52 protein-coding genes (1 of these 52 running past the window's edge) are annotated in these 57,671 nt (G+C 52.1%); 35 read left to right on the forward strand and 17 right to left on the reverse strand.

What is annotated here, in order from left to right; all coding sequences use genetic code 11:
* Positions 1-116: 116 nt before the first annotated feature.
* The 6 genes from D889_RS0110285 to D889_RS15965 all read left to right on the forward strand — a co-directional run bounded on the left by D889_RS0110285 (position 117) and on the right by D889_RS15965 (position 7,143).
* The gene (locus D889_RS0110285; protein ID WP_010632104.1) at positions 117-320 is read left to right on the forward strand and encodes a hypothetical protein; all 204 of its coding nucleotides are present in this window, start codon (positions 117-119) and stop codon (positions 318-320) included.
* Positions 321-344: 24 nt separating this feature from the next.
* On the forward strand, positions 345-3,608 hold the full coding sequence (locus D889_RS0110290) for a type I restriction endonuclease subunit R (protein ID WP_010632103.1): 3,264 nt from the start codon (positions 345-347) through the stop codon (positions 3,606-3,608).
* Positions 3,609-3,627: 19 nt separating this feature from the next.
* The gene (locus tag D889_RS0110295; protein ID WP_248676833.1) at positions 3,628-4,329 is read left to right on the forward strand and encodes a hypothetical protein; all 702 of its coding nucleotides are present in this window, start codon (positions 3,628-3,630) and stop codon (positions 4,327-4,329) included.
* Between the two features lie 13 nt (positions 4,330-4,342).
* On the forward strand, positions 4,343-4,570 hold the full coding sequence (locus D889_RS15425; protein WP_238537663.1) for a DUF3427 domain-containing protein: 228 nt from the start codon (positions 4,343-4,345) through the stop codon (positions 4,568-4,570).
* Between the two features lie 119 nt (positions 4,571-4,689).
* Positions 4,690-6,354 (forward strand): IS1634 family transposase, encoded by a 1,665-nt coding sequence (locus tag D889_RS0110300; RefSeq protein WP_010632101.1) that lies wholly within the window; start codon positions 4,690-4,692, stop codon positions 6,352-6,354.
* 711 nt (positions 6,355-7,065) lie between these two features.
* Positions 7,066-7,143 (forward strand): putative holin-like toxin, encoded by a 78-nt coding sequence (locus D889_RS15965; RefSeq protein ID WP_369369286.1) that lies wholly within the window; start codon positions 7,066-7,068, stop codon positions 7,141-7,143.
* Positions 7,144-7,233: 90 nt separating this feature from the next.
* On the opposite strand, the gene D889_RS0110305 is transcribed toward D889_RS15965, so the two are convergent.
* Positions 7,234-7,845, reverse strand: a complete 612-nt coding sequence (locus tag D889_RS0110305; protein WP_010632100.1) for a TetR/AcrR family transcriptional regulator — start codon at positions 7,843-7,845, stop codon at positions 7,234-7,236.
* Between the two features lie 202 nt (positions 7,846-8,047).
* Here D889_RS0110305 and D889_RS0110310 point away from each other — a divergent pair, with 202 nt between their 5' ends.
* The 7 genes from D889_RS0110310 to D889_RS0110340 all read left to right on the forward strand — a co-directional run bounded on the left by D889_RS0110310 (position 8,048) and on the right by D889_RS0110340 (position 19,128).
* Positions 8,048-9,517, forward strand: a complete 1,470-nt coding sequence (locus D889_RS0110310) for an MDR family MFS transporter (protein WP_010632099.1) — start codon at positions 8,048-8,050, stop codon at positions 9,515-9,517.
* 221 nt (positions 9,518-9,738) lie between these two features.
* Positions 9,739-11,109 carry an MATE family efflux transporter gene (locus D889_RS0110315; protein ID WP_010632098.1) on the forward strand — a complete coding sequence of 457 codons (1,371 nt, stop codon included), beginning with the start codon at positions 9,739-9,741 and terminating at the stop codon, positions 11,107-11,109.
* Between the two features lie 236 nt (positions 11,110-11,345).
* Complete coding sequence (locus tag D889_RS0110320; RefSeq protein WP_010632097.1) at positions 11,346-13,004, forward strand: sensor histidine kinase; 1,659 nt, start codon at positions 11,346-11,348, stop codon at positions 13,002-13,004.
* Complete coding sequence (locus D889_RS0110325; RefSeq protein WP_010632096.1) at positions 13,005-13,739, forward strand: LytR/AlgR family response regulator transcription factor; 735 nt, start codon at positions 13,005-13,007, stop codon at positions 13,737-13,739.
* A 147-nt stretch (positions 13,740-13,886) separates the two neighbouring features.
* Positions 13,887-15,128 (forward strand): L-lactate MFS transporter, encoded by a 1,242-nt coding sequence (locus D889_RS0110330; protein ID WP_238537661.1) that lies wholly within the window; start codon positions 13,887-13,889, stop codon positions 15,126-15,128.
* A 173-nt stretch (positions 15,129-15,301) separates the two neighbouring features.
* The gene (locus D889_RS0110335; protein ID WP_010632094.1) at positions 15,302-16,543 is read left to right on the forward strand and encodes an aminopeptidase; all 1,242 of its coding nucleotides are present in this window, start codon (positions 15,302-15,304) and stop codon (positions 16,541-16,543) included.
* A 287-nt stretch (positions 16,544-16,830) separates the two neighbouring features.
* Positions 16,831-19,128 carry a tetratricopeptide repeat protein gene (locus D889_RS0110340; protein ID WP_010632093.1) on the forward strand — a complete coding sequence of 766 codons (2,298 nt, stop codon included), beginning with the start codon at positions 16,831-16,833 and terminating at the stop codon, positions 19,126-19,128.
* 93 nt (positions 19,129-19,221) lie between these two features.
* Here the strand turns inward: D889_RS0110340 and D889_RS0110345 are convergent, their stop codons facing one another.
* Positions 19,222-20,136: a VanW family protein gene (locus tag D889_RS0110345; protein ID WP_238537659.1), complete on the reverse strand. Its 915-nt coding sequence runs from the start codon at positions 20,134-20,136 to the stop codon at positions 19,222-19,224.
* 356 nt (positions 20,137-20,492) lie between these two features.
* Between D889_RS0110345 and D889_RS0110350 the strand changes: the two genes are divergently transcribed.
* The 3 genes from D889_RS0110350 to D889_RS0110360 all read left to right on the forward strand — a co-directional run bounded on the left by D889_RS0110350 (position 20,493) and on the right by D889_RS0110360 (position 23,597).
* Positions 20,493-22,301, forward strand: coding sequence for a bifunctional metallophosphatase/5'-nucleotidase (locus tag D889_RS0110350; protein ID WP_010632091.1), 1,809 nt, complete (start codon positions 20,493-20,495; stop codon positions 22,299-22,301).
* A gap of 128 nt (positions 22,302-22,429) precedes the next feature.
* Positions 22,430-22,957, forward strand: a complete 528-nt coding sequence (locus D889_RS0110355) for a DNA-deoxyinosine glycosylase (protein ID WP_010632090.1) — start codon at positions 22,430-22,432, stop codon at positions 22,955-22,957.
* A 154-nt stretch (positions 22,958-23,111) separates the two neighbouring features.
* Complete coding sequence (locus tag D889_RS0110360) at positions 23,112-23,597, forward strand: S-ribosylhomocysteine lyase (protein WP_010632089.1); 486 nt, start codon at positions 23,112-23,114, stop codon at positions 23,595-23,597.
* 208 nt (positions 23,598-23,805) lie between these two features.
* Here D889_RS0110360 and D889_RS0110365 read toward each other — a convergent pair whose 3' ends face one another.
* Positions 23,806-24,255 carry a C40 family peptidase gene (locus D889_RS0110365; RefSeq protein ID WP_010632088.1) on the reverse strand — a complete coding sequence of 150 codons (450 nt, stop codon included), beginning with the start codon at positions 24,253-24,255 and terminating at the stop codon, positions 23,806-23,808.
* A gap of 294 nt (positions 24,256-24,549) precedes the next feature.
* Between D889_RS0110365 and D889_RS0110375 the strand changes: the two genes are divergently transcribed.
* The 6 genes from D889_RS0110375 to murB all read left to right on the forward strand — a co-directional run bounded on the left by D889_RS0110375 (position 24,550) and on the right by murB (position 29,713).
* Positions 24,550-25,602, forward strand: a complete 1,053-nt coding sequence (locus tag D889_RS0110375; RefSeq protein ID WP_033403947.1) for an agmatine deiminase family protein — start codon at positions 24,550-24,552, stop codon at positions 25,600-25,602.
* Positions 25,589-26,458, forward strand: a complete 870-nt coding sequence (aguB, locus tag D889_RS0110380; RefSeq protein ID WP_010632086.1) for an N-carbamoylputrescine amidase — start codon at positions 25,589-25,591, stop codon at positions 26,456-26,458. The genes D889_RS0110375 and aguB overlap by 14 nt, the downstream gene beginning before the upstream one ends.
* Before the next feature lie 280 nt (positions 26,459-26,738).
* Positions 26,739-27,110, forward strand: coding sequence for a response regulator (locus D889_RS0110385; RefSeq protein ID WP_010632085.1), 372 nt, complete (start codon positions 26,739-26,741; stop codon positions 27,108-27,110).
* Positions 27,107-27,733, forward strand: a complete 627-nt coding sequence (locus D889_RS0110390) for a chemotaxis protein CheC (RefSeq protein ID WP_010632084.1) — start codon at positions 27,107-27,109, stop codon at positions 27,731-27,733. The genes D889_RS0110385 and D889_RS0110390 overlap by 4 nt, the downstream gene beginning before the upstream one ends.
* The gene (locus D889_RS0110395) at positions 27,733-28,677 is read left to right on the forward strand and encodes a sensor domain-containing diguanylate cyclase (RefSeq protein WP_010632083.1); all 945 of its coding nucleotides are present in this window, start codon (positions 27,733-27,735) and stop codon (positions 28,675-28,677) included. Before D889_RS0110390 ends, D889_RS0110395 begins: the two co-directional genes overlap by 1 nt.
* A 103-nt stretch (positions 28,678-28,780) precedes the next feature.
* The gene (murB, locus tag D889_RS0110400; protein WP_010632082.1) at positions 28,781-29,713 is read left to right on the forward strand and encodes a UDP-N-acetylmuramate dehydrogenase; all 933 of its coding nucleotides are present in this window, start codon (positions 28,781-28,783) and stop codon (positions 29,711-29,713) included.
* A gap of 48 nt (positions 29,714-29,761) precedes the next feature.
* Here murB and D889_RS0110405 read toward each other — a convergent pair whose 3' ends face one another.
* From D889_RS0110405 to D889_RS0110415, 3 genes are all read right to left on the reverse strand, one after another.
* Entirely contained in the window at positions 29,762-30,280 is a 519-nt protein-coding gene (locus tag D889_RS0110405; RefSeq protein WP_010632081.1) for a GNAT family N-acetyltransferase, read from the reverse strand.
* A 50-nt stretch (positions 30,281-30,330) separates the two neighbouring features.
* Entirely contained in the window at positions 30,331-33,972 is a 3,642-nt protein-coding gene (locus D889_RS0110410) for a GH92 family glycosyl hydrolase (protein WP_010632080.1), read from the reverse strand.
* 516 nt (positions 33,973-34,488) lie between these two features.
* Positions 34,489-35,721, reverse strand: a complete 1,233-nt coding sequence (locus tag D889_RS0110415; protein ID WP_010632079.1) for an O-antigen ligase family protein — start codon at positions 35,719-35,721, stop codon at positions 34,489-34,491.
* 279 nt (positions 35,722-36,000) lie between these two features.
* On the opposite strand from D889_RS0110415, the gene D889_RS0110420 reads away from it, so the two are divergent.
* From D889_RS0110420 to D889_RS0110435, 3 genes are all read left to right on the forward strand, one after another.
* Positions 36,001-36,996, forward strand: a complete 996-nt coding sequence (locus D889_RS0110420; protein WP_010632078.1) for a Gfo/Idh/MocA family protein — start codon at positions 36,001-36,003, stop codon at positions 36,994-36,996.
* 223 nt (positions 36,997-37,219) lie between these two features.
* Positions 37,220-38,785 (forward strand): FAD-dependent oxidoreductase, encoded by a 1,566-nt coding sequence (locus D889_RS0110430; protein ID WP_010632077.1) that lies wholly within the window; start codon positions 37,220-37,222, stop codon positions 38,783-38,785.
* A gap of 14 nt (positions 38,786-38,799) precedes the next feature.
* On the forward strand, positions 38,800-39,174 hold the full coding sequence (locus tag D889_RS0110435; protein ID WP_010632076.1) for a DnaJ family domain-containing protein: 375 nt from the start codon (positions 38,800-38,802) through the stop codon (positions 39,172-39,174).
* Between the two features lie 28 nt (positions 39,175-39,202).
* Here D889_RS0110435 and D889_RS0110440 read toward each other — a convergent pair whose 3' ends face one another.
* Complete coding sequence (locus tag D889_RS0110440; RefSeq protein ID WP_010632075.1) at positions 39,203-39,847, reverse strand: cupin domain-containing protein; 645 nt, start codon at positions 39,845-39,847, stop codon at positions 39,203-39,205.
* Between the two features lie 146 nt (positions 39,848-39,993).
* A complete protein-coding gene (locus D889_RS0110445) occupies positions 39,994-40,764 on the reverse strand; it encodes a MerR family transcriptional regulator (RefSeq protein WP_010632074.1) in 771 nt (256 codons plus the stop codon).
* A gap of 251 nt (positions 40,765-41,015) precedes the next feature.
* Between D889_RS0110445 and D889_RS0110455 the strand changes: the two genes are divergently transcribed.
* Positions 41,016-41,525, forward strand: coding sequence for a type 1 glutamine amidotransferase domain-containing protein (locus tag D889_RS0110455; protein WP_010632073.1), 510 nt, complete (start codon positions 41,016-41,018; stop codon positions 41,523-41,525).
* A 62-nt stretch (positions 41,526-41,587) separates the two neighbouring features.
* Here the strand turns inward: D889_RS0110455 and D889_RS0110460 are convergent, their stop codons facing one another.
* Positions 41,588-42,400: an arginase family protein gene (locus tag D889_RS0110460; RefSeq protein ID WP_010632072.1), complete on the reverse strand. Its 813-nt coding sequence runs from the start codon at positions 42,398-42,400 to the stop codon at positions 41,588-41,590.
* 294 nt (positions 42,401-42,694) lie between these two features.
* Here D889_RS0110460 and D889_RS0110465 point away from each other — a divergent pair, with 294 nt between their 5' ends.
* Positions 42,695-43,213 carry a gamma carbonic anhydrase family protein gene (locus tag D889_RS0110465; protein WP_010632071.1) on the forward strand — a complete coding sequence of 173 codons (519 nt, stop codon included), beginning with the start codon at positions 42,695-42,697 and terminating at the stop codon, positions 43,211-43,213.
* Here D889_RS0110465 and D889_RS0110470 read toward each other — a convergent pair.
* Positions 43,210-43,641 (reverse strand): DUF3842 family protein, encoded by a 432-nt coding sequence (locus D889_RS0110470; protein WP_026039093.1) that lies wholly within the window; start codon positions 43,639-43,641, stop codon positions 43,210-43,212. The two genes, D889_RS0110465 and D889_RS0110470, sit on opposite strands and share 4 nt — an antisense overlap.
* A 137-nt stretch (positions 43,642-43,778) precedes the next feature.
* Between D889_RS0110470 and hypB the strand changes: the two genes are divergently transcribed.
* The 4 genes from hypB (at position 43,779) to D889_RS0110490 (ending at position 47,126) form a co-directional block, all read left to right on the forward strand.
* A complete protein-coding gene (gene hypB / locus D889_RS0110475) occupies positions 43,779-44,444 on the forward strand; it encodes a hydrogenase nickel incorporation protein HypB (protein ID WP_010632069.1) in 666 nt (221 codons plus the stop codon).
* A 169-nt stretch (positions 44,445-44,613) separates the two neighbouring features.
* Positions 44,614-45,585: a cobalt transporter CbiM gene (cbiM, locus tag D889_RS0110480; RefSeq protein WP_010632068.1), complete on the forward strand. Its 972-nt coding sequence runs from the start codon at positions 44,614-44,616 to the stop codon at positions 45,583-45,585.
* Entirely contained in the window at positions 45,582-46,385 is an 804-nt protein-coding gene (locus D889_RS0110485) for an energy-coupling factor transporter transmembrane component T family protein (protein ID WP_010632067.1), read from the forward strand. The genes cbiM and D889_RS0110485 overlap by 4 nt, the downstream gene beginning before the upstream one ends.
* A 3-nt stretch (positions 46,386-46,388) precedes the next feature.
* The gene (locus D889_RS0110490; protein WP_248676834.1) at positions 46,389-47,126 is read left to right on the forward strand and encodes an energy-coupling factor ABC transporter ATP-binding protein; all 738 of its coding nucleotides are present in this window, start codon (positions 46,389-46,391) and stop codon (positions 47,124-47,126) included.
* On the opposite strand, the gene D889_RS0110495 is transcribed toward D889_RS0110490, so the two are convergent.
* From D889_RS0110495 to D889_RS0110520, 6 genes are all read right to left on the reverse strand, one after another.
* Positions 47,123-47,413: a hypothetical protein gene (locus D889_RS0110495; protein ID WP_010632065.1), complete on the reverse strand. Its 291-nt coding sequence runs from the start codon at positions 47,411-47,413 to the stop codon at positions 47,123-47,125. The genes D889_RS0110490 and D889_RS0110495 overlap by 4 nt on opposite strands.
* Before the next feature lie 12 nt (positions 47,414-47,425).
* Complete coding sequence (locus D889_RS0110500) at positions 47,426-48,283, reverse strand: LD-carboxypeptidase (RefSeq protein WP_010632064.1); 858 nt, start codon at positions 48,281-48,283, stop codon at positions 47,426-47,428.
* A gap of 10 nt (positions 48,284-48,293) precedes the next feature.
* Positions 48,294-49,676: an RsmF rRNA methyltransferase first C-terminal domain-containing protein gene (locus D889_RS0110505; RefSeq protein ID WP_010632063.1), complete on the reverse strand. Its 1,383-nt coding sequence runs from the start codon at positions 49,674-49,676 to the stop codon at positions 48,294-48,296.
* Positions 49,677-49,708: 32 nt separating this feature from the next.
* Positions 49,709-51,442, reverse strand: coding sequence for an adenine deaminase (ade, locus tag D889_RS0110510; protein ID WP_010632062.1), 1,734 nt, complete (start codon positions 51,440-51,442; stop codon positions 49,709-49,711).
* A gap of 159 nt (positions 51,443-51,601) precedes the next feature.
* The gene (locus tag D889_RS0110515; RefSeq protein WP_010632061.1) at positions 51,602-52,288 is read right to left on the reverse strand and encodes a VIT1/CCC1 transporter family protein; all 687 of its coding nucleotides are present in this window, start codon (positions 52,286-52,288) and stop codon (positions 51,602-51,604) included.
* Positions 52,289-52,583: 295 nt separating this feature from the next.
* Positions 52,584-54,374 carry a M3 family oligoendopeptidase gene (locus D889_RS0110520; RefSeq protein WP_010632060.1) on the reverse strand — a complete coding sequence of 597 codons (1,791 nt, stop codon included), beginning with the start codon at positions 54,372-54,374 and terminating at the stop codon, positions 52,584-52,586.
* A gap of 137 nt (positions 54,375-54,511) precedes the next feature.
* Here D889_RS0110520 and D889_RS0110525 point away from each other — a divergent pair, with 137 nt between their 5' ends.
* The 4 genes from D889_RS0110525 to D889_RS0110540 all read left to right on the forward strand — a co-directional run bounded on the left by D889_RS0110525 (position 54,512) and on the right by D889_RS0110540 (position 57,056).
* Complete coding sequence (locus D889_RS0110525) at positions 54,512-54,988, forward strand: low molecular weight protein-tyrosine-phosphatase (protein ID WP_010632059.1); 477 nt, start codon at positions 54,512-54,514, stop codon at positions 54,986-54,988.
* 107 nt (positions 54,989-55,095) lie between these two features.
* Positions 55,096-55,644, forward strand: a complete 549-nt coding sequence (locus D889_RS0110530) for a hypothetical protein (protein ID WP_010632058.1) — start codon at positions 55,096-55,098, stop codon at positions 55,642-55,644.
* A 35-nt stretch (positions 55,645-55,679) separates the two neighbouring features.
* Positions 55,680-56,543: a YihY/virulence factor BrkB family protein gene (locus tag D889_RS0110535; RefSeq protein ID WP_010632057.1), complete on the forward strand. Its 864-nt coding sequence runs from the start codon at positions 55,680-55,682 to the stop codon at positions 56,541-56,543.
* Positions 56,544-56,612: 69 nt separating this feature from the next.
* A complete protein-coding gene (locus D889_RS0110540) occupies positions 56,613-57,056 on the forward strand; it encodes a VanZ family protein (protein ID WP_010632056.1) in 444 nt (147 codons plus the stop codon).
* Here the strand turns inward: D889_RS0110540 and D889_RS0110545 are convergent.
* Positions 57,049-57,671, reverse strand: the 3' portion of a protein-coding gene (locus tag D889_RS0110545) for an MFS transporter (RefSeq protein WP_010632055.1). It continues 571 nt past the right edge of the window; the window shows 623 of its 1,194 coding nt (coding positions 572-1,194); its start codon lies beyond the right edge, outside the window; it ends in the stop codon at positions 57,049-57,051. The two genes, D889_RS0110540 and D889_RS0110545, sit on opposite strands and share 8 nt — an antisense overlap.

Raw genomic sequence — 57,671 nt, forward strand, 5'->3', positions numbered from 1 at the left:
GGTCAAATAAATTATGGTTTATCGTGATATTGCTTACCAATGCTTTATAATTTAACGATCATTTGATTAAGAGACAGATTGTGATCAACTCAACTGTCAAAAAGAGGCGTGACACAATGAAATTCGGCATGCGGAAACCGAGTTTACGAAAGCGGATTGCGGCCCGGACGAGCATGAAGCGCCAGATTGTCCAGCGGGCGGGGCTGAAGATGCCGAGAGGCTACGGCTGGGTACGGAATCCGAAGAAGTACGTGTATAACAAGGTGTATCATCGGACGACATTTGATATTTTTTCACTGCTGAAGAAACTGTTCAAGTGAGATTCAGATAGGGGGAAGGTACCCATGAGTGCGGCGGAGAGTTTTACAGAAGATGTTCTGGAAAAGGCATGTATTGAGATTTGTCAGGAACTCGGCTATGAGTATCAGTCAGGGCCGGACATTGCCTGTGACGGCAGGAGTCCGGAACGTGAAGACTATAAGGGAGTCATTCTGGAGAATCGGCTCAGGGACGCACTGTTTCAGCTGAATCCGGAGATTCCCCGTGAAGCGCTGGACGATGCGTATCGTCAGGTGACGACGTTCAATAATCCGTCTCTGGTTGAGAACAATCACCGCTTCCATCAGCTGCTGACCGAGGGGGTTGACGTTTCCTTTAAGGAGAACGGTCTGATCCGGACAAAACGCGTGTTTCTCGTTGATGCCGATCATCCGGAAAAGAATGATTTCCTCGTTGTCAATCAGTTTACGATTCTCGGAATTGAGAATCGGCGGCCGGACCTGATCCTGTTCATCAATGGTCTGCCGCTGGTCGTCGTCGAATTGAAATCGGCGTCCGATGACAATGTCGGGATTGACAATGCCTACAACCAGATTCAGACGTATAAAAAGGACATCGAGGATCTGTTCAATTACAATGCCTTCTGTATTATTTCCGACGGGATCAACGCCAAAGCGGGCACCATTACCTCCAATCTCGAGCGGTTCATGAACTGGCGCAGTGTCGACGGTCAGCATGTCGAACCACTGTCGATGCCGCAGTATGAGACGCTGCTGCGGGGCATGCTGACGCCGTCACGTATTCTTGATATCATCACCCACTTCATCCTTTTTCAGACGAGCAGTTCAGAAAATTATGACCGGAGCGGGAAGAAGCTTGGTGCCAAGAAGTCGCTGATCAAGATTCTGGCCGCCTATCACCAGTATTTTGCCGTGAAGAAAGCGATTGAGAAGACAAAGATCGCCACCAGTGCGACAGGTAACCGGAAGATTGGGGTCGTCTGGCATACTCAGGGCTCCGGGAAAAGTTTTACGATGGTTTTCTATACAGCGACACTGGTCCGGCAGCTGAACAATCCGACCATTGTCGTGATTACCGACCGCAATGATCTCGATGATCAGCTCTACACAACCTTTGCCAAATCCCAGGAGATTCTCCGGCAGGAACCGAAACAGGCCGATGTGCGAAAACTGAGTGAGGAACAGAAAAAGGCTCAGGCCGGTGAGAATACCCATGAGGTGAACGGGCTATATGACCTGCTCAATGACCGGGTGTCCGGCGGGATCATTTTTACAACGATTCAGAAGTTTAAGCCGGAGGACGGCGGTATGCCGGTGCTGACCGACCGGCGCAATGTGATCATCATTGCCGATGAAGCCCATCGCAGCCAGTACGGCCTTGAAGCGAAGACCAACCTGAAAACCGGAAATGTGAAGTTCGGCTACGCCAAGTATATGCGGGATGCGCTGCCGAACGCGTCTTATATCGGGTTTACCGGGACACCGATTGAGTTTGAAGATAAATCGACGCCGGCGGTTTTCGGCAACTACATTGATATTTACGACATGACCCGTTCGGTTGAAGATAAAGCGACGGTCAAAATTTACTATGAAAACCGGATTATTAAGCTTGATGCTTCTGATGATGTGCTGAAGAGTCTGGATGACGAGTTCGACGAGATCACCGAGGGCCAGGAAGAAGCCGAACGGGAGCGGACCAAGGCAAAATGGTCCCGCCTTGAAGCCGTGGTTGGCTCACCGAACCGGATCAAGAAGCTGGCAACGGATATTGTCCAACACTTTGAAGCCAAGGAAAAAGAAATGGCCGGAAAAGCGATGATCGTCTGCATGAGCCGGCGTATTTGTGCCGATTTGTATGATGCGATTATCCAGCTGCGTCCGGAATGGCACAGTGACGACGTGGATAAAGGAAAAATCAAGGTCGTCATGACCGGCAGTGCGGCCGACGATGAACGGCTGCAGAAGCACGTCGGCGGCAAACAGCGTCGCGATACGCTGGCCAAGCGAATGAAGGATGAGAACGATCCGCTGAAGATCGTAATTGTTCGTGATATGTGGCTGACCGGGTTTGACGTGCCATCGCTGAACACGATGTATATCGACAAGCCGATGAAGGGACACAACCTGATGCAGGCGATTGCCCGTGTCAACCGTGTATTCAAGGATAAGGAAGGCGGCGTCGTTGTCGATTATATCGGGATTCTGGAAAGTTTGAAGAAGGCGCTGAACCAGTATACGGACAGTGACCGTAAGAATACCGGGATCGACACATCGGCAGCGATCGCGGTCATGCAGGAAAAGTTTGAGATTGTTAAAGGGATGTTCCATGGATTCGATTACAGTGGTTATTTTGAAAAATCGCCGGTGAAACGACTTCGGACGATTACCGGCGGCATGGATTTTATCCTTGGGAAAGGCGATAAGGATCAGAAGGACTACATTCAGTTTGCGACCGAACTGGGGAAAGCGCACGGGCTGTGTGCCGCTACCGAACCAGGCAAGGAGATTGCCCTGGAAGTCGGCTATTTTAAAGCGGTGAAGGCCAGCCTGGTGAAACTGAAACATCGTGATACAAGCGATCTGGCGAAAAAGACGGTTGAACAGCGCGTCAACCAGATGCTTGAACGCTCGATCATTTCTGAGGATGTGATTGATGTATTCGATACGCTCGGACTGAAGCAGCCGGAAATCTCGCTACTTGACGAACAGTTCCTGCAGGAAGTCAAGACAATGAAGACGCGAAATCTTGCCCGGGAAATGTTGAAAAAACTGCTCGAAGGCGAGATCAAAACCATGAGCCGGACCAACCTGGTCAAATCCGAACTGTTCTCGGAGAAGCTGCGGAAATCCCTGAATAAGTATCGTAACCAGTCGATCACGAACGCCGAAGTGATCGAAGAACTGATCCGGATGGCCGACGAAATCCGGAAAATGGGCGCAGACGAAGCCAAACTCGGCCTGAATAAGGACGAAATCGCCTTTTACTATGCCCTTTCCAAGGATCAGGTCGTCAAGAACTTCTACACGGATGACACGCTTAAAAAGATCGCCCAGGACCTGACCGCCACGATCCGTCACAACGTCACAATCGACTTCAACATACGCGAACAAGCCCAGGCAATGATGCGCATCCACATCCGCCGCCTGCTGAAGAAGTACCACTATCCGCCGGAACAGGCCAAATCCGCACTCGAAGTTGTAATGAAGCAGGTTAACCTGATGTCGAGCAATGAGGCGCCTGATGCTGAGACTTATGATGGGATGCTGGTAGCTGAAGAAAGAGAAACTTATAAAAAAGGTCGGGATTGAATTGAAGATCGATGATGTAATGGATATTGTTAAAACAAGGTTTCCAGAGAAATCAATAGATCTTTATGATAGTTTGGATCTTGTTAAAAGTGTTATCGAGGATACATTGGATTCAGTTCGTAAATCACTGGATATTGCGTATACGAATAAGCATTATGATGATGCCCAGCTATTACTTGAGGTAGCAAAGTCGTCGAAGCCATTTATTTTGGATATTGATAAAATTCTCAGACATCTGGAGATTGATGAAGTTAATCATGATGAAGAGAAAAGTGAAGAAGAAGAAAGAAGGATTATCTCGAATTATGAGGATTACGTAGTTGACAATAGAACAGAACATACTTTATATGAGAATTTTACATTCAAGCGCCCATTTGGTTTTTGCTATAAGGGTAATGAAAAATTAGTAAAAGTAAACACATGGCATAATATGCTCTTAGTTGTTTGCACTGATTTGTATAAATCTAATACTGACATGTTTAAATCTTTCGAAAGCGATAAATCAATGAATGGGAGAAAGAAAAAGTATTTTTCGAAAGATAAAACTAATATGCGTGTTCCTGTATTAATATCTAATGATATTTACATTGAAACAAATTTAAGTAGTAACTCAATCCGTAATTTAATTGTTAAACTGTTAAAAAAATACAAATTATCTATTGAACAATTCAAAGTCTATTTCCGAGCTGATTATTCATCAATGAAAGAGGCTGGTTCATAATAAGAAGCACGGGATCAATCTTTATCTTTTTGTTCGGAAATTCAAGGTCACTGATAACAGCACTGAGCCTTACATCTATATAGGTAAAGGTGATGTCACATCTTTTCATGGCAACAAGCCGATTACGACTGAAATTACGCTGCACCATGAAGTGCCGATGTCTTTGTATCTGGAATTTACACTCGAGTTCGACAGTTGTAGGCACATCTTTATAAATTCTCGTCAAGTGGAATCCCTTTAGAAAGGGATTTTTTATGTTATCCACAGGTGAACACCTGAGTTTTTTAAAGTTATCCACTAGGCACATATATGTGGATAACTCATATTGCTATTAACGGTATTATCCTATATAATATAGGCATGTATCTAAGACGAGTTTCCCGAAAAAATAAAGATGGTAGTACCGTTGCCTATCTTCAGCTGGCTCATAATGAGTGGAATTCGGAAGCCAAATATGCCAAAGCGAGGGTGATTTACTCTTTCGGACGTGAGGATCAACTGGATGTAAACGCACTCCGACGGCTGGTAGAAAGCATTTCGAGATACCTCTCCCCTGAAGAAGCCCTTCGGGCTCAGGCAAGTATCGGTCAGATCGCTGATTTTACTTTTAAGTCGGCCAAACGCCTGGGCGGGGTCTGGACACTAGATCAGCTCTGGAAACAACTCGGTCTGGATCAGATCATTCAGACGTTATTGGTTGGCCGCAAGCATGATAACAACGTGGAGCGCTTGATTTTTACGATGGTGGCGAACCGTGCGGTTGACCCAACCAGTAAACTTGGCTTACAAGAATGGATCCGGAAGGAAGTGGCTCTTCCCGGACTGAATGAGGCACACGTCCATCAGTTCTACCGGGCCATGGATTTGCTTCTGGGGATGCGCAGCCAATTGGAGGAACAAGTGTATTTCGCGACGGCTGATCTGCTTAATCTGGAAGTGGATCTGATCTACTTTGATACGACTTCTTCCTACTTTGAGGTTGAGCCTCAAGAGGCACCCGATGGGGAGCAGCTGCGAAAGCTCGGTTATTCCAAGGATAAGCGGCCCGACCTGCTCCAGGTTGTCATTGGAATGGCGGTCACGAAAGAGGGCCTGCCCATTCGTTGCTGGGTTTGGCCAGGCAATACCGCAGACAAGACCGTCGTTGAAGAAGCGAAAAAAGATCTGGTCGGCTGGAAGCTGGGCCGGGTAATCAACGTCATGGACCGAGGCTTTTCAACTGAAGACAACCTGACCACCCTGCAGCGGGCCGGCGGCCATTACATTGTCGGCGAGCCGATGCGTTCCGGGAAGAAAATTGTTGATGAAGCCATGGCCCGTAAGGGTCGTTATCAAAAGATCCGGGACAATCTGGAGGTCAAAGAGATTGTTGTTGGAGACGGAGAAAAGCGACAGCGCTTTGTCATGGCCTATAATCCAAAGGAAGCGGAAAAGGAAAAGAAGCAGCGTGAACGTCTCGTCCAGGATCTGGAATCCGCTCTGGAGGATCTTCATCAGCTGCCTGAAAAAAAGCACACCAAGGCCGCCTGCGCTTTGCGATCCCACAAACTCTATGGTCGTTATCTTCGCCAATTGAAGGATGGCCAGCTGAGAATTAACCGGCAGGCCCTTCACGATGCGGAACGCTATGACGGTAAATATCTGATCCGGACTTCAGATGACACGCTGTCTGCGGAGGAAATCGCTCTAGGCTATAAAAATCTCATCGCCGTGGAAAACGGATTCCGTACCTTAAAATCCACGCTGTCTCTTCGGCCGATGTATCATCGGATCGAAGATCGGATCAAGACCCATGTTTTAATTAACTGGTTAGCTCTGCTTCTTATCCGTTTGGCTGAATTAAAGACAGGTGATACCTGGCCAACGCTCAGAAGGACCATGGATCAATTGGTTTTGGGAAAATTTTCGTCTCAAAACGGCGACTTCTATCAACGTACAGAACTTACCGCTGAACAGTCGCAAATCCTGAAAATTTTAGGGGTTGAAGCGCCTCAAAAGATCATTCGAATTGATTTAAAAGCATAGACACACGCAGAAAAAAATCCAAAGCCCGAAAAGAGGCATTACTACGCCTTTTTTCGGGCCTACGTGTTTCTAGAACTGTCGAACTCGAGTTACAACAAAAGTATAATCTTATCCAGAATGAAACAGATGCGGCTCACCAGTTTTTACCGCGCTATCCAAACACCTTTGAGCAACTTTTGAAAATTTATGATATAATATTTGTGTAAAACGTTCATGCACGTGGAAGGCCCCTCTGACGTGAGCAATCAGAAGGGCTTTGATTATGTATGGGGAATAAAAATCCCCCATGTTGCTAAAAATGAGAAAGTATCCAAGTGAGAAGCACTGGCATAACTGCAACAATTAAGGGAATGAGCAGTTCCCTCAGCAGAAAGTGCCGGCGTTCTTCTCGCTTTTCTTTACGTTCATGCACGTGTTTCACCTCCTTCACGTTTACCACGTAAGGGAAGTGATCTTCTCACAAAGCAACACTAAAATTATAGCAAAAATATTGCCGTAATAGAGGAGAAAACGTAATTTATTGTCGTTGACACAATGTGGTATAGACCGATACAAAAGTTTGAAAGTGAGACGAATCGATATCAAGGATCATCGGTTATTTCCACTCATGTATCATTCTGTGAATGTTTCAAGTGTCATAGATTCAATTTGGAAAGGTAGATGATGTATATGAGCTGATGGGTGACGCCCTGAAGATCGGGGGTGGCGCTCATGACAACATTTCAAGTACTGACACTCATGATTTCGTTTGGAATGTTCGTGCTGATGTTGTCCAGAAATAAAAAATGATCCGTCTCATATTCCTCACCCAGCGTAAGACGGATCGTTCTTTAATTATGAAGTTTCGCATCTATTCCGTTCTGTGGATTGTCACAGGTTTCATTCGATAAAAAGCGGTTCGAGAAACGTCGTGCTGAACTTTTTAATAATTTCGTCCGTTGTATAGCCTTTTTCCTTCTTCAGGAAGATGTACACTTTCGGGTTTATGGAAGCCATCAGCATGTGTGCGGTGAAGTCGGCGTCGACCGGACGCGCTGTTTCCGAACGGATCGCTTCTTCAAGTAGTGAGGCGATTACGGAATGCATGAAAACATAGGGCGGCGATTTATAGAAAGTGGTTTTTGTGTGTTCGCACCTGATAATGGGGGAAGACTGGATCGTTTCAAATAAGTGCATGTGCTTTTCCATAAATTGGATCAGCTCCTGAAATACGGCAAGCAGGCGCTCTTTGACAGATAGTGATTCAGCGCTTTCCAGAAAACGGCGTACGCTGTCTTGCAGATCCTGAAAATGATCTTTCATCAGATCCATGCAGAGGTCGCCTTTGTTGGCATAGCGGCGATACATCGTTCCCTGCCCGACGTTCGCGGTCTTCGCGATCTGATGCATGCTGACATTCTCGACGCCGTATTTGGAAAACAGCGATTCTGTGGTCTGTAAAATGGCTGCGCTGATCTTGTCGTCATTTCTTCGCAGTGATCGATCAGACATGGCTCTTCTTCCTTTCACATCCTGTTTCTGAGAGGGACTCATGACGTGCAGAGTCAATCTGTTGACAGCCGGACAATTGTCCGTTACTATTTTCAAGTACCGGACAATTGTCCGCAATTCGCAACTCTTATTTTATAACCTTGTATTCATCAGGTCAATCAGAGGCTTCGGTAAGAGGCAAAGCATAAATGGAGGTTTAAGCATGTCTTTGGAAACAACCGGGAATGATCGGGATCAGGTCACTTCAGTGAAACAGTTAATCGCACCGCTTCTGGCAATTATTGTAGGTATGTTCATGGTTATTCTGGATGGAACGGCGATGAATGTCGCTTTGCCTGGTCTGGTCACGGATTTTCATAGCAAGATTTCTGTCGTTCAATGGGCGGTCACGGGGTATGCGCTGGCACAGGCAGCCGTGATTCCGCTTGCCGGATGGCTTTCCGATCGTTTTGGCGCGAAAAGGGTCTTCCTCTTTTCGGTCATGATGTTCACGATCGGATCCGGTTTGTGTGCCCTGTCCTCGGGTATCGAGCAGCTAATTCTGTTCCGGATTATTCAAGGTCTGGGCGGCGGCATGGTTGCTCCGATCGCCATGGCCTTTACGTATCGGCTGAGTCCTCCGGAAAAAGTGGGCGCGGTCATGGGCATGATCGGAATTCCGATGCTGCTTGCCCCGGCATTGGGTCCGGTCCTGTCTGGCTGGCTCGTCGACTATGCCAGCTGGCACTGGATTTTCCTGATCAATTTACCGATTGGCGTTATTGCTGTACTGACGGGCATCCGCACGCTTCCGAAACTGTCACGTCAATCTGTTCCTGCATTGGATTTTCTCGGGATGCTGCTGGCGCCCATTGCCTTTGCCTCGATTACTTATGGTGTCAGTGAAGGCGGAACGAGCTGGACGTCAGTTAATACGCTTGCCGGGCTGATCATCGGCGCGGCAGCGTTAATATTTTTCATTATTACGGAACTCCGCCAAAAGAAGCAGCCGCTTCTGGAACTGCGCGTCTTTCGGTCCGGAGATTTCACACGGGGCATCATCGTCCAGTGGATCACGCAGATCGCCTTGTTCGGGACGATGTTTCTCATCCCGCTGTTTCTTCAGCAGGGGAAGGGGTTCAGCGCTTTTCATTCCGGGCTGACGACGCTGCCGCAGGCGATTGCGGCAGGCATTTTCATGCCGATTGGCGGCCGGCTGTATGACCGGTTCGGCGCGAGGCCCGTGGTCGCCACCGGCCTTGTGTTCGTCACCAGTTCGGCGTTCTTATTATCCGGGATTTCAGCCCAGGATGGCTCGGGGAAGCTCATTCTTCCGCTGGCGCTTCTCGGTGCGGGTATGGGTCTGTCGATGATGCCGCTGAATACGCACATCATTCAGTCGGCACCGCAGAATATTGTCAGCCGAGTGACCTCGCTGACCAACTCGGCGCAGCAGGTCATGATGTCCTTTGCTGTAGCCGGTTTATCAACCATTTTGTCCGATCGTTTTCAGAATCACGTACAGAGCGGAAGCAATCCGCTTCAGGCGCTGTCCTCTTCGTTCGGCGATACATTCTTTGTCCTGATGGGGATTGCGGTGATCGGACTGATTCTGAGCCTGCTGCTTAAGCGCCCGAGAAGGGTCAGAGAAATGGAACGGAAAACGAAAGTGCCGGCCATGGCCGGACACTGATCGAAATAGAAAATTTAATTCAAGAAACAAAAAATGATCCGTCTCATCCTCACCCAGGGTAAGACGGATCATTTTTTTACTTGTGCCATGCTTCCGCCAACATATATTGCCGAAGCAGGCAGCACCTGTTCCATTATAGAGTAAAAGGTCCTAAGAGAATGACAAGTACTGGGATCTGCTCTATTATAGTCTCATTGTTTCGATCAAGAGGTGCTTTATTGATGTGGGATTTAACAACGGGCAGTCCGATAAAGAGAATCATTATGTTCACCATCCCGCTGCTCATCGGGAACCTCTTCCAGCAGCTGTATAATATCTCAGATACGATTATTGTCGGACGGACGATCAGTGTTCAGGCATTAGCGGCCGTCGGAGCCACCGACAGTCTGTTTGCATTAATTATCGGCTTTGCACAAGGAATGACTGCCGGGCTGACGGTGATCACCGCACAGCGTTATGGTGCCCGCGATCATCTGGGGGTTAAGCGGAGCTTTGCGGTCAATATCCTGATCAGTATCAGTGTATCGTTAATTTTAACAGTGATCGGTGTGCTGTTTGCCCGGCCGATTCTGGAAATTATGCAGACGCCGCCCGACATCATTGATGATGCACAGCGATTCATTGTTGTCTGCTTCTGGGGGATCAGCGTCACCGTCCTGTATAATCTATTTAATAATACGCTTCGTGCTTTAGGAAACAGCAGACCGCCGCTCTTTTTTCTGGCCGCGGCTTGTGTGCTGAACATTATTTTTGATTTTATCTTCATTCTATTTTTTCACATGGGGGTGGCCGGCGCTGGATTAGCATCGGTGATTGCACAAGGGCTCGCGGCGGTCTGGTGTCTTTCTTTCATTAAACGACATGTGCCGGAACTGGTGCTCTTCAGAAAACATTTCAGGAATGTATTTTCCCAGGAAGGCGGGCAGCATCTCAGGCTCGGGATACCGATGGGGTTTCAGACTTCCATTATTTCGGTCGGCGCAGTGATTGTCCAGATCATGCTGAACACACTGGGTTCGGATGCTGTTGCCGCCTATACGACGGCGGGGCGGATTGATTTTCTTGCGACGCAAGTGTCATTGTCCTTCGGGATCACCATGTCGACATATGCGGCACAGAATCTTGGCGCAGGAAAGTATGGCCGTATCCGTAAAGGCGTGCGCCAGGCGACAGGACTTTCCTGCTCATTAAGTATTGTCATGGGGACACTCATCATCATCTTTGCGGTTCCGCTCTGCTATCTCTTTGTCGGCAGCCAGAAGCCTTCCGTTATCCATATGGCGCAGATCTATTTTCTCTGCAACAGCACGATGTATTCTGTGTTGTCCATACTATTAATTACGCGCTACACCCTGCAGGGACTGGGGCACAGTTTTGTGCCCACGCTTTCCGGTATTGTTGAACTGTTCATGCGTTCCTTCTCAGTTATATTTCTGATCAGGATCTGGGGCTTCACGGGGGCCAGTCTTGCGAACCCGCTGGCATGGACCGGTGCGCTGATGATTGTCGCCGGAGCCTATATTACGGAGATGCGGAGATTAGAGTCGTTAGAAAAAGGAATGTATGCCCCCAAAAGTCCTGGCGTTTATTAACAGTCACGTTAATCATGGCCGATTATACAGGTGCGATCGAATTCAATGCCCCATCTTTTGAACCGGGCTAAAAACTTGCGATTTTTCTCAGGACGGTTGATGTACCGGGACTATTGCGCCGGTCCGCGACAATCAGTAAAATCAGTATTGAAAGCGTTTGTTTTCACAAGGCTTTTGTGCCGGTTGTCGCTGGTGCAAATAAATGAAAGATTGCTGAAAGCAAGAGGCGTATGACGATGACATCTTCTCTGGAAATGCTGTTTCGCATGTGCGAACGGGCGGCGCTGCTGCTGACCATTCTGTTCCTGCTGACGCGGATTCCGCGGTTTAAGGAAATCTTCCAGCGGGAGAACCACTCGGCATTTGAGATGACCGTGATTACGACGATTTTTACGCTGTTTGCGGTGTTCAGCTCGTATTCCGGGATTCCGGTCGACGGGTCGCTGGTGAATATCCGGATTGTGACGGTAGTCTCAAGCGGGATTCTGTTCGGTCCGGTGGTCGGGACAATTACCGGGTTTATCGCCGGGCTGCACCGTTATCTGATTGATATCGGCGGGGTGACCAGTGTCCCATGTTTCATTTCCAGTGCGATCGCCGGGATCGTTTCCGGACTGATTCATATGCGGGTGAAAAAATCACGGCGCTGGATCTACGGCATCATCACCGGCATGGGCTGCGAAGCGCTGACAATGATACTGATTCTGCTGATGACGCAGTCGTTTTCGGTCGGCTGGACGATTGTGTCGAAGATCGCCTTCCCGATGATCGCCGGGGATCTGAATATCGGGCTGATTGTGCTGCTCATTCAGAGCGTGGAGGGCGAGCGCGAGCGGATCGCGTCGCGGCAGGCGAAACTGTCGCTGGATATTGCCAACCAGACGCTGCCCTATTTCCGGAATATCAACAGTGAATCACTGAAAAAGATTTGTACGATTATTAAGGATAAAATTCACGCCGATGCGACGGCGATGACCGACACCAAGGATGTGCTCGCCTATGTCGGCTTCGGCGAAGAACGCTACCATATCGGCGGCGGCGTGGTCAGCGACATCACCAAGCAGGCGATCCGGACCGGGGAGATTACGGTGGCGCACTATGAGAAGGAGCACCATATCCCCGGCATCAAGGACGTGCTGATCATGCCGCTGAAAGAGAACAACATCGTCACCGGCACGCTGAAGATCTATTTTAAAAAAGCTTACGTCATGACCCATGCAATGCAGACGATGGCAATCGGCCTGTCGCAAATTATTTCGACGCTGATGGAAGTCTCCCGTGTCCAGCAGATGAAGGAAGCAGCGGATAAAGCGGAACTGAAGGCACTGCAGACGAAGATCAATCCGCATTTTCTATTCAACGCCCTGAATACAATCGCCTCGCTGACGCGGACAAACCCGGCCAAAGCGCGGGAACTGATTATCAACCTGTCCGGTTATATGCGCTATAATCTGGAACTGACCGATGAACGGATCGATATCAACAAGGAAATTAAGCAGGTGAAGGATTATGTGGCGATCGAACAGGCCCGGTTCGGCGACCGGGTCAATGTCCGCTATGATATTGAGGCCAGAGATGTCCGGATTCCGAGCCTGATTCTGCAGCCGCTCGTCGAAAATGCGATCAAGCACGGCATTTTAAAATCGAAGACACCGGGACAGGTCACCATTTCAGCCAGGGATCTTGATGATAAGATCCGGATCAGTGTCACGGATACAGGACCGGGCATCGACCGGAAGATTATCGACGATGTCTATAAGGACAACATGTCGGTGAAAAAGATCGGGCTGTACAACGTGCATCAGCGGGTCAAACTGATCTACGGGAAGGGTCTGGTGATCCGGCGGTTGTCCCCGGGCACGGAAGTGTATTTTGATATTGAGAGGGCGGAATGAATGAAAGGAATCATCGTTGAGGACGAATTGCCGGCAAAAGAAGAGCTTCAGTTCCTGATCGAAACATACAGTTCGATCGAGATTACCAATGCGTTCACCGATGGACTGGAGGTACTGAAATTTCTACAGGAAAATGAAACGGACGTCATCTTCCTGGATATCAATATTCCGTCGCTGGATGGGATGCTGCTGGCGAGCAATATCAGCAAGTTTAAGAAAAAGCCGTACATTATTTTTACGACGGCGTATAAGCAGCACGCAGCGCAGGCGTTTGAGCTGAATGCGTTCGACTATATCCTTAAGCCTTATGACGAGAAACGGATCGCTGCCGTGCTGAAGAAGCTGGAAGCGGCCTATCAGCGGGACCGGCAGCCTGCAGCGAAACCTGCGGCTGCCCCGCACAAGCAGACGCGGATCAATCTGAAAAAAGATGAAAAGATTATCGTCACGGACGTCAATGATATCTATTACGCCGAGGCCAGTGAGAAGGAGACGTTCGTATATACAAAAAAGGAACGCTATACCATTCACGAAAGCATCTCGGATTTTTATCAGGAACTGCCGAAAGACCAGTTCTTTCGCTGCCACCGTTCGTATATCGTCAATCTGTCTAAAATCCATGAAATTGTCCAGTGGTTCAATCAGACGTACCTGCTTCGGCTGGATGACTGTGATGCGGAAATTCCCGTGAGCCGGACGAACACGAAAACCTTCCGGCAGTTGATGCATCTCTGAGCGCAGTTCATTCCGGATTTGCGTCATCCGATGATGGAAACGCTTTATGACGCCTTTTCCCCGATATAATCAAGGTGTTCAAGGAAGTCATTTAAAACCTTGCAGACCTGAAATTAAGGGGAGATCGAAATGACACACACATCAGGAATGAACAAAGCAATCGTTCGCTGGCCGATCCTTGTCGGAACAGTCATCGTCATGATCGGGCTTGGTACCATCTATACATGGAGTCTATTTAATCAGCCGCTCGTTGATAAATTCGGCTGGAACGTCGGCGCCGTCGCCATGACTTTTTCAATCATGAGTTTCGCGCTGAGTCTCTCAACCCTTTCAGCAAGTAAAATCCAGAAGAAATTCGGCATTCGCGGCTTGCTGCTTCTGTCGGCAGTCGGCATGGGCGCCGGCCTGGCACTGACGTCGCTCGCTTCTTCACTGTGGATGCTTTACATCGCAGCCGGCGTTCTCGTCGGCGCGTCCAACGGGATTGCCTATATGACCACGTTGTCGAATACGATCCAGTGGTTCCCGGAACGGAAAGGGCTCGTTTCCGGAATCGCCATCGGTGCGTACGGGATCGGCAGTGTCCTTTTCAAGTATGTGCTGGCGTTTCTGATTCAGAATGTCGGCGTGTCGCAGACGTTCTTCTATTGGGGCATGATCTCATTCGTCATGATCGGCGGCGGTCTGCTGCTGATCCGTCAGGCGCCGGTTGCCGCGGCAAAGAAGGAATCGAGCCGGGAGACTGCCGCGCATCATAATTACACTGTCAGCGAAATGCTGAAAACGAAACAAGTCTATCTGCTCTTCTTCGTTCTGTTCACCGCCTGCATGAGCGGCCTGTATATGATCGGCAGTGTGGCGAATATCGGCACCAGTCTCGCCGGTCTTGATGCGGCTGCGGCGGCCAATGCGGTGGCGCTTGTCGCTCTCTTTAACACGGCTGGCCGGCTCGTGCTCGGCGCCCTGTCGGATCACTTCGACCGTCTGAAGATTGTTGCCGGCGCACTGCTTGTTACCGCGGCAGCGGCGGTGACTCTGAGCAGTGTCGCGCTGAACACGACCTTGTTCTTCCTCTGCGTCGCCAGCGTCGCGCTCTGCTTCGGCGGGAACATCACCATTTTCCCGGCTATTGTCGCTGATTTCTTCGGGCTTAAGAATCAGAGCCAGAACTACGGTCTGGTCTACCAGGGATTCGGGTTCGGCGGCCTGTCGGCATCGTTCATTTCCGGTCTGCTCGGCGGGTTTGTCCCGACGTTCCGGCTGATCGCTATCCTCTGCAGCGTCGCCTGCATCGTGGTCATCACGCTCCACGCTCCGGGAATGGCTGCAGTCCGGACGGCACACAGATGGGGCCGGAAACAGCTCCGGGAAGAACATATCCGCAGTTAATCTATTGTAACGAATCGGATTAAGCTAAAAAGGCGTCTGCTGAAGCGGAAATCACGCTTCGGCAGGCGCTTTATTGTTGGCAGTGCGCTCCGAAATTTTACAAATACGTATTTCCCCCTGATAATGAAAACTAAGTATTCCAATTGTCACGTTTTTTTAGGGGAGATGTCGTCATGAACGGATTTGAGCAGGAACTGGAGGCGTTTGCCCGGGTAGCGATTCGGACCGGGGTGAATTTGCAAAAGGGGCAGGGCCTGGTGATCAGTGCGCCGCCGGAAGCCAGTCATTTTGTTCATCTGATTACAGAGGAAGCCTATACAGCCGGGGCGAAGGATGTTCATCTTGAATGGTCTGATGAGGAAACACTGCGGCTCAGGCTCAAGTATGCGCCGCTCGACGCACTGAAGCAAGTGCCCGCGTGGAAATTTTACGCACAGAATGAATCGGTCAAAGACAAATATGCCGTGCTGAGCATTTACGGACCGAATCCGGATCTGCTGGAAGAGGTTGACGGTGCCCGGACCGCAGCCTACATGGCGTCCATCGGCAAGGGGGCCACGCCGTTCCGGGAGTATATCATGAACAACCGGATCCAGTGGTCGATTGTCGCTTACCCGACAATTGCCTGGGCGAAAAAAGTTTTCCCCGGCAAACCGGCCGGTGCGGCGCAGGAATTATTGATGAAGGAAATTCTGCGGGTCAGCCGGGTCACCGGAAATACCGATCCGGTGGCAGCCTGGGCGGATCATAACCGCAAGCTGCACGAAGCAAAAGATTTTATGAACGAACAGAAATTCCGCAGTTTAATCTATCAGGCAGCCGGCACGGATCTGACCATTGATCTTCCTGACGGGCACATCTGGTGCGGCGGCTCCGAGCCGTCGGAAGCCGGTGTGCCGTTCAACGCCAATATTCCGACCGAAGAAGTCTTCACGCTTCCTGATAAACGGGGTGTTAATGGAACGGTGTCCGGCACCATGCCGCTGAATTATAACGGACAGGTCATCGACCGTTTCAGCCTGACGTTCAAAGACGGTGCCGTTGCGGAGTTCAAAGCGGAAAAAGGGGAAGAGGTGCTGAGCCATCTGCTTGACACCGATGAGGGTTCCCGCCGTCTCGGTGAAGTCGCACTGGTACCGCATCATTCCCCGGTTTCTGAATCCGGACTGATCTTTTACAATACGCTGTTTGATGAGAATGCATCCTGCCATCTGGCGCTTGGAAAAGCTTATCCGACGTGTATTGAAGGCGGGAGCGGCCTGGATGAGGACGGGCTCGACCGGGCCGGTGTTAACAGCAGCATCGCGCATGTGGATTTCATGGTCGGATCCGCCCATCTGAACATTGACGGCGTGAAGCAGGACGGCACGAAGATTCCGGTTTTCCGGAATGGTGCCTGGGTGCTCGACTTTTAATGATTTTGTCTGTCATACTCTGTCTCGCTGTTTCCGGCCCGGAAGTTTTCTGCCAATGAACTTCCGGGCCGTATTTTTTCCGTGGAACAAGCGAAAATTTTTTACAGTTTAAAAAAAGCGGTGTGAAAGCGAAATTCAGTGGATTCCACCTTTTGTTCAGTAGACATTTTCATCATATGGCTTAAAATTAAATAGGAATGACTTGCACAACTGAAGCGGCATGTCTTTTTGACAGGAGAGGGCTCCTGCCCGGCAATTTTATTTCTTAGCAAAGAAGTGTATTCATAATGGACGAACTGATGATTGACAGTACGCTTAGAGTCAACCTGATTGAAAAAGATGATTCGGTGCTGACCTTTTCTTTTGTGATTGAAGGCCCGCCGCTGACCTGGCGTGAACGTCTGCACCGGAAAATATTTGTCCAGCTGTACAGTGAGCCGGGCAATCACCCGGTGCACGTGCCGGATGTGCATAAAAATGAGCCGTATAAGAACGACGAAGGGGAATTCGACTATTCGATGGGCCTGCGCAAGGACAAGATGCAGCTGGCTGTTCCCTATGAATACCTGCCGGAGGTCAAGTTCGGGGATCTGATTACGGCACGGATCAGCCTGGAAAATTCGGCGACCGGGGCGATTCTCGGCCTGGAACGTCTGTCGCTGATCGGCACCGAAAAAGGCACTCTGGTTGAGAATTCCGTAGAACTGATGGAGAGCTATCTGACCAGCGGGCTCGATGAGAAAGAACAGATCGAGAAAACCTGGTACTGGATGGAGCTGAATGCAGAAAGAAAACCGCTTCTGGAACAGGGGATCGGTTTTCTGAAAGAGATTGCCGGAAAGGGTTCGGCGGATGCAGCGATGAAGCTGCACGAGTTATATGAGGGCGGCCGGCTTGTACCGATCGATCACGGGGAAGCAAGAAAATGGCTGCAGCATGCTGAGAAAATCAAGCGCAATGAGCTGATCCCCGGAGGAGCTGCCGGTAAGGAACAGATACCGGACAAGATCGTCGACGAGGATTCACTGAAAAAATGTGAGCAGCTGGCCAGAGCGGGTTATCCTGAGGCAAAATGGCTGATTTATCTGTTCAGTCTCTCACCGCAGGGCAAGTCCTACAACAGGGACACCGCCTTTAACTGGCTGAAGTCGGCGGCAGCAGACGGCGTTCAGCGTGCGGTCCGGAGTCTGGCCGATGCGTACCGGAAGCATTATGGATTCATTTCCAGAACGGATGCCGAGGATTATCTGGCTGTGCTGAAGAAGGCGGCGGATACGAAACAGCCGCTTGCCGAATATTACCTCTACCAGATCTACAGTGACGGCGATTGTCTCGGCCAGCCGCTCGGGAAGAATGAGAAGCAGGCTTATGATATGCTGCGCGAAGCTTCGGAGGACGGCAGTGTGGAGGCGGCCTATGAACTGTGGCACGCCTATGAGGACGGCAACCGGTTCCTGGAAGAGGAGAAAGCAGCGCTGAAGTGGCTGGCGATTGCGGCGGAGCGCGAATTCCCGCCGGCTGAGGAACGGCTCGGCGATCTTTACCTGGATGGAAAAGGGGTCAAACAGGATTCGGCTCAGGGGCTGGAACTTCTGAAGAAGGCGGCCGACCATCAGAACTGGGATGCGCAGCTGAAACTTTATCAGGGCTACTCACGCGGCTTTTACAAAAATATCTTTTTCGACAAGGATCAGGCACAGGCTGATGTACTGCTGCGCAAGTACGCCGAAGACGGCAACCCGAAAGCCTGCCTGCTGATTGCGGATAAATACGAGCAGGGCAACAGCATGGTGATGGAGCACCGGGAAGTGTTCCATTACCTGGCGATTGCGGCGAAAGAGGACTATGCGCCGGCTAAATTCCGGATGGCCAATATCTTGCTCGACGGCTATTACGTCCGCGAAGACCGGGAAAAGGCGAAACAGCTTCTGAACGAAGCGGCGGCATCCGGCCTGCCTGAGGCCCAGTTTGCTCTGTACCGCTATTATACGACCGGTTATAAATCGATCAGCGCTTCCGGTGTCAACCGGGAGCGGGCCGTCCGCTGGCTGCTTAAGGCGGCGCAGAAGCTTCCGGAGGCGCAATATGAAGTCTGGGCACTGCGCAATGACGGTCAGTCGGCATCGATGGATGTGACGCAGGAACAGTCGATGGACTTCCTGTTCCGCAGTGCGTCGATGAACTTCAGTCCGGCGCTCTATCGGGTCGGCATGGCGTTCGGCACCGGAACGGGTGTGGACAAGAATCCGGAGCGCGGGATTCGGCTGATCGAGAAAGCTGCCGCACTGCATAATCCGGAAGCCATGTACACGCTGGCCGAACTCAAGACAAAGGGCACGTTCGAAGGCGCGTCGGTCAAGCAGGATTCCGAAGAGGGGATGCATCTGCTTCTGCTGTCCGCAGAGCTCGGTTATGCGCCTGCCTGCGAACGGATCAAGAAATTTTACGAAGCAGGCGACCTTCCGGGAGAATCCGAAGTATGGCTGAAAACGATCTTCCGGAATCTGCCGGCATCTGAACGCAAGAATCTCAACCTGTCGTCCGGCGATGCGGAAGCCGCAGCCGGCAAGTCGGAAACAGAATAAAGGTCATTAAAGACATTAGAAGACACCTTCTGCCTGAGTGCGGAGGGTGCTTTTTTTTTTAGCGCGCCCGGCATGGGCGGCAGCCGGGACGGATTATCGGTCCTCAGCACGATTTTTACGGTCTTCAGCCGGTTTGCAGCCTGTTTCATGCGCAGGTGCCGGAACCGTCCGCGGGTTGGCCCGGATCACGGACGATGAATAGAAGCTGAAAATAACCCGACCGCCGCTGCTGCTTGCCCGGATCAGCACCGGGAGTCCGTAGCTGTTCCGGAAACGGAAATCCGGCCCCATCCAGCTGACGGTGGCATCTCTGCCGGGCGGAACGTAGGCAACGCGTTTGCTGTGCGCATAACGTTCAACGATGTGCAGGCCGGCACGATCGGCGGCATTGAATAAGGTTGAGGATACCTGGCAGATTCCGCCGCCGATGCCCTCGGAATATTCTCCTTTCACAATAATGCGGGCTGTCTGATAGCCCTTCTGGCGTGTGCGCTGGCCCAGTGTCCGATTAAAGGAAAAGATCCTTCCGGGAAAGACCACTTGATTGTTGATCGATCGGACAGCCAGCTCAATATTATGCGTCCGGGCCTTATTACCGGGATTGAAGTAAGTCATGTAGGTACCGATGCGCTGCGTCCGGATTTCGGAGAGCAGTTCAGAATCGACTTCCGGATACACTTTTTGTAACGGCACGATAACCCGGGCAGACTGTTTACTGTAGAAAAAGTGCTGAAACTGGTCGATAAAATTTTCCCGGTCCAAAGTGTATCCGGCCCTTTCAGCGACAATCTGATGATTCGGTCCGAGTGTTGCGTTAACGGGCGAACGCACGGTTTTATCACTGAGTTTAGCAATAAACTGATCCAGTTTTTGCCGGTCAATAACCGGTAACCCCGGAGCGGTAAATTCCGACCGACTGACCTGTGCGATCGTCTTTCCATGGTCTTCGATGATTAGCTGATCCTGCGGCGCCGGCGGGGAAGCAATCAGCATCAGTCCCGCAAGCATCAGTTTTAGAAACACGCGCTCACCCCCTGTTTTAGTATGGACGTTTTTTTCTTTCTTACGATAATTCTGTTTCAGGGATAGGCACAAAGTTGTACTGTCAAAGAAGTTGACATCAAATTTACATTATTTGGTGCAAAAGCCTTTTTACAGACAGGTACAGGCTGTTTATGATGACGGTGAAGGAACGGGCAGAAGGGTGAACCTGATGATCAGGAAAGGAGCTTACTGCATGGGTACAGCTGAAAGTTGTTTGTTTCCGTTTTTCCCTGCCAGATATACATAAGTGCAGTCACTTAGAAACCGTTGACTTTTGAATTGATTTTAAAATTTTTAAAAATTTCTAGGAGGATCTGAGAATGACCAAAGTCATAATCAAAGCAGCACGTTTCGGTCTGGCTTTATTGCTTGCTTTTGCGCTCTCATTGCCTGTTGTCCCGGCGCTTCCGGCCGCAGCGAAGGCAAAAGAGACAACGATCCCGATCCAGCTGCTCGGTATCAACGATTTTCACGGGAATCTTGATACTGTTGCGAAAGATCCGGGCGGAAATCCGATTGGCGGTGCAGATTATCTGGCTGCAAATCTGAATCAGGCGACCCGGGCATTCATGGCCGCCCATCCTCACGCAACGAAGAATAATTCCATCCGCGTGGAGAACGGGGATATGGTCGGCGCCAGCCCGGCGGTTTCCGGACTGCTTCAGGATGAGCCGACGATGAAGGCGCTGCAGGCGATGAAGTTCCAGGTTGGCACCCTGGGCAACCACGAGTTTGATGAGGGCCTTCCGGAATTCAAACGGATTCTTGATGGAAAGAAGCCGGCGCCGAAGAACAAATACGCCAGCAGTGACGGCGTCGACATCGTTGGCAATTACCCGCAGGTTAAGTCGCAAATGGACATTGTCGCGGCAAATGTGGTCGACAGGCAGACTGGAAAGATACCTGAAGGCTTTAAGCCGTATACAATCAAGACAGTGAAAAGCAGCGGCCATAAGATCCGGGTCGGTTTTATCGGCCTGATTACGACCAGGGCGACGACGGTGATTTTGCACAGTCAGATCGTTAATCTCGATTTTCTTAATGAAACAGATACGATTGTCAAATACGAGAAGATTTTACGCGCCAGGGGGGTCCATGCCATTGTGGTCCTCGATCACACCGCGGCGGTCAGCCCGGGCTCACCGGCCGGAGGTTCTGACGGATCGGTCAGCGGAGACGCTGCCGATGTGATGCGTCAGGTGAACCAGAAGGACCCGAACAATTCGGTGGATGTGTTCTTTGCCGGACACTCGCATCAGTTTGCCAACGGCGTGATCGGCAGCACGCGGATCATCCAGGCGCTGAGCTTCGGCCGGGCATTCGATGACGTTCAGGGTGAACTCAGTACGAAGACGAAGGATTTTGTGTCTGCGCCGGATGCTGCCGTTAAGTACAACGAACGCAGCGGTATTGTGCCGGATCCTGAGGTCGCACATATTGTAAAAGATGCGGAGCAACGTGTGGCACCGTTAATCAGCAGTGTGATCGGGTACGCTAAGAATCCCGTTTATTCCCGTTCCGGAACCGGCTTTGATCCGGAAACGGAGGTTGGCGACCTGGTCACCGATGCACAGCTTTTTGAGGCCAATCAGGAAGGCAAAAGTGTTGACTTCGCAATCACGAATAACGGCGGGATCCGTTCCGATTTGATCACGACGCCGGCTGCAGACGGCAGGAATGCGATCACCTGGGGCGCGGCTCAGGCGGTCCAGCCGTTCGGAAACTTTTTACAGATCGTGGAACTGAGCGGGCGTGATCTTGTCACGGCACTGAACCAGCAATATGACGACAGTCTTTACTATCTGCAGATTGCCGGTCTGAGCTATCAGTATGCGCCGTCACCGGATGATCCGCTATACAAGTATAAGGTGGTCGGCATCACAACAGCAGACGGACAGCCCTTTGATCTGAATAAGACCTATCGCGTGGTGATCAATGACTTCCTTTTTGGCGGCGGTGACGGATTCTCTGTGTTCACAAAGGGCCATATGGTGGATACCCTGAATGGTCTGGACACGGACGTATTTGTTCAATATATCAAGGATCAGACTGCAGCCGGTCAGGTCATCGATCCACAGGTGACAGGCCGCCGGGTGCTAGTGAATTCGACTGATTTTCTCGGGAACTAATCCCGGCAGTAGTTAACAGGGCACTGCTTTCCGAAGCGGTGTCTTTTTTTTCGATGGCGCGAATCAGTTCAAATTAAGCGGACTCTGTGCGAAAATAATAGGTGAAAAAAATTCCGGGAGACCGTCAGATGGCAGAAACAAAATCGGCAGCGCTGCACTATTCCATGCGCCCCATGATTGGCGCCAGGCCGCATATATTAATCCTTGGCTCCATGCCCGGTGCCCAGTCGCTGAAGATGCAGCAATACTACGCGAATCCGCGCAACCAGTTTTGGCGGATTCTCGGGACGCTGTTCGGCCGGAAAGCGGCGTTCGAGAGCTATGAACAGAAATGCGATTTTCTCAAAAAGAATCAAGTTGCCTTGTGGGATTCGATCCACCAGTGCCGGCGGCAGGGCAGTCTGGATTCAGCGATCCGGGAAGAGGAACCGAACGACATTCCCGGTCTGCTCGACATGCATCCCGGCATCCGGCTGGTCGCGTTCAACGGCAGCAAATCCTGCGGCGTGTTTCGAAAAAGTTTTGGATTCCGCCGGCTGAAGGAGCGCGGGATCGCACATCTTCGGCTCCCGTCCACCAGCCCGACGCCCAGCCGTTATCCGAAGTCGCTGGCGGAGAAGATTGACGACTGGTCGGTGATTAAAGACTACCTGTAGTCGGCTGATTCGGTTAAAAGCTGAAATCCATTGAATGACTACCGGAATTAATGGAATTAGTGTAGACTAGGGTTAGGCTGAAGGCGACAAGATTTCAGTCCGTTCGTGAGAAAATACACAAGACAGAATTCAAGCGTAAAGGAGATCATTATATATGGCAAAAGTGGAAAGTTTTACACTCGATCATACAAAAGTCAAAGCACCCTATGTCCGGCTGATCACAACTGAGCACGGACCTAAGGGCGACAAGATACAGAATTACGACCTGCGTCTGGTTCAGCCGAATGAAAATGCGATTCCGACAGCAGGGCTGCACACAATTGAACACATGCTGGCCGGGCTGCTCAGAGATCGCCTCAACGGCGTGATCGACTGCTCTCCGTTCGGCTGCCGCACAGGTTTCCACCTGATTCTGTGGGGGGAACATGATCCGGTTGACGTGGCCAGGGCATTGAAGGGTTCACTGGAATTCATCGCCGGACCGGCAACATGGGACGACGTGCAGGGGACAACGATCAAGAGCTGCGGCAACTACCGCGATCATTCCCTGTTTTCCGCCAAAGAATGGGCAAAGAAGATTCTCGCTGAAGGCATCAGCTCGGATCCGTTCGAGCGCAAAGTCGTCACCGAATCTCTGTAATCATTAGAAAACGTCGGCGGGGCCGAAACACTGATTAAGTTCACTGTTTCGGCCCCGTTTTTTAAAAGAGAGCTCTGCGGGATTGGGTGGCGCCGGAGCGTACATTGCTCATTCCGCAGTGTATGAAAAATTTCGAAGTGCAACGATAAAAAGTCCGCCGGGGCAATCCGGGCGGACTTTTATCAAATTCGTTAATCATGCAATCTTTTTAGTAAGAGAAGACGCGGCGTGCCCTGGCATATCTCGGCTTCCAGTAGTGAGAAGAAGGTCCGACAAAAACGCCCGTTTTTTTAATGCCGCTGTATTCAGCGTCCACCATCTTGCCCTTGCCGGCATAGATCCCGACGTGTGAAACGACGCCGCGGCGTCCGGTGTAAAAGAAGACCAGATCGCCGGCTTTAAGATGCTTTACGCTGACAGCATGTCCGACCCGAGCCTGCTGCTTCGCTGTGCGAGGCAGCGTGTAACCAAATTTCTTATACACCTTTTTCGTAAGGGAGGAGCAGTCACTGATCCCATAACGATAGGGTTCATGATGTGACAGGGCAACTTTGACGATTGCAGAGCCGCTGACTTTTTTCGCCTGAATTTCCGTGAAAGAACTCGTGAACAGTGCAAAGACGATGCCAATAACTGCGAACAATTTAATCCACTTCATCAATTCGGTGCCCCCTATGTATCTCTCACAACTTATTTGCTTCTATGTGTTTCGTTCTTCTTCATCAACAAAGTCGATTTTACGCTCCTCATTTTTCAGAAAGCTTACGGGATCATTACAATAAAATAAAAAGGAAGAGCGAATTTGTAATAAAAATGTCATATTGTGCTGCCGGACCGACATGAGCAGACCTCATTCGTCTCGTAATGGCGGCGCTTTTCGAGTACTAAAAGGCAGATCTTTTGTGATATGATAGAAGCCGGTAAAATGAAAAAAGAACGTGAGAGGACTGCGATGAAGGAGTTAATCAGGGGACTTCACATGCCCGCCGAATGGGAAAAACACGAACGAACATTGATTGCTTTTCCTGTCCGGGAAACGATGTGCTATCCGGAAGATGCAGCGCGGGTCTGTGCCGGCTACGCGGCGCTTGCCCATGCCATTTCTGAGTTTGAACCGGTTACGGTGATTACCCGCCCGGGAGAAGCGGTACCCATACTGAATACATCCGGCAATCCAATGATCGATCTGCTGCCTCTGCCTCATAATGATTCCTGGATTCGTGACAACGGACCGACATTTCTGGTCGACGGGCAGGGTCACCGGGCCGGTATCAACTGGCATTTCAATGCCTGGGGCGAAAAATATCCGGACTGGGCTCTGGATGATCGGCTGGCGCCGCTGCTGCTGGATCATTTTCAAACACCGCGCATCGATGCACCGCTGGTCCTTGAGGGCGGGTCGATCCATGCAGACGGTGCGGGGACACTGCTGACTACGGAGCAATGCCTCCTCAGTCCGAATCGCAATCCCCGGCTGAGCCGGGCGCAGATTGAAGCGGAACTGAAACGTCTGCTCGGCATCCGGACGATCATCTGGCTGAACCGGGGACTTGCCGGCGACGAAACCGACGGCCATGTAGATAATCTCGCCTGCTTCGCTGCTCCGGGAAAAGTGCTGCTGCAGACCTGTGATCATCCTGATGATCCGAATTACCAGGTTACCAGGAAAAATCTTGAGATTCTCCGCCGGGCGACGGATGCCCGCGGACGGAAAATTGACGTGATTCCGATCCCGCAGCCGCCGCTGCGCATGTTCAGGGGGAAACGCCTGACGCTGAGTTACCTGAACTTTTATCTGGTGAACGGCGGTGTGATTCTGCCGGTCTTCGGCGGCGATGCGGCCGCAACCGACAAAGCCGCGGTCGAGCGTATCGGTCAGGCGTTCGCCGGGCGGCGTGTCCGGACAATTGACGGCACGGCAGTCATTACTGAAGGCGGCAATGTTCATTGTGCGACGCAGCAGATACCGGCCATACAGGGGGGAAAGAAGCATGAGAACGATTAAAGTTGCAGCCACACAGATGAGCTGCGGCGCAGATATTGATGAGAACCTGACGCACGCCGAGTCGCTGGTCCGCACGGCCGCAGCCCGGGGAGCGCAGCTGATTCTGCTTCAGGAACTCTTTGAAACACCCTACTTTTGTCAGAAAGAAAATGCGGCGTACTACGGTTACGCAGAAGAACTGGAAAAAAGCCGTGCTGTCGCCCGCTTCAGCCGTCTGGCCGGGGCGCTTCAGGTTGTGCTGCCGCTCAGCTTTTATGAAAGAAAAAACAATGCGCTGTTCAATTCTCTGGCAATGATCGACGCCGACGGCACGGTGCTCGGAACGTACCGAAAAAGCCACATTCCCGATGGTCCGGGCTATGAGGAAAAGTTCTACTTCAGCCCCGGGGATACGGGATTCAAGGTCTGGGAGACGCGGTACGGCAAGATCGGTGCCGGAATCTGCTGGGATCAGTGGTTCCCGGAAGCGGCGCGCTGCATGGCGCTGATGGGTGCGGAACTGCTTGTCTATCCGACAGCGATCGGTTCGGAGCCGTATGATGCGACGATCGACTCTAAAGATCACTGGCAGGCGTGCATGCTCGGCCATGCTGCGGCCAATCTGATGCCGGTCATCGCATCAAACCGGATCGGAACCGAGCGCGACGGGGATTCCGCGATTACCTTTTATGGATCGTCATTCATTGCCGGTCCGCAGGGAGAAAAGATGGCCGAAGCCGGCCGGACGGAAGAGGCGGTGATTACTGCCGAGTTTGATCTGGACCGGCTGCAGGCGCAGCGGTTCGACTGGGGCATTTTCCGTGACCGGCGTCCGGATTTGTACGGTCCGATAACCACGTATGACGGCCGGAAGTAATCCGGGAAAATGATGCGTATTCCGTCTGCTCAACCTGAAATTTGACGAAAATTTGATGGCCGGAAGTGTCCTTTTTTCCGAAAGAAACAGGACGAACATCCGGTCATCTTTTGCTATAATAAAGAGAGCATGAAACATAAATAAAGAGAGCATGAAACATAGGGATGCCTCAGAAAATCCGGCATCAGATTAGACAGGCTCCAGAATAGAGGGAATCTGTCCGGGCCGACCGGACGGAATCCCTACGGTTCTGATGATGCAGCGAAGGGAACCTCCGATTATGATTAAAGTGCTGATTGTCGATGACTCAAAGTTTTCACAGAAAATCACCGCTTCGCTGATTGGAAAACAGCTGGACGGTGTCGCATTCGAGTTCGCCGATGACGGGGAAGAGGGTCTGGAAAAGTTTAAGTCGGACCATCCGGATTACATAGTGACCGACCTCCTGATGCCGAAGCTCAGGGGTCAGGATTTGATCGAACGGATCAAACAGGTCGATATCGATGCGAAGGTGATTGTTCTTTCTGCAGATGTTCAGAGCAAGGTTCGTGAAGTTGTCCGCCAGATGCACGTACTTGCCTTCATCAACAAACCGATGAATGAAGCAAAGGCCAAAGAGATTGCGGCCATTATCGGGAATGGTGCCGCATGAGCGCGTTGTTCAGCAGGGAAGACATATTGAAGGAACTGTTTAATGTCGGTGTGGGTAAAGCAGCCAGTACGTTGTCGGAGATCATTGATAAGAAGATTAATCTTGACGTTCCGGATGTGCGGATCATGAATATGGTCCGCGGCAAGCAGGAACTGGATGTTTTTCTCCGTCAGGTGACGGAAGGCGCGGCAATGGTGTCGTCGATTTCGTTCAACCGCCAGCTGGAAGGTACCGTCAGTCTGATCTTTCCGGCGGAGAAGATGCATCAGTTTATCGATCTTTGTCTGAATGAAGAATACAGCGAGAACAATAGTCTCGAATTCTCTGATGTTGATTTTGACACCATTAAAGAAATCGGCAATATCATTCTGAATGCCATCATCGGCGAACTCAGCAATACGGTACATATTCCTGTCGAATACACTTTGCCGGAAGTATCCGTCTTGCAGAGTGCCCGTGCCGATCTGCTTGTTTCCGATGCATCGTATCATCTTGTGCTCATGATGTACATTACCTTCAACATTGAAGGAACGATGATTGACGGAGCGATTGTGATTAATATGACACTGAGATCGCTGGATGAGATCCTGGAAAACATTGATAAGATCTATGGTGGGGAATAATGGACATAGAAATAGATGATTACCTGCCCGAAATCCTGAATTTTATCAGTGAGGGCATTGTCATCCTGGACAGTAATCTGACCATCGCGTACTGGAATCCGCTGATGGAAAAGCTGACAAGGTACAGTCAGAAACAGGTGCTTGACCGGAACATCGGCGAGGTCATCCCGGCCTTGAAACAAAATACTTTTCATCAGGCAATGACCCGCGTCTGCGTAAGCGGCATGCCGGCTTTCTTTTCCGCCGGTATTCATCGCCGTATCCTTGGCGACCATCATCCGGTTAACCTCAAGATGAATCGGATTCTGCATCGTAAGGATAAATTGATTCTGATGGAATTTATCGATATGACGAACCAGTTTCTTCAGATCGACCAGTTACGTGCGTCCGTTCGCAGGCAGGCGGAGCTCAACAACCGGCTGAAGCAGAAGGAACAGGTCATCGAAAAGCTTGCTTATTATGATCAGCTGACGGGCGTCGCCAACCGGGCGCTGTTCGATAAATATGCGGATCTGTATCTGAACCGGGCTGTGGAAACCGGAAGCATGCTCGGTCTGATGTTTGTCGATGTCAACGAGTTCAAGCAGATCAATGATACCTACGGCCATAATACAGGAGACAAGGTGATGACACGGGTCGCCGGCATGCTGACGGAGTCGATGCGCAAAGATGATGTCGTCTGCCGATATGGCGGAGATGAATTTCTCGTCCTGATGCCGGACGTGACCGAGCCATTTGACGATCAGAACATGATCCGGCGAATTGGAAAGAATAAGAAGAAGCCGCTGATTCAGGACGGTTTTGAGATTATCCTGTCACTGAGTATCGGAGTCAGCCTGTTTCCACGGGACGGCCGGACCATTGATCAACTGGTCGCGAAAGCGGATGAACGGATGTATCTGGACAAACATCAGTCCAGAACGGATGCCGACTTCGGTGGCTGACGCGCGCCGATGCGCGGTTTGACAGGACACGTAATGATGGCATAAGTTGAAAGAGTCAGTAAAAATAACGTGATGAATGTGAATGAGTGATCGGGGAACTATCATGGAAAAAGTAATGATTTACGATGAACTGAAAAAAATAATTCCTGATTCGAGCCGTGTCCGCGTCGGTGAGAATCTGAGCAGCTATACATTTACCAAAACCGGGGGCGTCGCGGATGTCCTGGTGCTTCCGGAAAATTATGAGGAGATCTGCGGCATCCTCAATTTTGCCGGAGTGAACGGCCTGCCGGTCACGGTGCTGGGAAAGGGCTCCAATGTCATCATCCGCGACGGCGGGATTCGCGGCATCGTGATTAATCTGCTTCGGCTCAATGCCATCCGGCTTGAAGGCCATACAGTAGTTGCCCAATGCGGCGCCGCAATTATCGATGTGTCGCGGTTCGCGCTTCAGCATCATTTGACAGGACTGGAGTTTGCCTGCGGGATTCCCGGATCGGTTGGCGGGGCGCTGTTCATGAATGCCGGTGCCTATGGTGGAGAGACGGCGCAGGTGCTTGATCATGCCCTGGCCGCGGATGCATCGGGCCGCCTGCTGAAACTGGACCGGGAGGCCCTTGATATGGGCTATCGCCACAGTGCCATTTCCGAAAATGGGTATATTGCGCTGGAGGGCGCCTTTGCGCTGGCACCGGGCAGTTATGACGCGATAAAAAAGGAAATGGATCATCTGACTTATTTGCGGGAGTTGAAGCAGCCGCTGGAGCATCCGTCGTGCGGCAGTGTCTTCAAACGGCCGCCGGGCCATTTCGCCGGCAAGCTGATTCAGGACAGCGGCCTGCAGGGGACACGAATCGGCGGAGTTGAGGTGTCGACCAAGCACGCCGGTTTTATGGTGAACATTGACCATGGTTCAGCGACGGATTATATCAATTTGATTCATCTGGTCCAGAAAACGGTTAAAGAAAAATTCGGTGTTTCACTGGACACAGAAGTGCGCATCATCGGTGAAGACAAAAACGGACAGAGAATATAATCAGGGGCCGGACAGCATTAACTGCTGCCCGGCCTCTTCTCACTCTTCTCATCTTTGTTTATCATCAACGCGTTTCCCAAGAATGAGTAAATCGCGTTCCACCCCGTCCAGTTCCGCAACCTTCGGGAATCTGCCCCATTGCGCAAAGCCCAGTTTTTTAAACAGATGAAGGCTGGGCAGATTTTGTCCGAAAATGAATGCCAGAATTGTCCTGATCTTATACTGTCCGGCCTGTTTCATGGCTCTGCGGATCAGGGAGGAGCCGATCCCTGTATGCCGGAAAGAAGCGTCGATGTATACACTAATTTCAACAGTGCCCTGATAAGCGGGACGTCCGTAGAAAGTACTGAGGCTCAGCCAGCCGCAGATGTGTCCGCCTGACTGGGCGATCCAGAACGGGCGGTTTCTGTTTTTCAGATGGGCGGCGAGCCACGGCGTTCTTTCTTCGACGGTTACTTCAGTCGTGTCCGCCGTCACCATCCGGCCCGGAATGGTTTCATTATAGATCCTGACAATCTCCGGAAGATCGGACATCACGGCGTCACGGATCACCAGTTTATCATTCATCAACGGTCCCCTTTCCAAAGTAACAGATTGCGGCAGAATGCTCCGGCCCGTCAATCGGCCAGCAGATTGACGAGTGCCTGCGCATCCGCCGAGAGGATGCTTCGCGCTCTGCCGGTTGCCGATGCGTTCAGACGCTGGACAAATGTCTGCAGATAGTAAATTGATGAAGCCGTATCAGCTTTATTATAGGCATTTTGCGCCCGGTTCAGCGCCGAAGACAGGGAGGCCATCTCAGATTCCGGGAGGTTGCCCTTCCCGAACTGGCTGAACAGTTCTTTCATAAGCACTTCATAACCGGATTTGATGCCTGTATAGCCAAGCAGTTGATAGCCGTTCAGCGCAAGCGGGTATTTACTGTTTCGTTCGGTTATCTTCAGGCGATAGTAACGGTAAACAGCAGGATTCCTGATCGTGAACGCGCGCGTCATTGACGGCCGGATGAATGTTTCTCCGGAGCGATGGTCGATCGTATCCCACTTTTTCCCGTTGTCAGAAGCAAACAGGGTCCAGCTTCTCGGATAACTGTAGCCCCGATCGGCAGAGGAAGTCAGCGTGTAGGTTTTAACTCTCTGCGGTGTTTTTCCAAAGTCCGAACTGATCGACGGGTGCTTATCCGTGAAGATCGCGACGGACGGGATCGCGGCGGTCAGCGGGGCAGCATTCGTCTTGTCGCTGGCCGTCAGTTTGGCGCCGACGGTATTTGGATCGGCAAGATTCGCCAGCGCCTTCGGATAAAGCGTCGAACCATCTGTAGACAGCGGCGTCAGTGAATCCGGCAGAGCGCCGGACGAAGTTCCCCAGTCGGACGGTTTGGCTCCCATCTGAAAAGTCAGGGTGCCGCCGCCGGCCAGCTGCTGCTGCGAGATCGAGATTCCGGCGACCGTGCGCCCGTTGAAAGTGACGCTTTGGATATACCGGTTGGTGTTGCTGACGGCAGGTGCATTAATGGTCAGGTCATGGCCCTTGCCCAGATGGATGATCATCTTCTTGAAATAGGGGGCACTGAGGACGTAGCTGCTGCTCCCCTGATTCAGCGGGAACAGTCCGGATGCCGCTAAAAAATAATAACCGGACATCATGCTGCCGGCATCACTCCCAAGATAACCCTGTCCGATTTCACTCCCCGTGTAAAAACGGTTCAGAATCGTCCGCACAAGATCCTGCGTCTTTGCTGCTTCACCGGCGTACAGATACATATAAGGAATCACCGGTGCCGATGGCCGGTTGATTGCGAAAATACCAAGTCGTCCCGCAGCAGCCAGAGCAGCGTCCGGGTCTTTTTTAACGGAAGCAGCCAGGGATTCGGAAGCAAAGTACTGATTCAGCTTGTTACCGAGGCCGCTTCGTCCCCCGTAAAGATTAGCCAGACCCTGTCCATCCTGCGGGACATTGAAGGACAGGCTCCAGCGGTCGGGGGATGCCTGCGGGTTGTCACGGGACGGACCGGTCACATCAGTATTCTGCTGCCAATTTCCGTCCGCGGTTTTTTCATTGAAAAGGTTTGCCGATGTGTCAAACCAAGTCAGATAGTTCTGGGCCCGCTGCAGCAAATAATCACTGCTGTCCTGAAGCACTTTTGCCGAGCCTGTCGGATCATTCAGCGCAGCGCCCAGATTCCCGACAGCACCGTCTCTGACATAGCCGGCGAGTAATTGTTCCAGCGTGCTCCCGGTTTCCGGACTGCCGGAAACAAGGCTATCCGTCAGCAGTGCATTGTAAAGGACGTTCTTATGTATTCCCGGGACACCCTTAATGGCCGCATTGGCAAAGGCTGTATCGGCATAAGTGCTGGCGTTCGCCGGGACGGCACTGCCCCCGTTCCTCTTATTATCGAGAAAACCGTTGATCATCTGTCCGGTCAGGCCGGGTTCAAGCAAGGCATAGGCCGGCCAGACAGTCTGTGCACTGTAGGCGAAATTGCTGTTGACGTAAGCCTTCCCTTTTTTGACCGGCGCGCCTGTCCGTGAAGCGCCGTTTTTATCCTGGAGCGGGCTGTCGAGCAGAGCGTAACGATACTCCGGCTTCTTAGCTGATCCGGTATTTTCAAAACCTGCGTTTGGGTAGAGAAACAGGCGGTAGAGCGCGGAATAGAGTGTGGTGCGCTGCGTCTGGGTTGCACCCGGAATACTGACTTTTGCGAGCCGGCTGTTCCAGGCGCGGGCGGCTTTCCCGGCGATCTTTCCGAAACTCGCCCTGCCGCCGATCTCCTGATCCAGATTTTTCTTCGCCTGGCGGATTCCGATCAATGAAGTTGACAGGCGAAGGGTAACTGTCTTTTGAACGGAAGTATCAAATTTATAATAAGCGGTGACGTTGTCTCTGCTCTGGCCGTAGGTCCGGCCGGAACCCATAACCGGACGATCGACAACGCCGTAGAAGAACAGGCGGCTGCTGTTGCCGGTCGTTTCGCTTTTCACGTCTGAGTAACCCTGGATGGTCCTGGCTGACGGATTCAGCGTGATGCTGCCGTTGTTGTCCAGATTATCGAAAATGAGGTTCCCGACGGTTCCTTTAAAAGTGAAGCGTAACATCGCCGAATGGCTCAAGGCGGTCAATTCCGTCTTCATCCCGTTGTTAAACGTCACGCTGTAGCGATCAGGCCGTGCCTGTTCATTCTTCCGGTCGAAAGCCAGGCCGCGGTTCAGCCGGCTCGCCGACGGTGTGCCGTAAAAATCGGAAGGCATGATCTGCAGGGACTGTCGTTCGCCATTTTGCTGATTGGGCGAATGGCTGAGGGAAAAAGACTGGATTTCCGGAAGATTTTCCGGATCATTGTTGCTTCTGTATGGATAGAAGTGGCTGGCTGAACTGCTGTCCAGAGCGGGCGACCAGTAAGCAAAACCGTTCGGCACGCCGACCGCGGGCACTGTTTCTCCGCGTGGCAGTTTGCTGTCCGAATTCGTTCCCGTCAGGATGTTCACGTTGTTGACCGGCGATGAGCCGACGCTTTTGTCCGCGGTGCCGATGCGCAGATCGTCCAGATAGCCCTTGAAAGCATCCGCCGAACCGGGATCGGAATAGGCAATCAGAATCCGCACGATCGTTTTTCCTGCCGCCGCATGTCCGAGGGACAAAGTTTTATAGTTCCACTGATTGGCGATCAGTGACCCCGACGCGCCCTGGGCGGTCGGCGTCATCCGTATGCCGTCGCTGTCCGTCGCCTGAGACAGCTGATGCAGATAGGTCCCGTCGGAGAAGGCAAGATCAACGGACACATAAGCGGAAGCGTTCGATACCGTTTTACCGGTAACGGTAACCGGAGCCAGATAATAAGAAAGCTGTGTATTCTTTTTGATCGGTATCCGGACACGGAACAGTTTATTATAGGCATAACTGTCCCTGCTTCCGGAATTACGGCCCGAATAGGCGAGAACGCGGTGGCCGCTCCAGCCGGCCTTCGCCGGAGATCCGGAAACGGAGGACGGCCCCTGCACAACGGATGTCGTCATTATTTCTTTTGAATTTCCTGAGATTGTTGAATGGACATCCTTAATCATGGGTTGTCCGTCATTTCCGGATTCGGCGGCATTCTTCCAGTCCGGCGCCGGATCGTTCTTTTCAAATGAGGTAAAGAATGCAGGATTAGAGGACGCGGCTGCAGCGGAAGGCACAGCAGGTCCGGGTAAAGCCGGAAACATCAGACTGAATCCGATGATGCCGGCGAGTACTTTTGATATGACTTTATTCTGCATCGATCAAACACCTCTTCAGTGCCGGTAATGGCAGCCGTTCGCTGATGTATAGTATGGGTCATGACGGGTCATTTTACAGGTTGCCCCGAAGCGTGCAGCTGCTGCCGGAACCATTCATCCGGGAACACTGCAATCTACAATACCATACATGCCGGAGCGCATACATGCAAGAGCATTCGAACGCAAAAACGGTTTTGGTGCAGTCACAGAATGATTGAAGGCAAAAAAATATGCGATAAGAATGCCGGTGAGCATTCTATCGCAACGAGTAAATGATGGTTTCCCAAAGCAAGATGGAACATCTTAACTTAAGGTTAACTGCAACAGAAGGTGTGTTAAAGCTTACTCATTTATCATAGCATGCTGCATCGTGTATTCAATATTTATGTCATATAGTCTGACATAGTTTTTTAACTTTTCTTACATATCTGCGGCTTATGCACTGATTTTTGCCATTTATATAACATCGGCGGCTGGTTGCAATCTTCCGGGATGTTCATATCCTCCTCCATTTCGTCAGGCCGGTTTTGATTTCTGCTTTGCCGACTGGACTGCCTGTGTCGAGAACAGAGAATGTCCCTGAAGCTTGCGTCTTCGCTCATCACGGATCCAGAAAGAAACCAGCGCCAGCACCACGAGCATGACCTGCGGTGAGGACAGGGTAAAGTCCAGAAGGCCGTAGGCAACGATGGTCGGCAATGAGAAAAGGAACAAAGTCACCCGATGGCTGAGGTAGCCCCTCTCCGTATGTACGGCTTTGAGGAGCGAGAAAGTGCCGGTAATAATCAGACCTGTAAAGAAAACGCCGCAGACCACGCCGGAAGAGGCAAAAATAGATAAGAACAGGTTATGGGCATGAGCAATGGTATGGCCGGTCAGCTGATAGTAGGCTGTTGAAAAGTCAAACGATGTCGTGCCGAACAGCGGATGCTGCAGAAACACATCCAGACTGTTTTTCCAGATGTTGATACGCTGCTGCATGGAAAAACCTGCAGAATCGCCTCTCGGCATCACATTAATCAGGAGCGGAACACTGGTGACAGTAAGAACGGAGGTGGCAAAGAACAGTTTCTTATTCCATTTGTAGACAAAGAACACCAGGACCAGCAGCATAATGACGAATCCGGCGCGTGAGCCCGTCGCATAGATACCCAGTGAGAGGACGGCAAGCAGCGCCAGTTCCGTGGCAATCATTCTGGTGTTACGCAGACGGATCGAACGCAGCAGTTCGACCATCAGCAAAGCCAGCGCCAGGATCAAAAGGTAACAGGCATAGTTCGGATTGTAGGCCGAACCGTATAATCTGTCCTGCCTGTTAAAGCCCATGAGCAGATGTCCGGTCAGAAGAGAAACAGCCGGCGGAATCTCGATAAACCGTCCGACAAGATCAAAGAACCAGTCGGAAAAATAAAGATATGCACCGCCCAAAATTGTGATCCACATATATTTTGACAGCCGGAGTTTCCCCGGATTGTTCAGCAAATAAAGATAAACGCCGAAATAAGCGGTCAGCATCGCCGTGGACAACAGATCTTCAGGCCGTCCGTTGGTCAGTGTTGCCCCGATTGAAGCCAGGATCAGCAGGATGAACAGAATGCTGACCGGATCGGCCGCAAGCCTCATCTTTTTCCGGATCATCATGGTCCATTGCCGGATTCCCAGCCCGGCTAACCAGGCAATACCGAGCGGCGGCAGAATGAACAGCAGTACGTAGCCGAATTCTGCCGGCCTGTTTTTGATTGATGTCATTTGTCAACTTGCCTCCGAAATAGTTTCAGTTTGTATCATCTGAAATATTTTCAGACACTGCTTCACTATAATACATGAATCAGGACAACTTCAACAGACTTGTGGGTAAATTTATACATTGTACGGGCAAAAAAGATACCGACGCATTCCGTCATGATTCAATCACAACAAAGGGATCGATTGACCGCTCTCCCGGAAGTGCGGGCTGTCCGGTGTAAGGGCTGTCATGAATTAAAGTAACAGGTATAATGAAAATTGTAAATACAGAAGGCGGAGAGGATGACGGGAATGAGACTGGCAACGATCGGAACAAGTAAAATCACCGGTTCTTTTCTGGAGGCGGTTCAGGAAACCGGCAGAATGACATACACCGCAGCCTATTCAAGGAGTGCCGACAAGGCCAGAGCGTTTTCGGAGCAGCATGGCGGAATACAATGGTTTACCTCTGTGGAAGCACTGGCCCAGAGTGATGCCGTGGATGTGGTTTATGTGGCGTCGCCGAATGGCCTGCATTTTCAGCAGGTCATGACACTTCTTAACGGCGGCAAACATGTCATCTGTGAAAAACCGATTTTTATTACCTTAAACGAACTGGAGCAGGCCTTCAGTCTGGCGGAAGAGAAACACGTCTTTCTGTTTCAGGCGATCAGGAATATCCAGACACCGGTATTCAAAGAGTTGAAAGCGGCGCTGCATCGTGCCGGCCGTCTTCGCTCGTCGGTTCTGCAGCTGATTCAATACTCATCACGATATGATTTGTTTCTCGATGGGAAAATAACCAATATTTTTTCCCCGCAGTTTGCCGGCGGTGCACTGGAAGATCTGGGTGTTTATCCCCTGTCTGCGGCGATTTCCCTGTTCGGTCCGCCGGCAGATTCAGCCTATTTTCCGGTGATGCTGTCGAGCGGTGTGGACGGGAGCGGGACACTGGTGCTGAACTATGAAGATTTCGTGTGCACGATCCTTTGCTCGAAAATCGCCCATTCCGACGCCCCTTCGGAAATTCATGGCGAACAGGGAACGCTCCGGATCAATAATGCATCGAATATCCACCGGCTGGAATGGATCGATGCCCACACGAAGCAGGACGAACTGATCGCAGAGGACAAGACGGACAATGATATGATTTATGAAATCACCTGTTTTGCCGATACGATTGAGCAGAACGATTTGGAAACTTACCGGACGTTGAAGGAACACAGCCGTGAAGTCGTGCGTGTCATGGAAAAATCGCGGCGAGATAACGGGATTCTTTTTCCCAATGACCAGGTTTAAGTTCACGGACTCCGGCGGTCCGGGATGATCAGCCGCACTTTTTCCGGAAAATGACCATTTGAGCGGGATACAGAAATATTGCAGAGCGCTTTTGTTTTTAAAGAAAAGCGGCGCTGCATTTTTTATTGATTTGTGAAGTCCGCTGCCGCATAGAGTCTCAGCGAAAAGGGGAACGATAAAAAGTAAACTGCGGAAATGTGATGAAAAGTGAGGACGGATCGATATGACGAAGGAGCAGCGGAATAATTTTAAGAAAACCACATCGGTATGGCAGGATACGGTGCACCTCCCGGAATTCAGGGCGCTGGACAAAGACATTGAAACAGAGACGCTGATTGTCGGCGGCGGCATTACCGGAATTACGGCCGCCTTTCGCCTGGCGTCTGCCGGTGTAAAAGTGACGCTTATCGAGGCGGCACGTCTGGCCAGCGGCACGACAGGGTATACAACAGCGAAGATCACCGCCCAGCATGGATTGATCTATCACGAGCTGGCCGCACATTTTGGCGCGGAAAAAGCCGGACTGTACTATCAGGCAAACCAGGAAGCGCTGCACTGGATGGAACAGACGATCACGGAAAATAACGTTTCCTGCGGATTTGAAAAGAAACCGGCAGTCGTTTATGCGGCGACGGATCAGGAAGCGGCGGCAGTTGAAAAAGAAAAGGCGGCGTATGACCGGCTGGGCATCCCAGGGGACCTGAAACAGGAAACCGGATTGTCTCTGCCGGCGGTCAATGCGCTGTCGATGCCGGATCAGGCGCAGTTTCACCCGCTGATGTATTTGCACTACCTGATCGCGGAACTGTCGCGCATGGGCGTGCCGGTCTATGAACAGACGATGGCGGTTGAACTGGAACAGGAGAAGCCGCCGGTGATCCGGACCAGGCAGGGTTTCCGCATCCATTGCCGGAACGTCCTGATCTGTTCGCATTTCCCTTTCTATGATCCCCGGTTCTATTTCTCGCGGATGTTCCCGGAAAGGTCTTACCTGATTGCCTGCGAGACGGATGCGACGGTTCCGGACGGGATGTACCTGAGTGCCGGCGATCCGAAACGGTCGGTCCGGAGTCTGAAGCTGTCCGGTAAAAACATGGTTCTGATCGGTGGTGAGAATCACAAGACCGGACGCGGCGAAGATACAGAGATCCATTTCGACCGGTTATCCGGTTTTGCCGACAGTCTGCTCGGCGAAAACCGCCGGATTGCCCGCTGGTCGGCGCAGGACTACACGACTCTGGACAAAGTGCCTTATATCGGACCGATCTCAGCGAACCAGCCGCATCTTTTCGTGGCGGCGGGATTTCGGAAATGGGGCATGACAACGGGAACGTTAGCTGCCGGGCTCCTGACCGATCTGGTTCTGGAGCAGGATAATCCTTACGTCGAACTCTTCAGTCCGTCGCGCTTTGAAGCAGATCCGATGGTAGGCCGATTCCTGATTGAGAATGCCGAAGTGGCCGGAAATCTGATAAAAGGGAAAATCGGTCAGGAGGAAAAGTCGATTGCCGATCTCGGGAATGATCAGGGGGCCATTGTGTCGCTGAACGAAACGCGTGCCGGTGTTTACAAACAGCCGGATGGAAAAGTAGTGATCGTGGATACGACTTGCCCGCACCTCGGCTGCGAGGTAAACTGGAATCAAAGCGAGCGCACATGGGACTGCCCGTGCCATGGTTCGCGATTCCGGGCGAACGGCGAGGTAATTGACGGCCCGGCGCTGAAGCCGCTGAAACAAATCTATCTGCAGAATGAATCGGTTGCCGGTGATCAGAAAACGCCCTTGTAAGGAGGCGTCCGGGATTGAGCATAATTGATCTCATGGCTGAAGAAAAGATACAGGTCGGACTTCGGAATGGTGCATTTGACCATCTTCCGGGGAAAGGACAGCCGCAGCAGTTTGAAGACCTGTCCGGTGTGCCCAAAGATCTGCGCGTCGGCTACACGGTGCTGAAAAACGCCGGTTATCTGCCGGAAGAAGTCCAGATCCGTAAAGATATGGTGACACTGAGCGACCTGATCCGCTGCTGTACGGATGACGAAGAACTTCGCCGGCTGAACGGACAGCTGCGTGCCAAACGGCTGAGATTCAATCAGCTGACGGAAAAACGTTCGATCCGGAAGAGCCGGGCTTTTCGGAAATACAGGAGTAAGATCTTTAATCACCTGCATATTTGAAAAAATGGCCGGGGCAGATGCTCCGGCCTTATTCTTTCCATAAGTTCAGCAATGGCCCCTTGTTCCCGTAGACAGGATCCTGAGCCGGCTTGCCGACTCTGGCGATATTCTGTTTCAACGGATTGCTTTCCTCTGTTTGCGTGTCGTAAGACTTTCCGTTCGGGTAGCCGCCGACGACAGAGAATGCGTTACTTGCCGAAATCCGCTTGTGCCCGGTACCTGCCGGTAGGACGACGACGTCACCGGCCGATAATTTAAAAATTTTCCCCTTAGGCCCGCCGAGCTGAACTTCAGCACTGCCGGCTGCTATGCCGAGCACTTCATGGGCATTGCTGTGAAAATGATGGAAATCAAAGATGCCGTCAATCCAGTTGTTGCCCCAGTTGTTCTTATGAAACAACCTGACAATCTGATTGGCGTTCATCCCTTTGACTGCTCCGTGGTAGATCAGAACAGAGTATTTCGGGTTGTTCGGGATCGTGCCGTCGTCTTTGAAACGGGCCTGAGCGACTGAGGCGAATGGCTTTCCCGATGAAGAAGCACGGTCTGAAGCTGCCTGCTGGATCGATGAATGATCAGACGGCGATGATGTCGACAGCGCGGCCGGCCCGCCGCAAGCAGCCAGTGTCAGGATAAATGGTGCCAGCCAGACAACGCGATGGAATCGTAACAAAGAAGTCCCTCCCTTTAACAGATCCTGTCATTTGAAAACTTTTTTCATGTTTCAGTATAGCATCCGGTGATGCGTGAGGAAAAAGATCCGATCCGTCAGAATAAAGCAGTGCGGCCGATTGCCAACCGCATTGCTTATCAAAATGCTCACCTGTTCTCGCCGGTATAGACTAGAATGGCATCGCGCAGCAGGATGGCTGCATTTTTACCAAACCGATCTTCGTAATAGGCCGTGAAGCGCGGGTCCGCCACATACATTTTTGCCAGATCGGCATGTGCTTCCGGGGTGTACGCCGTCCAGAAGTAACTCAGCCACTGCCTGTGCAGATCGGCTGCCTTCTGTGCTTCGCTGCTTCGCGGATCCGCACCGTTATCCAGTGCCGCCTTCAAGTGGCCGCCCATCTCGTTTTGAATGGCTTCGGCATCGGCGTAGTCATCTTTGCTGAGGCCGGCAAATTTCTGATAGGATGCCTTTACCTGCGCCTCTCCGTATTTCTCACGGATCTCTTTGCCATAGAGCGCTTCATTTCGGTCGATCATTTCCTTTTTAAAGCCCTCAAATTTTTCCTTATCGGTCATCGTTTGTTCCCCTTTCCTGGCGGCCAGCGTCTTCTCAACTGTCGCGATCAGTCGATTCAGACGATCCCGCTCATCAATTAATCTTTGATGCTGTCTGGTCAGGGCGGCGATCAGGCTGAAATCCGGAGCATTGAGGAAAGCCCGTATGTCCTTCAGGCCAAAACCGAGTTCCCGGTAAAACAGGATCTGCTGCAGCTTGTCGACCTCTCCTGGTCCGTAGATGCGGTAGCCCGATGCGTTGATCTTCTCCGGCTTCAGCAGGTTCAACTGGTCGTAATAACGGAGCGTTCGCGGACTGACTCCGGCCAGATCACTGAGCTGTTTGACGGTGTAATGCAATTGACCTACCCCCCTGATAAATTTATCGTATACCCTGACGCTGCGTAAACCTCAAGCACTATTAATTGTGAAAAATATTTCCATATTGTGAGCAGGACATTTGACCGGACTGTTTCCTGTTTTTAAAATAGGAAAAGTAGGGAATAAAAATAAAAACTATTCCCGTCCGTACCGTCTGCTTTTTTCCGCGGATGAAAACGGACTGATGCGGACAATTTAACACTATCGATTCCCGAGGAGGATATTAAACGATGGCAAAGAAAATTGCTGCAGTACTGGCCGATGATTTCGAAGATGTCGAATTCACCGGACCTGCAAAGGCATATAAGGATGCCGGCCATACAGTTGTCGTGATCGGCAAGGAAAAGGGTGCGACGATTACAGGCAAGCATGGTGCCAAAGTAACGGCAGATGCATCGATCGACGATGTGAAGCCGGACGACTTCGACGCACTGCTGATCGCCGGCGGCTATTCACCGGACAACCTGCGTGACGACGATCGTTTCGTTAACTTTACCAAAGCTTTCGCAGACAAAGACAGGAACGTTTTTGCCATCTGCCACGGTCCGCAGCTGCTGATTACGGCGGACGCCGTTAAAGGCCGCAACATCACGGGCTACAAGTCCATTGCGGTTGACCTGAAAAACGCCGGCGGCAACTACAAAGATCAGGAAGTCGTTGTCAGCGGCAACCTGGTTACGAGCCGTACACCTGACGATATTCCGGCCTTCAATCGTGAAAGCCTGAAGAAACTCGCCTGACATATTAATAAAAGGTAGTCATACAGAACCTCCACTCCTAAGCAGGGCGGGGGTTCTGTTTTTTACAAGCTTTTTGCTATATGACGTGTGCCTGCTGAAGCGTCTGTCCGGATCAGCTGGCTGATGAATAAACCGGCCAATTTTTTGTTGATCGCTTCATTCCGGCTCAGCCAGGTCCGGATCTGCGGATTGAAGTGTTCATGCGGCCGGATCGGCCAGCCGCCGCAAACGTCCATCGACGCGATCCGTTTGTCTTCGATGAGCGTCCGGACCAGCGGCAAGAGCGTGTCTGATCTCATCCGGCCCTGGCTCCAGTTTGTTTTGACTTCATCCGTCGAAAGCACATCCTTGTCCACACTGATCTGGACCGTATCTGTCTGGATCAGCTTGAGCAGCTGACCGGCAGCGGGGGTGCTATGATCAGGAATGATGACGACCTGGCGCCGAATCGGCTGCGGAACGTCACGTGCGCTCCGCGGATCCGGTCCGATCATGATCACTTTTTTCAATTCAGGCACTTCCTGAATCGCGTGGCTGACCCAGGAACCGCAAGACAAAAGCGGCCCGATCTGTCCTGCATTCAGATCTGTGTGATGATCGAACAGTACCAAAGTGAACGGCCGCCTGATCTCCTGCATCAGGGCGAGCGCAACATAGTGATAGTTTCCGCTGCCGATAAACGTCAGTCCCTTGTCCGGGATCCGGCCGAGTGCCGCGCCAATTGATGCGAACGCTCCCGGCGAGCAGTACATGGCCGTGCCGCGCAGCCCGGTAAAGTCAATCCACTGATGGGGGACAGCCGCAGTAAGATTTTTCTGATGGACATAGGTATCATCAAAATTTAAAAATGTGATATTCCGGTGCACTAAGGGCATGTCGTTCACCTCTTTGCGGCGCTCGGATGAAACACAAACGCTTTCAGTTATTATTTTAGCGCAGTTTTTTTACGAAGACCAACAGACGATGGTCTGTATGCGCTTTAGCTCTATGATGAAGCCGTCAGCAGACGATCCCGGTTCGATTGTGGGGCCGTTGGACTAAAAATATATCGGCCGAAATCAGGATATATCAGCCAAACGGCGAATTCGCTGTTCTTGCAGGGTGCAGGATAAATGTTTTTTTCGTATAATCAAATATGGAAACGTTAACATTTTAACGAGGTGATCATCATGTTGCACTACGGGGAACATTTTCCAAAAGTGGATCCAAGTGTGTTCATCGCTCCGGGGGCACAGGTTATCGGGCAGGTGGTGCTCGGTGCACGGGCATCGGTCTGGTTCAATGCTGTGCTCAGGGGCGATGAAGCAGGTATTTTCATTGGTGAAGGATCAAACATCCAGGACGGCACGGTCGTCCACGTCGACGCAAAAGATCCGGTCCGGGTCGGGAAAAATGTGACGGTCGGCCACAATGTGACGCTGCATGGCTGTACCGTTGAAGATGGATCACTGATCGGCATGGGGGCAACAATTCTCAACGGTGCAGTGATTAAAAAAGGAGCGCTTGTTGCTGCGGGGGCGCTGGTTCTGGAAAATCAGGTTGTCGAAGCGGGGACGCTCGTTGCCGGGGTACCGGCCAAAGAGCGGCGGAAACTGAGTCAGGACAATGCGGACTATCTAAAATATGATGCGGCGCATTATATGGCGCAGGCGAAGAAATATCTGGAGGCGGGGATCGGGCAGAGTTAAGAGCCCCTGCTCGTTGTCAGCCGGCTTCTGAGGTCTTCAATGATTTCTTCGGCCAGATCCTTGATGGGTGTCTTCGCGGTGCCGGGAACCAGGATGTCCGGATGATGGAGAGGAAGAAGATACTTTCTGCACGACATCCGGGAAAACGCCTGTGTCATCGCTGCAGTGACTTCGCCCTGAATGGATCCCGGTTCGATAATACCGATCGGGGCGATGATCCCGTCGGCCGTTTCATGACGGCAGAAGGAGCAGATTCCTTTTTCACCGCTGATGCCGATATCGGCGCCGGCACGGACCATCCGCGCAGTGGCAAATGTGTTCGTGCCCAGGGCGATGATCTGCACTTCAGGCGGCAATTCGAGCCGTATTTTTTTGATCAGTGTCTGGCCAAGCCCGGCCCCCTGGCCATCGAGAACGGCAACTTTCATATAAAGCTTCTTCCCGGTCTGCAAAGACCTGTCACTTTTTTATCATCTCATCAACATGGAATTATTATATAATAGAAAGCAGTTAATTTCTTCTTTTGGCCGCGGAATGGTCCGGCCGATCGAATGGAGGCGCGGAAGTGAGCTCGATCAGGGTTGTGAAGCAGCTGCTGGAAGCCAACGAAGACTGCAGCAATGAGGTCAAAGAAATTCTTGCCAGGAAAAAAGTGTTTGCGATAAATGTTATGGCAGCGCCGGGTGCGGGGAAAACAAGCCTGATCATCAGACTGATCGAGAAGCTGCAGCCACATTATAAGGCAGCCGTTATCGAAGGTGATATTGCCGGGCAGGTCGATGCGGAAAAACTCGACCGGCTGGGTGTTCCGGTTGTTCAGCTGAATACGAGCGGTGCCTGTCATATCGAAGCGATGTCGATGAAGAAAATGCTGACCTATTTTAATCTGGACGACATCGACGTGCTGTTCATCGAGAATGTCGGGAATCTTGTCTGCCCGGCTGAGTTTGAAATCGGTGAAGACATGAAGCTGGCGATCGTCAGCATCCCCGAGGGCGACGATAAGGTTGTTAAATATCCGCTGCTTTTTACAAAAGCGGACCTGGTTGTTTTCAATAAGTTTGACATGATGCGTTTCTTCAATTTCAATGATCAGCAGGCAGAGAAGGATGCCCTTCAGCTGAATCCGCAGACGAAGGTTTTCCGCACCTCCTGCCAGGCAGACGGCGGCATTGGCACACTCTATGATGAAGTTGCCTCACGGATCAGTTCGAAACTGGAAGAAGTCTGAAAGAAGAGTCGACGGGCGCGGATCACGAAGATTTGCTGCAATGCCTGTACGGATCCAATTTGACTGAATAAGGATGCAGCCACGAAGGCTGACGGATATCCGGAATCCCGGATATCTGTTGGCGTTTCGCGGCTTTTTAATTTACATATGAATGAGATGAGGTCAAGTCATGCATATTCCTGATAATTATCTGAGTCCGGAGACTTGTCTGGTACTCGGCGCGGCGATGGTTCCGGTACTGGCAGTTTCCGTTCGCCGGGTCCGGGCGAAGCTGCCGGAAAGGAACGTGCCGCTGATCGGCGTCGGCGCCGCACTTTCTTTTCTGATCATGTTCTTTAATGTACCGGTACCCGGCGGCACAACGGCGCACGCGGTAGGAGGAACGCTGCTGGCTGTGCTGCTCGGTCCGGAAGCAGCCTGTCTGGCGCTTGCCGCCGCACTGCTGATTCAGAGTCTGTTTTTCGGGGACGGCGGCATTCTGGCACTGGGCGCCAATCTGTTTAATATAGCCTTTGTCATGCCCTTTTCCGGTTATGCGCTGTACCATGCGTTTGCGTCCGTCCTGACCGGCGGGAAAAGAAAGCTTGCGGCCGCCGGGATCGCGTCTTATGCGGCCATCAATCTGGGTGCGCTTGCCGCCGGGGTTGAATTCGGTATTCAGCCGCTGCTGTTCCGGGGTCCGGACGGGCTGCCGCTCTATTCGCCCTATCCGCTTCAGATTTCGGTTCCGGCGATGCTGATTCCCCATCTGACCGTCGCCGGTTTTGCCGAAGCGGCGTTCACAGTGGGCGTGCTTGCCTTTCTGCACCGGGTTTCACCGGACATGCTTCAGTCCGGGGAGGTTTCGTATAAAAAATGGTCCGGTCTGCTGCTGTTTCTGGTTATGCTGACACCGCTCGGCCTGCTCGCCGCAGCGACGGCATGGGGAGAATGGAGCGGCCGGGAGATCGGCAGACAGATCGGCTACGTGCCGTCCGGGATGACTCACGGGGTCGATTACCACGCGCTTTTTTCCGGTTATTCCATGAACGGTCTTCCACCGTTTGCCGGCTATCTGCTGTCGGCCGTTGCCGGATGCGCAATCCTGATCATTCTGTTCCGCCTGCTGCAGTCCGGACGGAGGAAGGGGGGTCAGCGGTGAAAGAGCATCTGATACTGCCGGACTGGCTGACCGGAACCGATCCGGAGACTGGCGGCACTGGGAAAGCACTATTTATTGAGAAAAATATTTCCGGTTTTGTCCGGATGCTCGCGGTGCTCCGTGAACAGCGGGATCATGGTGGTTTTCTGTCGCGGATACAGCCATGGATCAAGCTTCCCGTCGCCATCATGCTCATTTTCCTTGTTTCCCTGAGCCGGAGTGCCGCCTTTGTCTCCGTAGCTGCGGTCGGACTGCTCGTACTGATCAGCGTCCTCCCCGCCGTGCAGCTTAAAAGGATCATATCGCTTGGCGCCGCTGCTGCGGTCTTTATGGCGGTCACTCTGCTTCCGGCTGTGTTTCTCGGAAATCCCCTGCGGCTCGATCTGGTGGCAAAAGTGTGGCTGTCGGTTTCTGCGGCCGGCCTCGTTGCCATGTCGACCTCCTGGCCGGAAATGACGGAAGCCCTTAAAATTTTTCATGTACCAGATCTGTTTCTTTTTGTCCTGGATATCACGATCAAATATCTGGTGATCCTTGGCAATTTTGTACTAACCCTCTTTTATGCCCTGAAAGTGCGCACGGTCGGGCACATCTCCCGGAAGGCCCGGTCGGTCGGCGGCATCGCCGGAACCCTTTTTCTGAAATCCAGCGACATGGCCGCCGATCTGCATGATGCGATGGTCTGCAGAGGGTTTTCCGGTCATTACCGGAGAGCAGCCGTACCGGCGTTTCATGCAGCGGATCTGCTCTGTCTGGTGGTTGCCGGACTGCTGGCAGCCGCTTTCCTATTCTTGAATTAAAGGATGAGTCATGTGATTGAACTGAGAAATATTTCCTATAGTTATTCAAATCAGGTAAAAGCGCTGGATCGGATTTCGCTTCATGTGTCGCAGGGGGATTCTGTGGCGCTGCTTGGGGCAAACGGCTGCGGCAAGTCCACGCTCCTGAAAGTGATCAACGGTCTGATCACAGCGGATTCCGGAGCATTTGATTTTGATGGGACGGCGGTCAATGGACGGAAATTGAAGGACCCGCAGTTTTCCCGCCGCTTTCATAAACGGATCGGTTTCATTTTTCAGAATTCGGATGCCCAGCTGTTCTGTCCGACCGTCTATGAGGAGATTGCTTTCGGCCCTCAGCAGCTTGGAATTTCGGGGGATGAAGCCAGGAAAAGGACGGAAGACGCGATGCGGCTGCTTCAGATCAGCACACTTGCGGATCGCGCTCCGTATCACCTCAGCGGCGGGGAGAAAAAGCGGGTGGCGATTGCCGCAGCCGTTGTATTGAATCCGGATGTCTATGTCCTCGATGAGCCGATGAATAACCTCGATCCGAAAACGCGCCGGTTCCTGCGGCAGCTGCTGATCCGGCTGAACCAGGCCGGGAAGACGCTGATCTGTGCGACTCACGACTTTGAAAATGCCGGCGATATTTTTCGGAAGGCGGCCGTCTTTTCCGCCGATCATCGGCTGATTCGTGTTGATGATTATGAAAAAGTCATCCGTGACCGGGCATTTCTCGAAGCACAGAATATTATTTAATCCCGCTGATCCCGCCAGTGCAGCGCATGGACAAATACAGGATTGTCCGGATCGGCAAATGAATTTTCCAGCATTTTTTGAAAATGTGCGGGGCACTGTTCCTGAAGCAGTTTTCGGCTCGAAACGGTGAATTGCGCCAGATGATTCACCGGGTCAATGGCGGCCGTCAGCGGCAGTTCCTTGCTGTCGCCGCGTTCCAGCCCGTAATCGGCGAAAATGTGTCCGCCTTCCTGTTCCAGACGAAATCCGTTGAACTTCAGGTAATAGAAAAAGTTTTCCTCTTCCATGATGGACCTCCATTACAGGTGCAGGAATCTGCCGATCGGAAGACAGCGGGCGTCTTCACCATGACCGAGCTGCCCGGTCTGAGCCACCGGCAAGCCGTAGCGTTGCGTGATTGTCAGGACAAGCTGTTCAATTCCCGGTTCCATCGCTTTTTCCTGCAGCTCGGAAAAAGTGCCGAGCAGAACGCCGCTGCATGTGCGGAAAACCGCAAGCTGATCGAGCTGGGCCAGGAGCGACGCCATCCGTGCCGGCCCGCCGCCGAGTGCTTCAAGAAAGACGATCTTGCCCGATGGGTCGGGAAAGTAGCTCGTTCCGGCCAGTTTCAGGAAGCAGCGGATGTTGCCGCCGATCACCGTACCCGACAGTGCCTTTCCGCGCAGCCAGCGATAATTGAATGAAGGGGATTCGGGCGTCATGAAATATTTATTAAAAAAGTCCTGCTGCGCGGCGGCACATCTGCCGGCCAGATTCATGACCCGGTAGTGGCGCGAAACCTTTCCCGAACGGGTGTATAAGGCATTATTGAGGACGGACAGATCACTGATACCGGTAAAGAAAGCCCGGGAACCGCGGATCCGGTCAAAATCGAGATACGGCAGAATCTGATTGGCGCTGTCCCCGCCGGATACATCGAAAATAGCACGGATTTCCGGATCGAGAAACAGGCGCATCAGTTCCGCTGCTCTTTCCTCAGGTGACCCGCTGAACGGAGAATGAGCGCAGCGATAGATCGTTTCCGCCAGTTTTGTCCTTAGGCCAAGCGTGTGCAGTGTGCTGACGATTGCATTTACTTTTGTGCATCCGGATTCATCCAGTCCGTCTGAACACGAAATCAGTCCGACTGTATCACCGGAATTTAACAATGAGCTCATTATATTCTCCTTATGATTCGTGGTTCAGCCCTCTGCGACGCAGTCCTTTCGGATAAAAGTTTTTCAGCATGCCGCCGGACACTTTGCCCCATCCGAGCGGGAATCCGTCAATGGTGACAAGCGTCCAGCCTTTTTTGGCCTGACTGGAAACCGGCAGCGTTTCACCGCGCAGATACCGTTCTTCGTCGTCTCTGCTTCTTAATGGGAAAAGATTGCGGCAGGATGATGTCTGGAGTGCCAGGGCAAGCGAATGATTCGGCTCGAACCGGTTCTTTTTCAGCTCGCCGAGATGCAGTCCGGCACGGATGACCTTGAGTCGGCCGAATTCCGGACAGGAATCCGGCAGCAAGTAGAGCTGGCTGCCCGCCGCATAAAACCTGCCGCCGAGTTTTTGCGTCAGTGTCTGCGTTTCAAAAGTTCTGAAGTCTTTCAGCTGGTTTTCACCGGCCGGGCGGGCCGTGCGGATCTTTTTCCCGGGATCACCCTGACTTTTCCGGAGTTTTGCCACAAAGTGGCCTTCGCCTTCCAGTTGGTGCGGCCAGAGCCGGGCCGTCCGACGCAGTTGTGGATTGCCCGATTCAGTCCATTCCGGACGCCCGTCTTCGATCCCGCCTGATTTCACAATCGGCACAAGTTCCATTTCCGGATGATTCTGCAGGACTTGTTCGATCTGGCGCTCGTCTTCCTCCGGGGAGAAGGTACATGTCGAGTAGACGAGCACGCCGCCTGGACGCAGCATGGTGATCGCCTGTTCCAGAATCTCCTTCTGGAGCGCCGCACACTCCGTAACATGTGCCGGGCTCCAGTACTGAGCCGCGTCCGGATCTTTCCGGAACATCCCTTCTCCAGAGCATGGCGCGTCGACAAGAACCCTGTCGAAATTTCCCGGGAAATAGTCTGCCAGGCGTTCCGGCGTTTCGTTAGTCACCAGTGTATTCGTGATCCCCATCCGTTCAATATTTTCTGAGAGCGCCTTAGCACGTTTCGGGTAGGGTTCATTGCTGACGAGCAGTCCCTGATTGTGCATGGCACCGGCAATCTGTGTGGATTTTCCGCCGGGTGCCGCGCACAGATCAAGAACGCGTTCACCGGGCCGGGCATCAAGCGTCTCGGCGACAAACATCGCGCTGGGCTCCTGAATGTAGTAAAGGCCGGCCTGATGCAGAGCGCTTTTACCCGGTTCATCGGCTTCCGGGTAATAATAGCCGGTGGGGCAGAACGGCACGGACCGCAAATGAAACCGGGAAAGGACAGCTGTTTTTCCATCGGAGCGTTTCAGCGGATTCATGCGCAGGCCAAAGGCACGTTTCTGCTTATATGTTTTGAAAAAGGCGTCTGACTCATCGCCGAGCAGGCGGGACATTTTATTGATAAAAGCTTCAGGGAGCGGCAAAAAAAGGAACCTCCTTGACCGGATGAAACGGTTTAATCAACCGAGACGTTCACATGCGTAAACTGGCGGACGTCGAACAGGCCGGTATCGGTCAGTTTCAGATCGGGAATCACCGGCAGACTGAGAAAAGAGAGTGTCAGGAACGGATTGAATGTTTCCGGAGCACCGAGCGACGACACTGCAATCCGCAGCACCTTCTGCTTCTCAGCAACTGCTGCGGCCGGCGCATCGGTCATCAGTCCGGCGATCGGCAGAGCGAGTTCCGCCAGCACTTTTCCGTGATTCACGACGACCATGCCGCCGTCGATCTGCTTCAGCCGCTGCGCCGCGGCGATCATATCGGCGTCGCTGCAGCCGGTGACAACCAGATTGTGCGAATCATGGGCAATGGTAGTGGCAATCGCTCCTGATTTCAGACCGAAACCGCCAACAATGCCCAGGCCGATCGTACCGAGCCCCTTGTGCCGCTCGATGACGGCCATTTTGAGAAAATCTTTCCCTTCCGTAAATGTAAAAACCCCGTTGTGAACGGGTACATTCTCAACACGGTCGCGGGTGACCAGGCTGTTCGGAACGATGCCGATCACATGAGCCTTGTGTGACGGACCGATTTTAATGGTCAGCCGGTCCGGCGTTAATTCGGGAAGAACCAGCGGATGCGGTTTCGGGTGCGCTTCGGACGCCTTTTGGCTGGAAACAGCCTGCCCGTTTCCGGCAACTCTTTCCCCGCGGACATAAACCTGGCTGATGGAGAACTGTTCCAGGTCGTCCAGCAGCAGGAAATCGGCTTCATAGCCTGGTGCAATCGCCCCCTTCGTGCGCAGGCCATAGCATTCGGCCGTGTTCAGTGACGCCATTTTAATGCAGGTAATCGGATCAAGACCGCTGCGGATCGCCATACGGATATTGTGGTCGACGCTGCCTTCGGCGATCAGATCGTCGCAATATTTGTCATCGGTGCAGAAAAGAAAGCGGCGGCTGTTGCGCGCGTTGACCAGGCCGATCAGCTGGGGCAGGTCCCTGGCAACAGTCCCCTGACGGATCATCACATACATGCCGCGTGCCAGCCTGTCTTCTGCCTCGCTGATCGAGACGCATTCGTGATCCGTGCGGATGCCCGCTGTGCGATACACGTTGATCGCTCCGGCATCCAGACCGGCGCCGTGACCATCGATCCGCCACGTGTGTTTCTGCGTCATCAGCAGTTTGTCGGTCATCACCGGGTCGGCATGAAGCACAGCCGGGAAATCCATCACTTCAGCGAGGCCGAAAACATGCGGATCATCGAAAAGCGGCTCGAGGTCTTCGGCATGAAGCGTTGCACCGTTATGTTCAAATGAAGTGGCCGGCACGGACGAAGGGAGCATCACGTAAATATCGATCAGGCTGTCGGCCGCCCGGCGGAGCATGAACCGTATCCCGTCCGTCCCGAGCACATTGGCAATTTCGTGCGGGTCGACGATAGCTGAGGTCACGCCATGCGCGGCGAGTACACCGGCAAAGGCGCCCGGCGTCAGCATCGACGACTCAATATGCACATGGGCGTCGATAAGGGACGGACTGACGATCTTCCCGCCGGCATCCAGAGTCTTTTTGCCGTGATAGTGTCCAAGGCCGACAATCATGCCCCCGGTAATTGCCACATCGGTATCCAGCAGGCCGCCGCCGAAGACATCGACGACCTTTCCATTTTTAATCACTAAATCCGCCGGCTTTTCTCCTGAAGCCGTGCGGATGCGATGAATAAACGCTTTTTTCTCTGACAACAAGTGATTTCCCCTTTTCGTGCCGGAACATTCTCCGCTGATATATATAGACCATTATAACGGAAATTCGCCGGTGTGGGAAAAGACAGGGCAGACTCAGACAGCAAAGCGCAGCCTCCGGAACCGGAGCACTGCGCTCTGCAAGCTCATCATTCAGCGTCAGACGTGAAAGAACTGTCCGATCATATAGGTTACGGTCATCGTCAGTGCACCGACAATGATGTTTCTGGCAATCGCCGGCCAGCGCGGGGCGCCGCCGAGTCTGGCGCTGATGAAGCCGGTCAGTCCGAGTGCAATCAATACAGCCAGAACGGTGACCGGCACCTTAAATGCTCCGGGAATCAGTGCAATACAAAGGAAGGGGAGGATTGCGCCGATCGTGAAGGAAAGCATGGAGGAAAACGCGGCGTGCCAGGGATTGACATAATCTGCCGGATTGACCCCCAGTTCCGCTGCGGCATGTGCCTTGAGCGCATCCTTGCTCATCAGTTCGACGGCAACTCTTCTGGCCAGCTCCTCGGAGAGTCCGTTCTGTTCATAAATTTTTGCCAGTTCGTTGATTTCGCCGTCGTAGTCGTCTTCCAGTTCGGCGCTTTCCTTGGCGATCACGGCCTTTTCGGTGTCTTTCTGCGTGCTGACGGACACATACTCACCGCCGCCCATCGACAAAGCTCCGGATACGAGCCCGGCGAGCCCGGAGATCACCAGTGTCATGGTATTCGTTGTCGCGCCGGCTACGCCAATGACAATACCGGCTGTAGATACAATGCCGTCATTCGCACCAAGTACCCCTGCCCGAAGGATGTTCAGCTTCTGATTCATCCCGCCTTGAATCTGTTCTTCCAAGTGAATGACCCCTTTTCTGTTGGCCCTGTCAAAAGTGTCTGCTTCTTTTTGTGCCGGCTATAAAAAAATTCTTAACAGAGCTGAATAATTCATTAAAACCGAAAAAATGGTGTCTAACTGAGAATAGTAATCATGTTCACGACCCCTAAAACGGAACATGCTGCCACCCCGTAAGGTGACAGCATGGATTGCTTGTTTAAAATTATTATTGATTACCGCTTAATCATTCTATTATCAAATTGTTTTTTTGTCTATACAGATCGCCTGATTCCAGAATTTATTTTAATCAACAGCCTCATTCGGTCAGCTTCAGGAATTCCTGTACGTCCTGCACACAATAGTCCAGTGCCGACCGCCAGAAGTCCGGCTGTGTCAGATCGGCGCCCAGGTGCTTCTCGGCGAGCTGCTCGGTGGTCATCCGGCCGGTGTCCCGGAGAAGAGCATCATATTTTTCCGCAAATGATTTGCCTTCTTTCAATGCCCGGACATAGATCCCGGTGCTGAACAGAAAGCCGAAGGTATACGGGAAATTATAAAACGGCCAGTCGGTGATGTAAAAATGCAGTTTGGAAGCCCAGAATGTCGGATGGTACACGTCGAGCGCGTTCAGATAGGCTTCTTTCTGAGCGTTCTCCATCAGCTCATTCAGACGGGCGACACTGACGATGCCTTGTTTCCGCGCTTCATAGAAACGAGTCTCAAACAGGAAACGGGCGTGAATGTTCATCAGCAGGTCGACACTGCGCTCGAGCTTGTTGCTGAGGAAAACCAGTTTCTCATCGCGTGATTTCGCCGCGGATTCGGCAGCATCGCCGACAATCATTTCCGAGAAGGTTGATGCTGTTTCCGCCACATTCATCGCATAGTGCTGGGAGAGAAAAGGAAGATCATTCATCAGCGACTGATGATAGGCATGCCCAAGTTCATGAGCGATTGTCGATGTGTTGGTTGCGGTGCCGCTGAAGGTCATGAAAATCCGTGATTCGCCGGTTACCGGGAAATTGGTGCAGAAGCCGCCCGGCCGTTTGTTCGCCCGATTCGCCGCTTCGATCCAGCGGTGATCCAGGGCGTGCCTGGCAAAATCCGCCATTTTCGGATTGAAAGTCCGGAAATGATCGACCACAAAATCAGCAGCTTCTTCATAGGAAACTTTCTTGCTGCTGCGGATCAGCGGGGCGTCAACATCAAACCAGGACAACTTTTTCACGCCGATTAGTTTTGCCTTCCGATTCAGAAATCTGACGAGTTCCGGCTTGTATTCATTAATGGTCCGCCACATCGTCGTTAGTGTTTTGCGTGACAGGCGGTTATCATCCAGCGGTTCGTCCAGCACATCGGACCAGCCTCTGGCCTGATAGGCCGTCAGCCGGTACCCGGCAATGTGATTCAGCGTGGCCGCAAACAGATCGGCGCTATCCGACCATGCATGTTCCAGTGCGTGAAACGCCGACTGGCGGGTTGCCCGGTCGGCATAGTCAAGCAGATTATTTGCCTGGCTGACCGACAGCGTTTCCCGGCCCTTTTCCGGATGGTCAAACGGAATCTTAATTTTGTTGACGAGGGAATAGTACAGGCTGCCCCACGCATGATACCCATCAACAGCCAGGCTGCCGATCAGTTCTTCCTGCTCGGAAGGCAGCTTCTTTCTGGATTGATTTCGTCTTTCCTCAAGAGCGAACCGGATCCCTTCCATCGCACTGCCGGCGAGCAGGGTTTTCCAGTCGCTGTCGCTGATCTGTCGGAAGAGCGCGTCAAGCCGTGTGCCGCAAATTCCGAACGCCGCGCCGAGACTCTGGATCCGGCTGCTTGCCGCCAGCGCTTGTTCGTCCTCCATGTTCTGTGCGGTCAGGCATTCGGAAAAAGCCGAAGCTTCGCTCATCCGCCGGTCAATGGCTTCATAGGTGCCGATGCATTTTTGAAAAGCAGCAGTCTCTGCGCTGGTAAACGGCTGCTCCTTTTTCTTCAGATAGGTTGTCAGCGCATTAATGTCCAGTTCCAGCTGATCCAGAAAATTTTTATATTCCGGTGAGGTACTGCCGCCCTTGAAGATCGGATCAAGATCCCATTGCTGATTCAGTGTTTTCATCTGCAGATCGCTCCTTTAATTTGAACTTATCATAGCATAACCGGATCGCAATTGGCGCAGCACATCTTTGAGGTTTAACCGCCGAATGGGTTATGATGGGACCATCGGATGTATGATAAAAGTAAGGATGAGCGAAAATGATCCGTATTTTGTTTGTCTGCCTCGGCAACATTTGCCGGTCGCCGATGGCGGAAGCGGTGCTACGCCGGAAAGTCGTTCAGTCAGGCGCGGCGGACCGGATTGAGGTCGATTCAGCAGGAACCGGCGGATGGCATATCGGCAGTCTGCCGCATCCGGGCACGAGAAAGGTACTGGATAAAGCCGGCGTCTCCTGGACCGGCATTCATGCACGGCGCGTGACCCGGCAGGACTTCGATCACTTTGACCTGCTTGTGGCCATGGACCGGGAAAATGAAGCAGACTTGCTGGCGCTCGCAGGACCAGATGAGCGGCGACGGCAGAAGGTGAGACGGTTCATGGAGTTTCTCGATGACCGTAAAGGAAGGGACGTTCCCGATCCTTACTATTCAGGAAATTTTGATCGGGTCTATCGCCTGATCGATGAAGGAACCGACCGGCTGCTCCGGTTAGTGCTGAAGAACCGGATATCGTGAAACGGAATGATTTGGCCGCCTTTTCCTCCGATATTAAAATGTCCCTCTGTGCAGACTAGAAAAGTAATCCGCTTTGGATTGCAAATCGTGCAAGGAGGCAAAAGCTGATGAGCATTTATGGCAGAAGCCGAATGGGCCGGTTCATGCTGATCGGCGGCGTAATCGGCTGCGGACTGTCGCTGTTCGGGCGCGAGACCCGCTCGGTCTGGGGACAGCGCCTGTCTTCAGCAGCAGCAAACAGCGGGCGGATGGTCCAGACGATTTACCGCCATCCCGATCAGGTCGGCCGCTATCTTTCCGTGTCCGGTACACGGCTGAAAGGACTTGCCAGAGAACTTTCAACGGATTTTCAGCAGATGCTGGAGCACGCGGAGAAAGCCCGGACAAGTACGGGCAGCACCTATCAATATGCGATGGAGGCCGGCAGTGAACTCACGGAAATGGCCGGTAAGATCAGACATGCGGGACAAAATCTGATGCAGTTTAATGATCCGGTGCTTGTCGATACCGAAGAGGATGCGCTGCAGCGTCTTGAAAACGAAACGACGGTGCCGAATCCGGGGACAATGCCTGAGTACCCTGACTCTTCCGGGGGTATTTCCGGGGAAGCCGAGTGGGAACAGGGATCACTGAACGCGCATCATCACCCGTCATAATCCTTCGCTACAGGCTGAGAGGATGGAACGCGGCAATGGAGAAACGAGCAGAGAAAGAGAAATTCGGGGAAACAAAGGTTTTGATCCGGCTTTTCCGCAACCGGCTTATTGAAGATCACACAGTGGATCTTGCGGCGACATTAGCGTATTATTTCCTGTTGTCGCTTTTTCCGCTTGTGATTTTTTTATTTGCCGTGCTTCCCTATCTCGGTCTGACGAAGCAGGAAGTCATTCCATTCCTCAATCAGTATCTGCCCGGCGAAGTCATGAGCCTGATCCGTGAGAATCTTGATGTTGTTTTCACAAAAAGCGGCGGGCTGCTGTCCGTTGGCGTAATTGCTACACTCTGGCCGGCGTCCAGCGCGATCAATGCGCTGGTCAGGACACTTAACCGCGCTTTTCACGTCCGGGAGACAAGGCCTTACATCCTGACCCGCTTTCTGGCAATGTGCTTTACCGTCGCCATGGTGTTCGCTATTGCGATGACGCTGGCGGTCAACGTCGTGTCGGCGGCCTGGACAAAAACACTGTTTGCACAACTCGGCCTTTCGGATAACTTTTTCCAGTTGTGGTCCGTACTCAGTACGCTGGTCACCTTTGCCGCGATTATCCTTATTTTTGCTTTCCTCTACATGCTGGGGCCGAATATCCGGCTGAAACTGGGTGACGTCCTGTTTGGTTCCATTTTTGCCGGAATCGGCTGGCAGCTGGCTTCTTACGCCTTCTCCATGTACGTCCGCTATTTCGGACACTATGCATCGACGTACGGAACGCTCGGCGGGATTATTATTCTGATGATCTGGTTCTACATCACGGCGTTTACCGTCATTCTCGGCGGCCAGATTAATGCCGTCTACCGTGAGTTTGCCGCCCGCAGGCAGCCCCCGGGAAAGCCATAATCCTCGCTTTCAGTGATTCATCAGATCCGAGCCTGTCTCATACGTATAGCAGAGGAGGAGGGGCATCGCATGATGAAACTGAGCGATCCGAAACACCGGCTTGTCCTTGCCTGCTTATTGATCTATCTGGCGGCGGTTCTGATTCTGACGCTGCTGACGCATAACTACTATACGTACGGACGGTCCGTCAATCTGACACTGTCAAAAAGTATCCGGTTGATGCTGCGCAGCGGCGACAGCCTGCTGATTCTGAAAAATGTAGCGGGTAATGTGGCGCTGTTTCTTCCGCTCGGCCTGCTGCTTCCCGCACTGCTCCGGGGCAGATTTCGTTTTCTGAAAACCGTTGCCTCCGGATTTCTGTTCAGCCTGGCCATCGAACTTGTCCAATATTTTATTGCTTCACGAATTTTTGATATTGACGATCTCCTGCTTAATACCCTGGGTGCCCTGACCGGGGCCGTCGTCTTCAGCATGACCGTTTTCTTCCGTCACCGGATTTTCTTCTTCAGCTGACCCGGACGGTTTCACACGACTTGCGGGAACGCCCAATCTGCTGCATCACGACACTTGCGGAAACGATCAGCAGCATGCCGGCAATGCCGAAAAACAGGCTTCCTTTCTTCGCCACGCTAATCAGCAGATTGCTGACGACCGGTCCGGCCATACAGCCGATGCTGTAAGAGAGGCTCATCTGGATATTGCCGAGCGGGATCAGCCTTCGCGGCAGCATATCGCTGACATAGCCCATACTGAGCGAGTAGAGCGATCCGGTCAGCAGGCCGGCAGCGAGAAATGTGAAAAAGAATCCGGAAAAACGGACGGGGATCAGTGCGGAAACCAGAAAAGTTACGGCTCCGAGAAGCGTCAGGATCGGCAAAAGCTTTTTCCGTCCCAGCCGGTCGCTGAGCATGCCGATCGGAATCTGTGTGATTAAGCCGCCGCAAACAAAGGCAGGCAGCAGGGCGGCGACGCCATTCATGCCGAGTCCGTTTCTCAGGGCGAAGACAGGAAAACTGTTATTCAGCGACGCCTCCATAAATCCATAGCCGAATGTTGCGGTCAGGCCGGACCAGACCATCGCCGTCGTCTTCCGGTAGCGGCGGAGGCTGTCGGACAGACGGGTCCCTT

Origin of the sequence: Sporolactobacillus vineae DSM 21990 = SL153, from assembly GCF_000377985.1 — a bacterium.
Taxonomy (GTDB): Bacteria; Bacillota; Bacilli; order Bacillales; family Sporolactobacillaceae; genus Sporolactobacillus; species Sporolactobacillus vineae.

Excerpts from the sequence above, each read along its gene's own strand:
- D889_RS0110285 (WP_010632104.1), top strand. The coding sequence starts at position 117 with ATGAAATTCGGCATGCGGAAACCGAGTTTACGAAAGCGGATTGCGGCC.
- D889_RS0110290 (WP_010632103.1), top strand. The coding sequence starts at position 345 with ATGAGTGCGGCGGAGAGTTTTACAGAAGATGTTCTGGAAAAGGCATGT.
- D889_RS0110295 (WP_248676833.1), top strand. The coding sequence starts at position 3,628 with ATGGATATTGTTAAAACAAGGTTTCCAGAGAAATCAATAGATCTTTAT.
- D889_RS0110300 (WP_010632101.1), top strand. The coding sequence starts at position 4,690 with ATGTATCTAAGACGAGTTTCCCGAAAAAATAAAGATGGTAGTACCGTT.
- D889_RS15965 (WP_369369286.1), top strand. The coding sequence starts at position 7,066 with ATGACAACATTTCAAGTACTGACACTCATGATTTCGTTTGGAATGTTC.
- D889_RS0110305 (WP_010632100.1), bottom strand. The coding sequence starts at position 7,845 with ATGTCTGATCGATCACTGCGAAGAAATGACGACAAGATCAGCGCAGCC.
- D889_RS0110310 (WP_010632099.1), top strand. The coding sequence starts at position 8,048 with ATGTCTTTGGAAACAACCGGGAATGATCGGGATCAGGTCACTTCAGTG.
- D889_RS0110315 (WP_010632098.1), top strand. The coding sequence starts at position 9,739 with ATGTGGGATTTAACAACGGGCAGTCCGATAAAGAGAATCATTATGTTC.
- D889_RS0110320 (WP_010632097.1), top strand. The coding sequence starts at position 11,346 with ATGACATCTTCTCTGGAAATGCTGTTTCGCATGTGCGAACGGGCGGCG.
- D889_RS0110325 (WP_010632096.1), top strand. The coding sequence starts at position 13,005 with ATGAAAGGAATCATCGTTGAGGACGAATTGCCGGCAAAAGAAGAGCTT.
- D889_RS0110330 (WP_238537661.1), top strand. The coding sequence starts at position 13,887 with ATGAACAAAGCAATCGTTCGCTGGCCGATCCTTGTCGGAACAGTCATC.
- D889_RS0110335 (WP_010632094.1), top strand. The coding sequence starts at position 15,302 with ATGAACGGATTTGAGCAGGAACTGGAGGCGTTTGCCCGGGTAGCGATT.
- D889_RS0110340 (WP_010632093.1), top strand. The coding sequence starts at position 16,831 with ATGGACGAACTGATGATTGACAGTACGCTTAGAGTCAACCTGATTGAA.
- D889_RS0110345 (WP_238537659.1), bottom strand. The coding sequence starts at position 20,136 with ATGCTTGCGGGACTGATGCTGATTGCTTCCCCGCCGGCGCCGCAGGAT.
- D889_RS0110350 (WP_010632091.1), top strand. The coding sequence starts at position 20,493 with ATGACCAAAGTCATAATCAAAGCAGCACGTTTCGGTCTGGCTTTATTG.
- D889_RS0110355 (WP_010632090.1), top strand. The coding sequence starts at position 22,430 with ATGGCAGAAACAAAATCGGCAGCGCTGCACTATTCCATGCGCCCCATG.
- D889_RS0110360 (WP_010632089.1), top strand. The coding sequence starts at position 23,112 with ATGGCAAAAGTGGAAAGTTTTACACTCGATCATACAAAAGTCAAAGCA.
- D889_RS0110365 (WP_010632088.1), bottom strand. The coding sequence starts at position 24,255 with ATGAAGTGGATTAAATTGTTCGCAGTTATTGGCATCGTCTTTGCACTG.
- D889_RS0110375 (WP_033403947.1), top strand. The coding sequence starts at position 24,550 with ATGAAGGAGTTAATCAGGGGACTTCACATGCCCGCCGAATGGGAAAAA.
- aguB (WP_010632086.1), top strand. The coding sequence starts at position 25,589 with ATGAGAACGATTAAAGTTGCAGCCACACAGATGAGCTGCGGCGCAGAT.
- D889_RS0110385 (WP_010632085.1), top strand. The coding sequence starts at position 26,739 with ATGATTAAAGTGCTGATTGTCGATGACTCAAAGTTTTCACAGAAAATC.
- D889_RS0110390 (WP_010632084.1), top strand. The coding sequence starts at position 27,107 with ATGAGCGCGTTGTTCAGCAGGGAAGACATATTGAAGGAACTGTTTAAT.
- D889_RS0110395 (WP_010632083.1), top strand. The coding sequence starts at position 27,733 with ATGGACATAGAAATAGATGATTACCTGCCCGAAATCCTGAATTTTATC.
- murB (WP_010632082.1), top strand. The coding sequence starts at position 28,781 with ATGGAAAAAGTAATGATTTACGATGAACTGAAAAAAATAATTCCTGAT.
- D889_RS0110405 (WP_010632081.1), bottom strand. The coding sequence starts at position 30,280 with ATGAATGATAAACTGGTGATCCGTGACGCCGTGATGTCCGATCTTCCG.
- D889_RS0110410 (WP_010632080.1), bottom strand. The coding sequence starts at position 33,972 with ATGCAGAATAAAGTCATATCAAAAGTACTCGCCGGCATCATCGGATTC.
- D889_RS0110415 (WP_010632079.1), bottom strand. The coding sequence starts at position 35,721 with ATGACATCAATCAAAAACAGGCCGGCAGAATTCGGCTACGTACTGCTG.
- D889_RS0110420 (WP_010632078.1), top strand. The coding sequence starts at position 36,001 with ATGACGGGAATGAGACTGGCAACGATCGGAACAAGTAAAATCACCGGT.
- D889_RS0110430 (WP_010632077.1), top strand. The coding sequence starts at position 37,220 with ATGACGAAGGAGCAGCGGAATAATTTTAAGAAAACCACATCGGTATGG.
- D889_RS0110455 (WP_010632073.1), top strand. The coding sequence starts at position 41,016 with ATGGCAAAGAAAATTGCTGCAGTACTGGCCGATGATTTCGAAGATGTC.
- D889_RS0110460 (WP_010632072.1), bottom strand. The coding sequence starts at position 42,400 with ATGCCCTTAGTGCACCGGAATATCACATTTTTAAATTTTGATGATACC.
- D889_RS0110465 (WP_010632071.1), top strand. The coding sequence starts at position 42,695 with ATGTTGCACTACGGGGAACATTTTCCAAAAGTGGATCCAAGTGTGTTC.
- D889_RS0110470 (WP_026039093.1), bottom strand. The coding sequence starts at position 43,641 with ATGAAAGTTGCCGTTCTCGATGGCCAGGGGGCCGGGCTTGGCCAGACA.
- cbiM (WP_010632068.1), top strand. The coding sequence starts at position 44,614 with ATGCATATTCCTGATAATTATCTGAGTCCGGAGACTTGTCTGGTACTC.
- D889_RS0110490 (WP_248676834.1), top strand. The coding sequence starts at position 46,389 with ATGAGTCATGTGATTGAACTGAGAAATATTTCCTATAGTTATTCAAAT.
- D889_RS0110495 (WP_010632065.1), bottom strand. The coding sequence starts at position 47,413 with ATGGAAGAGGAAAACTTTTTCTATTACCTGAAGTTCAACGGATTTCGT.
- D889_RS0110500 (WP_010632064.1), bottom strand. The coding sequence starts at position 48,283 with ATGAGCTCATTGTTAAATTCCGGTGATACAGTCGGACTGATTTCGTGT.
- D889_RS0110520 (WP_010632060.1), bottom strand. The coding sequence starts at position 54,374 with ATGAAAACACTGAATCAGCAATGGGATCTTGATCCGATCTTCAAGGGC.
- D889_RS0110525 (WP_010632059.1), top strand. The coding sequence starts at position 54,512 with ATGATCCGTATTTTGTTTGTCTGCCTCGGCAACATTTGCCGGTCGCCG.
- D889_RS0110530 (WP_010632058.1), top strand. The coding sequence starts at position 55,096 with ATGAGCATTTATGGCAGAAGCCGAATGGGCCGGTTCATGCTGATCGGC.
- D889_RS0110535 (WP_010632057.1), top strand. The coding sequence starts at position 55,680 with ATGGAGAAACGAGCAGAGAAAGAGAAATTCGGGGAAACAAAGGTTTTG.
- D889_RS0110540 (WP_010632056.1), top strand. The coding sequence starts at position 56,613 with ATGATGAAACTGAGCGATCCGAAACACCGGCTTGTCCTTGCCTGCTTA.